Annotated in this window: 59 protein-coding genes and 1 tRNA gene (1 of these 60 running past the window's edge); 18 read left to right on the top strand and 42 right to left on the bottom strand. The window is 68.5% G+C overall.

The window, feature by feature from the left end:
- The 10 genes from Q8Q88_RS07485 to Q8Q88_RS07440 form a co-directional block, all read right to left on the bottom strand.
- On the bottom strand, positions 1–58 hold the start of the coding sequence (locus Q8Q88_RS07485) for a TonB-dependent siderophore receptor (RefSeq protein WP_305674573.1). 1,967 nt of this gene lie to the left of the window's left edge; 58 of the gene's 2,025 nt are visible here — the first part of the coding sequence; the start codon lies at positions 56–58; the stop codon falls past the left edge of the window.
- Positions 59–179: 121 nt separating this feature from the next.
- Positions 180–872: an SDR family NAD(P)-dependent oxidoreductase gene (locus Q8Q88_RS07480; protein ID WP_305674572.1), complete on the bottom strand. Its 693-nt coding sequence runs from the start codon at positions 870–872 to the stop codon at positions 180–182.
- 12 nt (positions 873–884) lie between these two features.
- Positions 885–2,057 (bottom strand): acetyl-CoA C-acetyltransferase, encoded by a 1,173-nt coding sequence (locus Q8Q88_RS07475; protein WP_305674571.1) that lies wholly within the window; start codon positions 2,055–2,057, stop codon positions 885–887.
- Between the two features lie 86 nt (positions 2,058–2,143).
- Entirely contained in the window at positions 2,144–3,058 is a 915-nt protein-coding gene (locus Q8Q88_RS07470) for a hypothetical protein (RefSeq protein WP_305674570.1), read from the bottom strand.
- A complete protein-coding gene (locus tag Q8Q88_RS07465) occupies positions 3,055–3,987 on the bottom strand; it encodes a glycosyltransferase family 2 protein (RefSeq protein ID WP_305674569.1) in 933 nt (310 codons plus the stop codon). Before Q8Q88_RS07465 ends, Q8Q88_RS07470 begins: the two co-directional genes overlap by 4 nt.
- A gap of 4 nt (positions 3,988–3,991) precedes the next feature.
- Complete coding sequence (locus Q8Q88_RS07460) at positions 3,992–5,134, bottom strand: GNAT family N-acetyltransferase (protein ID WP_305674568.1); 1,143 nt, start codon at positions 5,132–5,134, stop codon at positions 3,992–3,994.
- Between the two features lie 57 nt (positions 5,135–5,191).
- Positions 5,192–5,689 (bottom strand): GAF domain-containing protein, encoded by a 498-nt coding sequence (locus Q8Q88_RS07455; RefSeq protein ID WP_305674567.1) that lies wholly within the window; start codon positions 5,687–5,689, stop codon positions 5,192–5,194.
- 22 nt (positions 5,690–5,711) lie between these two features.
- Entirely contained in the window at positions 5,712–6,566 is an 855-nt protein-coding gene (locus tag Q8Q88_RS07450; RefSeq protein WP_305674566.1) for a response regulator, read from the bottom strand.
- 58 nt (positions 6,567–6,624) lie between these two features.
- Complete coding sequence (locus tag Q8Q88_RS07445) at positions 6,625–7,350, bottom strand: hypothetical protein (RefSeq protein WP_305674565.1); 726 nt, start codon at positions 7,348–7,350, stop codon at positions 6,625–6,627.
- An 8-nt stretch (positions 7,351–7,358) separates the two neighbouring features.
- Positions 7,359–8,267 (bottom strand): aminotransferase class IV, encoded by a 909-nt coding sequence (locus tag Q8Q88_RS07440; RefSeq protein ID WP_305674564.1) that lies wholly within the window; start codon positions 8,265–8,267, stop codon positions 7,359–7,361.
- Between the two features lie 60 nt (positions 8,268–8,327).
- Between Q8Q88_RS07440 and Q8Q88_RS07435 the strand changes: the two genes are divergently transcribed.
- On the top strand, positions 8,328–9,530 hold the full coding sequence (locus tag Q8Q88_RS07435) for a Xaa-Pro peptidase family protein (RefSeq protein ID WP_305674563.1): 1,203 nt from the start codon (positions 8,328–8,330) through the stop codon (positions 9,528–9,530).
- 189 nt (positions 9,531–9,719) lie between these two features.
- On the opposite strand, the gene Q8Q88_RS07430 is transcribed toward Q8Q88_RS07435, so the two are convergent.
- The 3 genes from Q8Q88_RS07430 to Q8Q88_RS07420 all read right to left on the bottom strand — a co-directional run bounded on the left by Q8Q88_RS07430 (position 9,720) and on the right by Q8Q88_RS07420 (position 12,045).
- Entirely contained in the window at positions 9,720–10,196 is a 477-nt protein-coding gene (locus Q8Q88_RS07430; protein ID WP_305674562.1) for a type VI secretion system tube protein Hcp, read from the bottom strand.
- A 182-nt stretch (positions 10,197–10,378) separates the two neighbouring features.
- Positions 10,379–11,581 (bottom strand): DUF1343 domain-containing protein, encoded by a 1,203-nt coding sequence (locus Q8Q88_RS07425; RefSeq protein WP_305674561.1) that lies wholly within the window; start codon positions 11,579–11,581, stop codon positions 10,379–10,381.
- Positions 11,578–12,045, bottom strand: coding sequence for a DOMON-like domain-containing protein (locus Q8Q88_RS07420; RefSeq protein ID WP_305674560.1), 468 nt, complete (start codon positions 12,043–12,045; stop codon positions 11,578–11,580). Before Q8Q88_RS07420 ends, Q8Q88_RS07425 begins: the two co-directional genes overlap by 4 nt.
- A 248-nt stretch (positions 12,046–12,293) precedes the next feature.
- Between Q8Q88_RS07420 and Q8Q88_RS07415 the strand changes: the two genes are divergently transcribed.
- A complete protein-coding gene (locus tag Q8Q88_RS07415; protein ID WP_305674559.1) occupies positions 12,294–14,297 on the top strand; it encodes a TonB-dependent receptor in 2,004 nt (667 codons plus the stop codon).
- A gap of 189 nt (positions 14,298–14,486) precedes the next feature.
- Here Q8Q88_RS07415 and Q8Q88_RS07410 read toward each other — a convergent pair whose 3' ends face one another.
- Positions 14,487–14,945, bottom strand: coding sequence for a nuclear transport factor 2 family protein (locus Q8Q88_RS07410; RefSeq protein ID WP_305674558.1), 459 nt, complete (start codon positions 14,943–14,945; stop codon positions 14,487–14,489).
- A 105-nt stretch (positions 14,946–15,050) separates the two neighbouring features.
- Here Q8Q88_RS07410 and Q8Q88_RS07405 point away from each other — a divergent pair, with 105 nt between their 5' ends.
- The 3 genes from Q8Q88_RS07405 to Q8Q88_RS07395 are packed head-to-tail and all read left to right on the top strand — an operon-like array spanning position 15,051 to position 17,710.
- A complete protein-coding gene (locus Q8Q88_RS07405; protein WP_305674557.1) occupies positions 15,051–16,538 on the top strand; it encodes a carotenoid oxygenase family protein in 1,488 nt (495 codons plus the stop codon).
- Positions 16,539–16,553: 15 nt separating this feature from the next.
- Positions 16,554–17,312 carry an SDR family oxidoreductase gene (locus tag Q8Q88_RS07400; RefSeq protein ID WP_305674556.1) on the top strand — a complete coding sequence of 253 codons (759 nt, stop codon included), beginning with the start codon at positions 16,554–16,556 and terminating at the stop codon, positions 17,310–17,312.
- 11 nt (positions 17,313–17,323) lie between these two features.
- Positions 17,324–17,710 (top strand): nuclear transport factor 2 family protein, encoded by a 387-nt coding sequence (locus tag Q8Q88_RS07395; RefSeq protein ID WP_305674555.1) that lies wholly within the window; start codon positions 17,324–17,326, stop codon positions 17,708–17,710.
- Between the two features lie 7 nt (positions 17,711–17,717).
- Here the strand turns inward: Q8Q88_RS07395 and Q8Q88_RS07390 are convergent, their stop codons facing one another.
- Positions 17,718–18,134, bottom strand: coding sequence for a limonene-1,2-epoxide hydrolase family protein (locus Q8Q88_RS07390; RefSeq protein WP_305674554.1), 417 nt, complete (start codon positions 18,132–18,134; stop codon positions 17,718–17,720).
- A 477-nt stretch (positions 18,135–18,611) separates the two neighbouring features.
- On the opposite strand from Q8Q88_RS07390, the gene Q8Q88_RS07385 reads away from it, so the two are divergent.
- Positions 18,612–20,879, top strand: coding sequence for a TonB-dependent receptor (locus Q8Q88_RS07385; protein ID WP_305674553.1), 2,268 nt, complete (start codon positions 18,612–18,614; stop codon positions 20,877–20,879).
- Between the two features lie 61 nt (positions 20,880–20,940).
- Positions 20,941–21,375, top strand: coding sequence for a nuclear transport factor 2 family protein (locus Q8Q88_RS07380; RefSeq protein ID WP_305674552.1), 435 nt, complete (start codon positions 20,941–20,943; stop codon positions 21,373–21,375).
- Position 21,376: 1 nt separating this feature from the next.
- Here Q8Q88_RS07380 and Q8Q88_RS07375 read toward each other — a convergent pair whose 3' ends face one another.
- The 8 genes from Q8Q88_RS07375 to Q8Q88_RS07340 all read right to left on the bottom strand — a co-directional run bounded on the left by Q8Q88_RS07375 (position 21,377) and on the right by Q8Q88_RS07340 (position 29,946).
- The gene (locus Q8Q88_RS07375) at positions 21,377–22,336 is read right to left on the bottom strand and encodes a helix-turn-helix domain-containing protein (RefSeq protein WP_305674551.1); all 960 of its coding nucleotides are present in this window, start codon (positions 22,334–22,336) and stop codon (positions 21,377–21,379) included.
- 70 nt (positions 22,337–22,406) lie between these two features.
- Positions 22,407–23,330, bottom strand: a complete 924-nt coding sequence (locus Q8Q88_RS07370) for a nitronate monooxygenase family protein (RefSeq protein WP_305674550.1) — start codon at positions 23,328–23,330, stop codon at positions 22,407–22,409.
- Positions 23,331–23,332: 2 nt separating this feature from the next.
- Complete coding sequence (locus Q8Q88_RS07365) at positions 23,333–24,142, bottom strand: DUF1295 domain-containing protein (RefSeq protein WP_305674549.1); 810 nt, start codon at positions 24,140–24,142, stop codon at positions 23,333–23,335.
- A 99-nt stretch (positions 24,143–24,241) separates the two neighbouring features.
- Positions 24,242–26,029 (bottom strand): AMP-binding protein, encoded by a 1,788-nt coding sequence (locus Q8Q88_RS07360; RefSeq protein ID WP_305674548.1) that lies wholly within the window; start codon positions 26,027–26,029, stop codon positions 24,242–24,244.
- Positions 26,026–26,961, bottom strand: coding sequence for an SDR family NAD(P)-dependent oxidoreductase (locus tag Q8Q88_RS07355; protein ID WP_305674547.1), 936 nt, complete (start codon positions 26,959–26,961; stop codon positions 26,026–26,028). Before Q8Q88_RS07355 ends, Q8Q88_RS07360 begins: the two co-directional genes overlap by 4 nt.
- A gap of 67 nt (positions 26,962–27,028) precedes the next feature.
- The gene (locus Q8Q88_RS07350) at positions 27,029–27,976 is read right to left on the bottom strand and encodes a helix-turn-helix domain-containing protein (protein WP_305674546.1); all 948 of its coding nucleotides are present in this window, start codon (positions 27,974–27,976) and stop codon (positions 27,029–27,031) included.
- Positions 27,977–28,056: 80 nt separating this feature from the next.
- A complete protein-coding gene (locus tag Q8Q88_RS07345; RefSeq protein ID WP_305674545.1) occupies positions 28,057–29,745 on the bottom strand; it encodes a class I adenylate-forming enzyme family protein in 1,689 nt (562 codons plus the stop codon).
- Between the two features lie 125 nt (positions 29,746–29,870).
- Positions 29,871–29,946, bottom strand: a tRNA-Ile gene (locus Q8Q88_RS07340).
- A 156-nt stretch (positions 29,947–30,102) separates the two neighbouring features.
- Here Q8Q88_RS07340 and Q8Q88_RS07335 point away from each other — a divergent pair.
- The gene (locus Q8Q88_RS07335; RefSeq protein WP_305674544.1) at positions 30,103–30,846 is read left to right on the top strand and encodes an SIMPL domain-containing protein; all 744 of its coding nucleotides are present in this window, start codon (positions 30,103–30,105) and stop codon (positions 30,844–30,846) included.
- A gap of 71 nt (positions 30,847–30,917) precedes the next feature.
- Positions 30,918–31,721 carry an enoyl-CoA hydratase/isomerase family protein gene (locus Q8Q88_RS07330; protein ID WP_305674543.1) on the top strand — a complete coding sequence of 268 codons (804 nt, stop codon included), beginning with the start codon at positions 30,918–30,920 and terminating at the stop codon, positions 31,719–31,721.
- On the opposite strand, the gene Q8Q88_RS07325 is transcribed toward Q8Q88_RS07330, so the two are convergent.
- From Q8Q88_RS07325 to Q8Q88_RS07315, 3 genes are all read right to left on the bottom strand, one after another.
- Entirely contained in the window at positions 31,718–32,167 is a 450-nt protein-coding gene (locus Q8Q88_RS07325) for a hypothetical protein (RefSeq protein ID WP_305674542.1), read from the bottom strand. The genes Q8Q88_RS07330 and Q8Q88_RS07325 overlap by 4 nt on opposite strands.
- Entirely contained in the window at positions 32,164–32,520 is a 357-nt protein-coding gene (gene panD, locus Q8Q88_RS07320; protein WP_305674541.1) for an aspartate 1-decarboxylase, read from the bottom strand. The genes Q8Q88_RS07325 and panD overlap by 4 nt, the downstream gene beginning before the upstream one ends.
- 243 nt (positions 32,521–32,763) lie before the next feature.
- Positions 32,764–33,651, bottom strand: coding sequence for an alpha/beta hydrolase (locus Q8Q88_RS07315; RefSeq protein WP_305674540.1), 888 nt, complete (start codon positions 33,649–33,651; stop codon positions 32,764–32,766).
- Between the two features lie 82 nt (positions 33,652–33,733).
- Here Q8Q88_RS07315 and Q8Q88_RS07310 point away from each other — a divergent pair, with 82 nt between their 5' ends.
- Positions 33,734–34,279 (top strand): YbhB/YbcL family Raf kinase inhibitor-like protein, encoded by a 546-nt coding sequence (locus tag Q8Q88_RS07310; RefSeq protein WP_305674539.1) that lies wholly within the window; start codon positions 33,734–33,736, stop codon positions 34,277–34,279.
- Positions 34,280–34,364: 85 nt separating this feature from the next.
- Positions 34,365–35,621 carry a serine hydrolase gene (locus tag Q8Q88_RS07305; protein ID WP_305674538.1) on the top strand — a complete coding sequence of 419 codons (1,257 nt, stop codon included), beginning with the start codon at positions 34,365–34,367 and terminating at the stop codon, positions 35,619–35,621.
- On the opposite strand, the gene Q8Q88_RS07300 is transcribed toward Q8Q88_RS07305, so the two are convergent.
- The gene (locus Q8Q88_RS07300; protein WP_305674537.1) at positions 35,618–35,974 is read right to left on the bottom strand and encodes a hypothetical protein; all 357 of its coding nucleotides are present in this window, start codon (positions 35,972–35,974) and stop codon (positions 35,618–35,620) included. The two genes, Q8Q88_RS07305 and Q8Q88_RS07300, sit on opposite strands and share 4 nt — an antisense overlap.
- A gap of 141 nt (positions 35,975–36,115) precedes the next feature.
- Between Q8Q88_RS07300 and Q8Q88_RS07295 the strand changes: the two genes are divergently transcribed.
- Genes Q8Q88_RS07295 through Q8Q88_RS07285 form a run of 3 tightly spaced genes read left to right on the top strand, consistent with a single transcriptional unit; the run spans position 36,116 to position 37,824 of the window.
- Complete coding sequence (locus Q8Q88_RS07295; RefSeq protein WP_305674536.1) at positions 36,116–36,337, top strand: flagellar basal body rod C-terminal domain-containing protein; 222 nt, start codon at positions 36,116–36,118, stop codon at positions 36,335–36,337.
- A gap of 44 nt (positions 36,338–36,381) precedes the next feature.
- Positions 36,382–37,002, top strand: coding sequence for a TIGR02466 family protein (locus Q8Q88_RS07290; protein WP_305674535.1), 621 nt, complete (start codon positions 36,382–36,384; stop codon positions 37,000–37,002).
- 9 nt (positions 37,003–37,011) lie between these two features.
- On the top strand, positions 37,012–37,824 hold the full coding sequence (locus tag Q8Q88_RS07285; RefSeq protein WP_305674534.1) for an RMD1 family protein: 813 nt from the start codon (positions 37,012–37,014) through the stop codon (positions 37,822–37,824).
- A 63-nt stretch (positions 37,825–37,887) separates the two neighbouring features.
- Here Q8Q88_RS07285 and Q8Q88_RS07280 read toward each other — a convergent pair whose 3' ends face one another.
- The 10 genes from Q8Q88_RS07280 to Q8Q88_RS07235 all read right to left on the bottom strand — a co-directional run bounded on the left by Q8Q88_RS07280 (position 37,888) and on the right by Q8Q88_RS07235 (position 47,340).
- Complete coding sequence (locus Q8Q88_RS07280; RefSeq protein WP_305674533.1) at positions 37,888–38,367, bottom strand: hypothetical protein; 480 nt, start codon at positions 38,365–38,367, stop codon at positions 37,888–37,890.
- Between the two features lie 53 nt (positions 38,368–38,420).
- Positions 38,421–40,025: a M28 family metallopeptidase gene (locus tag Q8Q88_RS07275; protein ID WP_305674532.1), complete on the bottom strand. Its 1,605-nt coding sequence runs from the start codon at positions 40,023–40,025 to the stop codon at positions 38,421–38,423.
- 73 nt (positions 40,026–40,098) lie between these two features.
- Positions 40,099–40,389: a type II toxin-antitoxin system RelE/ParE family toxin gene (locus Q8Q88_RS07270; protein WP_305674531.1), complete on the bottom strand. Its 291-nt coding sequence runs from the start codon at positions 40,387–40,389 to the stop codon at positions 40,099–40,101.
- Positions 40,386–40,637: a TraY domain-containing protein gene (locus Q8Q88_RS07265; RefSeq protein WP_305674530.1), complete on the bottom strand. Its 252-nt coding sequence runs from the start codon at positions 40,635–40,637 to the stop codon at positions 40,386–40,388. The genes Q8Q88_RS07270 and Q8Q88_RS07265 overlap by 4 nt, the downstream gene beginning before the upstream one ends.
- A 31-nt stretch (positions 40,638–40,668) precedes the next feature.
- Positions 40,669–42,621, bottom strand: a complete 1,953-nt coding sequence (rpoD, locus tag Q8Q88_RS07260) for an RNA polymerase sigma factor RpoD (RefSeq protein ID WP_305674529.1) — start codon at positions 42,619–42,621, stop codon at positions 40,669–40,671.
- An 85-nt stretch (positions 42,622–42,706) separates the two neighbouring features.
- Positions 42,707–44,608 carry a DNA primase gene (gene dnaG / locus Q8Q88_RS07255; RefSeq protein ID WP_305674528.1) on the bottom strand — a complete coding sequence of 634 codons (1,902 nt, stop codon included), beginning with the start codon at positions 44,606–44,608 and terminating at the stop codon, positions 42,707–42,709.
- A 167-nt stretch (positions 44,609–44,775) separates the two neighbouring features.
- Positions 44,776–45,639, bottom strand: coding sequence for an RNA polymerase sigma factor SigJ (gene sigJ / locus Q8Q88_RS07250; RefSeq protein WP_305674527.1), 864 nt, complete (start codon positions 45,637–45,639; stop codon positions 44,776–44,778).
- Between the two features lie 11 nt (positions 45,640–45,650).
- Complete coding sequence (locus tag Q8Q88_RS07245; protein WP_305674526.1) at positions 45,651–46,193, bottom strand: hypothetical protein; 543 nt, start codon at positions 46,191–46,193, stop codon at positions 45,651–45,653.
- A 2-nt stretch (positions 46,194–46,195) separates the two neighbouring features.
- Positions 46,196–46,576, bottom strand: a complete 381-nt coding sequence (locus tag Q8Q88_RS07240; protein ID WP_305674525.1) for a hypothetical protein — start codon at positions 46,574–46,576, stop codon at positions 46,196–46,198.
- A gap of 68 nt (positions 46,577–46,644) precedes the next feature.
- Positions 46,645–47,340 (bottom strand): HAD family hydrolase, encoded by a 696-nt coding sequence (locus Q8Q88_RS07235; RefSeq protein ID WP_305674524.1) that lies wholly within the window; start codon positions 47,338–47,340, stop codon positions 46,645–46,647.
- Between the two features lie 157 nt (positions 47,341–47,497).
- Here Q8Q88_RS07235 and Q8Q88_RS07230 point away from each other — a divergent pair, with 157 nt between their 5' ends.
- Positions 47,498–48,631, top strand: a complete 1,134-nt coding sequence (locus Q8Q88_RS07230; RefSeq protein WP_305674523.1) for a response regulator — start codon at positions 47,498–47,500, stop codon at positions 48,629–48,631.
- On the opposite strand, the gene Q8Q88_RS07225 is transcribed toward Q8Q88_RS07230, so the two are convergent.
- Positions 48,628–48,873, bottom strand: a complete 246-nt coding sequence (locus tag Q8Q88_RS07225) for a DUF1272 domain-containing protein (RefSeq protein ID WP_305674522.1) — start codon at positions 48,871–48,873, stop codon at positions 48,628–48,630. The two genes, Q8Q88_RS07230 and Q8Q88_RS07225, sit on opposite strands and share 4 nt — an antisense overlap.
- A gap of 86 nt (positions 48,874–48,959) precedes the next feature.
- Positions 48,960–49,394 carry a DUF1330 domain-containing protein gene (locus tag Q8Q88_RS07220; RefSeq protein WP_305674521.1) on the bottom strand — a complete coding sequence of 145 codons (435 nt, stop codon included), beginning with the start codon at positions 49,392–49,394 and terminating at the stop codon, positions 48,960–48,962.
- Between the two features lie 152 nt (positions 49,395–49,546).
- Here Q8Q88_RS07220 and carA point away from each other — a divergent pair, with 152 nt between their 5' ends.
- Complete coding sequence (carA, locus tag Q8Q88_RS07215) at positions 49,547–50,716, top strand: glutamine-hydrolyzing carbamoyl-phosphate synthase small subunit (protein WP_305674520.1); 1,170 nt, start codon at positions 49,547–49,549, stop codon at positions 50,714–50,716.
- A 58-nt stretch (positions 50,717–50,774) separates the two neighbouring features.
- On the opposite strand, the gene Q8Q88_RS07210 is transcribed toward carA, so the two are convergent.
- The 3 genes from Q8Q88_RS07210 to Q8Q88_RS07200 all read right to left on the bottom strand — a co-directional run bounded on the left by Q8Q88_RS07210 (position 50,775) and on the right by Q8Q88_RS07200 (position 52,713).
- Positions 50,775–51,278: a fasciclin domain-containing protein gene (locus tag Q8Q88_RS07210; protein ID WP_305674519.1), complete on the bottom strand. Its 504-nt coding sequence runs from the start codon at positions 51,276–51,278 to the stop codon at positions 50,775–50,777.
- 203 nt (positions 51,279–51,481) lie between these two features.
- On the bottom strand, positions 51,482–52,201 hold the full coding sequence (locus Q8Q88_RS07205; protein WP_305674518.1) for an anti-sigma factor domain-containing protein: 720 nt from the start codon (positions 52,199–52,201) through the stop codon (positions 51,482–51,484).
- Positions 52,198–52,713 (bottom strand): sigma-70 family RNA polymerase sigma factor, encoded by a 516-nt coding sequence (locus tag Q8Q88_RS07200; protein WP_305674671.1) that lies wholly within the window; start codon positions 52,711–52,713, stop codon positions 52,198–52,200. The genes Q8Q88_RS07205 and Q8Q88_RS07200 overlap by 4 nt, the downstream gene beginning before the upstream one ends.
- Positions 52,714–53,344: 631 nt before the next feature.
- On the opposite strand from Q8Q88_RS07200, the gene Q8Q88_RS07195 reads away from it, so the two are divergent.
- Together Q8Q88_RS07195 and Q8Q88_RS07190 are read left to right on the top strand one after the other, a co-directional pair.
- Positions 53,345–53,551, top strand: a complete 207-nt coding sequence (locus tag Q8Q88_RS07195; protein WP_254834032.1) for a cold-shock protein — start codon at positions 53,345–53,347, stop codon at positions 53,549–53,551.
- Between the two features lie 190 nt (positions 53,552–53,741).
- The coding region (locus Q8Q88_RS07190; RefSeq protein WP_305674517.1) for a hypothetical protein at positions 53,742–53,957 on the top strand (216 nt) is incomplete at its 3' end.

Below are 53,957 nucleotides of genomic sequence, written 5' to 3'. Positions count from 1 at the left end.
GCGTCGAACAGAGGGTCGCCGCAAGCGCCGCGACGGCGATGACGCCGGCAAGATTCATGGAACCGGGGCTCCCCTTCCCCGCCTCCCAGGTTAGGCGGCGTCTCATACCGAACGCCAGAAAACTCTGCCTGAGGCGTGAGCTTTTGCCCTGCCCTGCGGCGCTGGCGCTACAGCGAAGGTCAGGTCCTGCCGGTCACCGGGATCAGGGCGCCGGTCACGGCGCAGGCGTCGGGCGAGGCCAGGAACAGGATCACGGCCGCCAAATCCTCGGGCGAGACCCAGGCGGCGAAATCGGCCTTCGGCATGTCGGCCCGGTTGGTCGGGGTGTCGATGATCGAAGGCAAGACGGCGTTGACGGTGACGCCGTCGGCCTTCAGCTCCTCGGCCAGGCTCTCGGTGAGCGCGTGGACCCCGGCCTTGGAGGCGGCGTAGGGGCCCATCCCTAGCGAAGCCTTGAGCGCGCCGTTCGCGCCGATATTGACGATCCGCCCGGCCAGGCTGCGCTTGAGGTGCGGGATGGCGGCGCGGCTGGTGTTGGCGGCGGTCTGGAGGTTCATCAGGAACAGCCGGTGCCAGCTTTCCATCTGGCTGTCCTCAAGCGTCACCCACTTGAAGCCTCCGGCCACGTTGATCACCGCGTCCAGCCCGCCGAACCGATCGGCCACGGCGTCGATCGCGGCGCCGGCGGCCACGGCGTCGGTGAGGTCCACCCCGCCCAGCATGATCGCCTCGGGCCCGCAGGCCGCCAGGGCGTCGGAATGCGCGGCGTAGTCGATCAGGGCCACGCGGGCCCCTTGCGCGGCGGCGGCCTTGGCCACCGCCGAGCCCAGGACGCCGGACGCGCCCGTGACTGCAAAGACGCGTCCGGTCATGGGCGTTTCTTCCTAGAGTCGCTCGACGATGGTGACGTTGGCCATGCCGCCGCCTTCGCACATGGTCTGCAGGCCGTACTTGCCGCCGCGCTGCTCCAGCCCGTTCAGCAGGGTGGCCATCAGCTTCGTGCCCGAGGCGCCCAGCGGGTGGCCCAGCGCGATGGCGCCGCCATTGGCGTTCACCTTTTCGCGGTCGACGCCCAGGGTCTTGATGAAGGCGACGGGCACGGAACCGAAGGCCTCATTGACCTCGAACAGGTCGATGTCGTCGACCTTCATGCCGGCCTTCTTCAGGGCGCGCTCGGTGGCCGGGATCGGGGCCTCCAGCATGATCACCGGGTCGTGGCCCAGCAGGGACAGGTGGTGGATGCGGGCCAGCGGCTTGACGCCCAGCTCCTTCAGGCCCTTTTCAGAGACCACCATCACGCCCGAGGCGCCGTCGCAGATCTGGCTGGACGAGGCCGCGGTCAAGCGGCCGCCCTCGCGCAGCAGCTTCACGCCCTTGATGCCGTCCAGGCTGGCGTCGAAGCGGATGCCTTCGTCGATATTGTGGACGGTGACGTTGCCATCGGCGTCGGTGATCTCGAGGCCGACGATCTCGTTCTTGAAGGCCCCGGCCTGGGTCGCGGCGATGGCGCGCTGGTGGGACTGGTAGCTGAACTCGTCGATCTCGTCCTTGGTCAGGCCGTACTTCTCGGCCACCATCTCGGCGCCCATGAACTGGCTGAACTGGATGTTGGGATACTGCGCCTGCATCCGCGGGCTCATATAGTTGCCGAAGCCGTTCTGGGCCGGCAGGGCCGCCGAGAGGCCCATGGGCACACGGGTCATGCTCTCGACGCCGGCGGCGATCACCACGTCCATCGTGCCGCTCATCACCGCCTGGGCCGCGAAATGCAGGGCCTGCTGCGAGGAGCCGCACTGGCGGTCGACGCTGGTGCCCGGGACGCTCTCGGGCAGGCGCGAAGCCAGCACGGCGTTGCGCGCAACATTGATCGCCTGTTCGCCCACCTGGCCGACGCAGCCCATGACCACGTCCTCGACCAGGGCCGGATCGGCGCCCGTGCGGTCCATGAGGTCGTTGAGCACGACCGCGCCCAGATCGACCGGGTGCCAGTCCTTCAGCTTGCCGCCTTTGCGGCCGCCGGCCGTGCGGGTGGCTGCAACGATATAGGCTTCGCCCATGATTCCGCTCCCGAGATTTGCGCGTCGTTCGCGCGTCGGAGGCTATTTAGGGGGTCGACGCGGCGTAAGCCAACATCGCGCGGCAACTAGACCGGAAGCAGCATTCCGGGCCGCTTGACGTCCAGCCGGAAGCTGGTCGGCAGCACCCGTTCCTGGGGGGTCTGGAGCTTGAGCGCCTTGGCCGCGCGGGCGATGGCCAGCTTGCCCAGCGCGCCGGGCGTGAAACCATCCTGGATGGTCGGCCGCGCACCCAGCCGCCGCCGCAGGACGCCGTTGGCGTAGATCACATTGGCCCGCATCAGGGCCTGCGGCGTCATGAACTCGATGGAGAGCGAGACATTGAGCATCGGGCCGTTCTCGATCCGGTGCGGGGCGTTCTGTTCCCAGGTGACCATCTTGCCTGGCGTCAGGTCATGGACCTCGGCGCCGGCGTCCCAGGCGGGATCGAAGGTGAACTGCTCGGCGGTTTCCTTGAGCACGATCCGCTCCAGGGTCTCCTCCCCCACATAGGGATCGGCGACCGGATAGACCCAGACCCGCTTCTGGCCGCGGAGCTGCCACAGCGACACCAGCGGCACATCCAGATGGTAGAACACCTGGGCGTTGGCCGAGGAGATCAGCATGCCCAGGTCGCGCTTGAAGGTCTTCAGGCCTGGACTCATCGCCTCCTTCTCGGAGAAGATCTCGTCGCCCAGCCGGGCGTATTCCGGAAGGTGGTCGTTGGTCTGGCGCAGGTTCAGCCAGATGCGGCCGGCCTGGGCGGCCTCCAGCAGCTTGGAGCCTGACAACCCGTTCGCCGCACCTTTGCGCCAGGTGGTCCAGGCCACGGGGTCCTCGCCCATGGTGAAGACGCCGAGCTTCTCACGTGGATAGCGGTCCAGCAGTTCCTCAAGCCCCGCGTCGGAAAACATCGGACGCTCGTGCAGCCCATGCTTGAAGGCCAGGTTGGCCTTGCCGAAGGCCGCGCCCTTCTGCGGCGTCCAGTCGGTGATCAGGCTCATGCGCCAGCCCTCAGGCCATAGAAGTGGATCTTGAACGGGCCCCACCACAGGGTCTTGCCCAGGCCACGCGCGGCGCGGTCCAGGGTGGGGGCGAAATCGGGGGCGCGGATCAGCCACTTGAACCCCGCCAACGTTCCGAAAACCGCGGCCTGGAGCAATCCCTGGGCCATCCACCGGGCGACGCCGAGCCGATCGGGCGGGCTGGCGGCCGCGCAGGCCGAGGCCGGTCCCTGGCCGTAGGCGAAGGCGCGGGGGATCGTGTAGCCCAGGGTCAGGCGGGCGGCCACGGGGTCTTCCCAGACCCAGGCCGCCGGCTCCCAGGCGAACTTCGCGCCGTCGCGCTTCATCTGGCCGAACAGCAGGTCGTCCTCGCCGCCGATGTGGTTGCGGATGGCGGAGAACGGCGCCTTGGGGTCCGGCAGGGCGGCGCGGCGCAGCAGCGAACAGCCGCAACCGTAATAATGGTCGAGCAGGCCCGCCTCGGCCGGCCCCTCGCGGGAGAAGAACCTCTCCAGATAGTCTCGGTGGGCGACGACGGTTTCCGGCGCCCGGCCCCGCACCGGCCCGAAAACCACGTCGGCCTGGTGCCGCGCCATGGCGGCCAGCAGGGCGGCCAGCCAGCCCTCCGGCGCCTCCTCGTCGTCGTCCAGGAAGGCGATCAGGTCGCCCTTGGCCCACGCCATGGCGGCGTTGCGCGCATTGGCGACGCCGGGCTCGGGCTCGTGGACATAGGTCACCGGGAACGGCGCCTCATCGGCGAGCGCGCGCACCGTGGCGCGTGCGGAATCAACCTGGTCGTTGTCGACAATGATCAGCTCGAGCGCGTTCAGATCGACGCCGGCCTGGCGAAAGGTCGAGAGCGCGGCCGAGATCAGGCCATCCCGGCGGCGCTGGGTCGGGATGATCAGGCTGACCAGCGGGGAGCTCATGGGATCAGGCGGCCTCCGCCACGCTGGATCCCCCGCGCGCCTTGGCGGCCAAGGCGTCGGCCAGGCCTGCGGCGCGGTCGGCGAGCGAGAGTTCGGCCGCGGAAATCACGTCCAGTCGGCGGCGGAAGCTGCCGACCAGACCCGCGCGATTGGCCCCGGCCAGCGCCCAGGCCTGTTCCGAGGCCTGGGCCATCAGGCCGCGCGATCCGGAGCTGGTGGCCGTGCCCTCGGCGATGAGGCGAGTGGCCAGGGCGTAGGGCCGCTTGTAGTGGTCATGGCCGGGTCCAAGATCGTAGGTGGTCAGGCCGAGCTCGGGCATGGCGGCGATGGCCCGCTGCAGGAAGACCTGTCCGGGCGACCAGGCGGCGAGGTCCGGATCGGTCGAGGCGATCCAGGGGTGGTAGACGCCGCCGGCGCGAATGCCGAAGTGGCCGGCCACCAGGCGCTCGCCCGCATAGAGATTGATCATCAGGCCCTGGAAATCGCCGCGGTCGCGGTTGAACAGCGAGGCCATCAGGGCCTGGGTCCAGCTCGGGCGCAGGAAGTCGTGAGCGCCGGTGCGGACGAGTTGGGCCCGCTTCCAGGCGATCAGCTTGTCGAAGGCCTCTGGATCGCGATCCGGGGCGCGGATGGTGAGTTCGCCCACCTCGCGGTCCAGCTTGTGGTCGAGACGGCGATAATTCTTGAACCGCTTGGGGCTCTCGGCGCGCAGGGCTTCCAGATAGGCCTCGGCCGGACCGTGCAGGTTGATCAGATAGGCCTCATGCTCGGCGGCGATCCCGGCGCCGAAGGCATGGTTGGGATCGATCAGGCCGGTGAAGCGGAAGGCGGCCAGGCCCGCGACGGTCAGGGCGTGCTCGGCGTCCAGGCCCGGCGCCGCCACCAGGGCGTGGTAGTCCGATAGAGGCGCGCCGATCGGACGGGCGAAGCCGCCGGGCCGGCGATGATAGGCCAGAAACCCCGCCACCCGCTCCGGCCAGCGCCACACGGTCACCCGCGCGTCGGCCCGCACCTCGCCGACCGCCAACGCGAAGTCCGGACCCAGCAAAGGGTTGGCGAAGTCCGGCCGCGAAGCGCAGAGCCCGCGCCAGGTGGCGATGTCGGACTCCGACAGATAGACCGGATGGAAGGTTTCGGCGGTCAGCATCAGAACACCAGTCTAGCTTGTCCCGGTTAGGGAAAGGTGGACCGGCCGATGCAAGGCTCAGGCCGAAAACGTATCCCGGAGAATGGCTTGCAGCCAGGCCGCGTCGGTCTCGTCGAAGGCGGCCGGTTCCGCCGAGTCCACGTCGAACACCGCGATCAGCTCGCCGGCCTTGCCGAAGACCGGAACCACGATCTCGCTGGCCGAACGGCTGTCGCAGACGATGTGGCCGGGAAAGGCGTGGACGTCGGCCACAACCTGGGTCTGGCCGCTCTCCGCCGCAGCCCCGCACACCCCGCGCCCATAGGCGATGCGTAGGCAACCCAGCGTACCTTGATAGGGCCCGACGACCAGCTCGCGCGGCCTGTCGGGATCGACCACGTAGAAGCCGGTCCAGAAATAGCTGTCGAAGGTCGCCGCCAGCATGGAGGCGACCGTGGCCATCCGGGCGGTCAGGTTCGGTTCGCCATCGAGGACGGCGGCGATCTCCTCGGCGACCGCGCCATAGCGCGCAGCCTTGTCGGCGGGCAGGATGAGGTCGTTGAAGGCTTCGGCCATGGCCGCCAATATACGAACGCCCTCAGGCGGCCGCCAGAGCGTCCAGGTCCTCGGTTCCGAGCAGGTTTGCGATGGTCGTGAAATGACCCTCGATGATCTTGATGTCGCACAGCTCGGGCAGGCCCACGGCGTCCACATATTCGACCAGGGCCACGGCCGCCCACTCGACGGCCTTGTCGCGTACCTGTCGGGCGCGGAAGACCGTGTGCTGCATCACCCGGTGGATCATCTGCAGGGTCGGCCGATCCACCGCCGAAATCATCCGACGCATGGCGTCCAGCTCCACCCGGATGGTGTCGCGCGCCTCGGCGCGGCCGCCGGAGTCGGCGACCTCGACCGGGTCCTCGCCGCGGCGCATCGGTCCGGAATAGTTGAGCTCCAGGCGCCGGCGGCGGCAGGGGCCGACATAGACTTCGCTGACGATGAACGGCCTGGGCTTGGTCAGGACGAGCTGGATCCGCGACAGCAGGGCCGCCGGCGTGAACGGCTTGATGACGAACTCGTTGACCCCGGCCAGGCGCGCCCGGTGCACGTGGCCCGCGCTGCGCTCGCTGGTGACCATGACGATGGGCACCTCGGGATTGGGCACGCGCGGATCGGGGATGACGGCGGCGCGTCGGATCGAGCGGGTCAGCTCCATGCCGTCCATGAACGGCATCCGGGCGTCGGTGAAGATCAGGTCGGGCTGGCGGTGATAGAGCACTTCGCGGGCCTTTAGGCCGTCGGAGGCCGTGTGCACCTCGCCGACCCCGGCCGCCCGCAGGACGTCGCCGATCAGGCGCACCGTATTGGAGTGATCATCCACGACCAGAATCTTCAGGCCCGAAAGGTCGCCGGGCGTGAGGCTGGAACTCGGCAGTCTTCGGCGATCGCTCATCTGTTCGCGCGTCCAGGAATGACAGCCTGAACCTGGCCGACGTTCGTTGAAATCGGGTTTACCGGTGAAGCTTGTGCGCCACGAGCGCCTCATAGTGCGGCCGCGCCTGGTCGGCGATGCGCCGTAGCTCGTCGGACAGCGACGGCGGCGGGCGTGGCGTGGGGGTCTCGAATCCCGTTGAGCGCTCCACCGCGTCGTACCACGCCGGCGCCCAGACCCCGTCGGTGTCGCGCCGCCTGGCGGGCCAGCTCAGCATCTCTTCGCGGAACGGAATGGCGAGCGCCGCGCAGAGCGCGGTGAGCATGCCGCGCGGATCGGCCAGGACGTCGGCCCCCAGCACCACCGGCGGGGCGGCGCCAAGGCGATCGCATTCGCGCGTGAACAGCTCGTGCTGCCGCACCAGCCCGATGTCGTCCAGGGTCACCTCGGCGCGCTTGACGGCATAGGAGGCCAGCACGGCCTCGGGCTCGCGGATCAGGAAGGCGTTGCGGCAGGCCCGGGTCCAGTCCAGGCCGAAGCCCGGCAGCATGTGGTGGGTCATGTGCTTCTGGTAGAAGACCGCGCACCCGCCGGGCGCGTCCCCTGCCATGGCCGACGCCACCTCGCGCCAGTCCAGCGGCTGCGAAGCCAGGACCTCCTCGCGCATCGGGTGGTCCAGGCCCGTCTGCGCCAGATAGGCCGCGTAGAACGGCTCATCGACCACCGCGGTGTCCGGCCGGTTCTCGAAGGCCCGCATCATCGCCGTGGAGATGTTGCGTGGCCCCGACCACATGGCGATCCGCACCGGCTCCATCAGCGGGCCTGGGCGTCCTTGAGCGCCTCATAGGCGGCGCGCAGCTTGTGGGTCACCGGCCCCGGCCGCGTGGCCGGCAGTTCGCGGCCGTCGACCGAGCGCACCGGGGTGAGCCCGCCGAATGTGCCGGTGACGAAGGCCTCGTCGGCCGAATAGGCCTCGGCCAGGCTGAAATCGCCCAGGGTGATCGGCACGCCGTGGTCATGGCAGAGGCGGATCACATTGGCCCGGGTGACGCCGTTGAAGCAGTAGGCGCCCGAGGAAGTCATCACCCGCCCTCCGCGAACGAAGAAGAAGTTGGTGGCGTTGCAGCTGGACACGAAGCCGTGCGGGTCCAGCATCAGCGCCTCGTCGGCCCCGGCCTTGATCGCCTGCAGCAAGGCCTGGATGAGGTTGAGCCGGCTATGGGAATTGAGCCGCATGTCGAACATGTCGGCGGGCGTGCAGCGGATGGTCGAGGTGAACAGCGACAGGCCGCGGGCAACGATCTCCGGGCTGGGCGACTTGTATTCCGCGGTGACCACGATGGTCGGCCTGCCCAGCCAGTTGCGCGGGTCCTGGTTGGCGGCGGCCTTCTCGCCCCGGGTCACCATCAGCCGCAGATGGGCGCCGTCCTCCATGCCGTTGGCGGCCAGCAGCCGGCGGATCTCGGCGACCAGGGCCTCCCGCGTCAGGCCGATGTCCAGGTCGATGGTTCGCGCGCCTTCGTAGAGCCGGTCCATATGGGCGTCGAGGAACAGCAGGGCGCCCTTGTGCAGGCGCAGGCCCTCCCAGACCCCGTCGCCCAGCACGAAGCCCGCGTCGAAGATCGAGACCTTCGCCGCCTCGCGCGGCACGAGATCGCCGTTGAGATAGATGAGCGCCGTCGCGTTGCGCGGATCGGCGGCGAAATCCTGACTTCCAGCCATGGCGGCAAGTTGTAGGTGGGGTTAGGAAGCCAGGCTAGCGCCCAGCAGCGGAGTTTCAGCATGACCCATGGCATTGGCGGCTCGACTGCCGAGATCGAACTCTCGCAGCTCGCCCCCTGGCACCATCCCGCGCCGGCCATCGGTCGCGACGAGCGGATGGCGCGGATCGCCCGCGCCCGCGAGCTTATGGTCGAGATCGGGGCCGACGCCCTGATCGTCGGGGCCGGCGCCTCACTGCGTTACTTCGCCGGTGTGGGCTGGAACGGCACCGAGCGGCTGGTGGCGATGATCCTGCCGCTGACAGGCCCGCTGAGAATGGTGTGCCCCCGCTTCGAGCTGGGCTCGCTGGAAGCCTCGCTCGGGATCGAGGCGCAGATGCTGCTCTGGGAGGAGCATGAGAGCCCCTATGCGCTCACCGCCAGCGCCCTGCGGGAGCTCGACGCCAAGAGCCTGGCCATCGATCCCGCCCTACCCTTCTTCGTGTTCAACGGCCTGCGGCTGGCCGCGCCAGGCGTCGAGTTGCTGGACGGGGCGCCGGTCATCGACGGCTGCCGGATGATCAAGTCGCCCGCCGAACTGGCCCTGATGTCCCAGGCCAAGGCCATGACCCTGGAGGTCCACCGCCGCGCCGCGGCCATCCTGGCGCCGGGGATCACCACCACGGCGGTGCGCCGCTTCATCGACCAGGCGCACCGGGCGCTGGGCGCCGATGACGGCTCGTCCTTCTGCGCGGTGCAGTTCGGGGTGGCTAGCGCCTATCCCCACGGCCTGCCCGGTGAGCAGGCCCTGGCCGACGGCGACCTGGTGCTGATCGACACCGGCTGCCGTGTGCAGGGCTACAACTCCGACATCACCCGCACCTACGCGTTCGGCGAGCCCTCTCCCGAGCACCGCCGCGTCTGGGAGGTGGAGAAACGCGCCCAGGCCGCCGCCTTCGCCGCCGTGAAACCCGGAGTCCCCTGCGAGGAGATCGATGCGGTGGCTCGCTCGGTGCTGGCCGCCGCCGGCTTCAGCCCCGACTACGACCTGCCGGGCCTGCCCCATCGCACCGGCCACGGCATCGGCCTGTCGATCCACGAGGCGCCCTATCTGGTGCGTGGCGACAAGACCCCGCTCCAGCCCGGCATGTGTTTCTCCAACGAGCCGATGATCGTCATCCCCGACGCCTTCGGCGTGCGGCTGGAAGACCATTTCCACGTCACGACGGAAGGGGCCGCGTGGTTCACGCAGCCCCAACCCAGCCTGGAAAAGCCGTTCGGCTGACCATCGTTCGCGGATCCGAAAATCGAGCTTGCGCGTCGCGCGACCGCGAACTACAGTTATTATGCAACTAGTAAATCATGTCCCCTAGTCGCCCCGTCACCTGAGCCAGCCGCGAAGCCTCCTCCCCCAGCAATCGCGGCGCCCTTCCCCCTTGGGGTTCGGCTCAGGTGACACCCGCCTTCGCCGCACCTAGCCGAGCCGGCAGCCCTGAACAGACCAGCTGGCGTTGGCGAAGCTGAGCCTGACCTCGCCGGCCGTTCGGCCGCCCGGGGCGAGCGAGCTGACCATCACCTTCTCCAGCTTGATCTCGGTGGTGCTTTCCGAGCCGGACTTGCGGGCGAACAGCTTGGCGCGCGGGATCACCTTGCCCGACGCGGCCGCGGCGACCAGGCGGGCGTCGGAGGCGATGGCGGGACCGGTGAGGGTCGCCTCGCCGCGGCCCGAGCGGCCGTGGCAGCTCTGGATCGGGCCGCCGACGCCCCAGCCGAAGCTGTCGATCTCAAGGGTCCCGCGGCGCACGCTGGGCTCGCCCTTCACGCCGTCGAGTTCAAGCAGGTAGTCGGAGGCCGCCGCGGCCGAGGCGCAGACCAGCAGGCCGACGGCGAGGGTGGCGAGGGCGACTGGCTTCCGAAGGAAGGAAGCCGTGGTGGTGAAGACCTGGATCAAGGTCGTTTCTCCCAAATCCGGCGGCCGGGCCGCTCGTGTTGGGAGAGTTTGTGACGTGGCCGCGCCGTTGCGGTGAGGTGCAGCGGCGAGCGTCGTGCGGCATCCGCAAGTTGCATTCCGTTGCACGCGGCAGGCGAAGACCGTGCAACCCCTGCGGCGGCCGACAGCGCGTCGGCGTGATCTCAATAGAGTTCGAATTCCCGCCGCTCGACCAGCCAGGCCCGCTCGTCCGGCGCGGTCAGGGCCTCGAGGTCCCCAGGCATGGCGTTCGCGTCGTCCACCCATTCGCGCAGGCTGGGGCCGCCGTTGATGACGTCGATGGCGAGCTTGCCGACTTCGTACTCGTAGGGGAAGTCGCGCCACAGCGGATAGTCCGGATAGAGCCGGCGGATGGCCTTGAAGGCCAGCGCCTGCAGACGCCAGGGCCGGAAGGCCGCGTGGTCGTAGACGGGCCCCTCGGTGTGGATCTGCACCCCGTTACAGAGCTGACCCACATGCTTGTGGAAGGTGGGCTCGAACCAGCAGTCGCGCAGATGACAGCCGGCCAGCCACTGGGGCGCGAGCGCCCGCATCTCCTGGATGACCTGCCGGGCGTCGATGTCCGGTGCGCCGAACAGCTCCAGCGGCCGGGTCGTGCCGCGGCCCTCCGACAGGGTCGCGCCTTCCAGCATGACCGTTCCGGCATAGGCCCGCGCCATCCAGAGGTTGGGCGCGTTCGGGCTGGGATTGACCCAGGTCCGCCCACCCAGGGGCCAGCCGAAGCCAGGCCCGGAATCCGGCGCCCAGTCGTCCATCTCGATCACCCGATACTCGACGTCGAGCTTGAGGGTTTTGATGAACCAGTGACCCAGCTCTCCGAGGGTCAGCCCATGGCGCATGGGCATGGGCCCGGCGCCGACGAAGCTCTCCCAGCCCGGGCGCAGGGTCAGCCCCTCGACGGGCCGGCCGACCGGATTGGGCCGGTCCAGCACCCACACGGCCTTGCCGTGTTCGGCCGCCGCTTCCAGCACGTAGCGAAGGGTGGTGATGAAGGTGTAGATGCGGCAGCCCAGGTCCTGCAGGTCGACGAGCAGGACGTCGAAGCTCTCCATCATCGCCGAGGTCGGCCGACGGATCTCGCCATAGAGGCTGAAGACCGGGACGCCGTGCACCGGATCGTTGAAGTCCGGTGACTCGACCATATTGTCCTGCTTGTCGCCACGCAGGCCATGTTGCGGTCCGATGGCGGCGGTGATCTTCAGATCCGCGCAGGCCGTCAGGGCGTCGAGCGAATGATCCAGGTCCCGGGTGACCGACGCCGGATGAGCAAGCAAGGCGATCCGACGGCCCGCCAGCGGCGCGCGCAGGGACGGTTCGTCGAGCAGTCGATCTATGCCAAATCTCATGGGGCCCCGGGGGCTGAAAGGTTTAGTGCGAAGCCGTCGGCGTGATGGAAGTCCGCCTTACCCGGCGGATGGGCCAGCGCCCAGTACGAGATGGCGCCGCCCGCGTCCTCGATCACTGCGGCAAGGCCAAGCCCCCAGGCGCCGGCCATCGGCAAGTCCGGAACCTGATCCAGGTCGAGCGAGACGCGCAGCTCGAAAGCCTCGTCGGTCGCGCTCGGTTCAATGCGCGGCGCCTGGAGGCCTTCGGCGGGCCTCATCCCTTGCCGATAGCCGTCGAATCGATAGGCGGCCCACTCCGTCGAGGGGGAGAAGTTGAATTCGTAATAGGCTTCGCCAGGCCCGGGGCGGAGGAACGCCTCGAAGCAGGTTCGCTGCCAGAGCCCGTCGGCGCGCGCGGGCGTCGCCGGGGGCGGCAGGCTCAGCGCGCGCATCGCGCCCGACACGACGTAGCGCAGGGTCAGCAAGCCAGGCCGCCGGCGGCTAACCTCCGCCTCGATGCGCCCCACGGCTGGGCAAACTGTGTCCGAGTGGAGTCGCAAGGCCCGCATACCCGCATGATAGCGGCGACGCGCGCCGACGCCACCGAAGAGGACGCCGGACTTGACGTTGTGACCGGTCTTCATCGTTTGTCTGCAATTCGGGCCGCCTGGACGGAATCAAAGACCTCCTGAAGACCCTGTCCGCCTACAGCCCAACGAGCCCCTGAAGCGCCATGCCAGATCTGCCGCCTCCCCCGGCCCCCGAAGTCGAGATCGTGATCGTCCATCCGCCGCGGCTCGCGCCCCTGGGCGGCGAGGCGGCGTTCAGCGCCGTGCGGATCGGGCCCGAAACCCTCAGAACCGAGCCGCGCCTGGATGAGGCGCTGAAGAGCGTGCCCGGCGTGTCGCTGTTCCGCCGCACCGGCAGCGGCGCGGCCAACCCGACCACCCAGGGGCTCTCGCTGAGGGCTATCGCGCCATCGGGCGCGGGCCGGACCCTGGTGACCCTGGACGGCGCCCCGCAGAACGATCCGTTCGGCGGCTGGGTGATCTGGAGCGGGCTTCCGTCCGAGGGCTTGGATGGCGCGACGGTGGTCCGCGGCGCCGGCGCGGGTCCCTACGGCGCGGGCGCTCTCACCGGGGTGGTGGCGCTGCAGGAGCGCAGCGCGCCGCAGGGGCTGGCGGCGGCTGAGGTCTCCGTCGGCGCGCGCGACAGCTACCGCGCGGTGGCGGTGGCGGGTCTGCCGGGCGTGCTGGTGACCGTGGGCGGCTCCCGGACGGAGGGCTACCACCCGGTGCGCGGAGCCCGCCGCGGGGCGGCCGACACGCGGCTGCGCCTGGACGACGCAGTGGCCGCCCTGCGCGTGCAGCACGACTTCGGCGGCGTGCAGGCGGCCGTGCGAGTCTCGGCCTTCCAGGTCAACCAGCAGGCCGGCCTCGCGGGCGCGCGGTCCAACACCACCGGAAGCTCGGCGGTCCTCACCCTGGCCCAGCCGGCGGCCGAGGGCGTCGGCGGCTGGCGCCTACAGGGCTGGGTGCGCAAGAGCAATCTCGAGAACAGCTCGGTGGCGGTGGCGGCCGGCCGCGCGACAACCACGCCGGCCAACGACCAGTACGACACCCCGGCCACCGGCTATGGCCTGAACGCCGCCTGGCAGGGCATGCAGGGCGCCTTGGCGTGGGAGATCGGGGCGGACCTCCGCCTGGCCGAGGGAACCGAGCACGAGCGCTTCCGGTTCATGGCCGGCGCCTTCACCCGCGACCGCGAAGCCGGCGGCAAGACGCTGGTGGCCGGCGCCTATGCCGAGGCGGCGCTGGATGAAGGGCCCTGGCTCGCCACCGCGGGCCTGCGGATCGACCGTTCGCGGGCCTACGACGCAGTGCGGCGGGAGCGGGACACCGCCACGGGCGCGCTTACCCTCAACCAGCCGGGCGCCGACCGTTCCAACACGACCCCAACCGGCCGGCTCGGACTGCGCTACGAACTGAGCGAGGCGCTCTACGTGCGGGCCGCCGCCTATGCCGGCTTCCGTCCGCCGACGCTCAACGAACTGCATCGGCCGTTCCGGGTGGGCAACGACATCACCGAGGCCAATCCGACCCTGAAGCCCGAAACCCTGCAGGGCGTCGAGCTTGGCGTCGGCGGCGAGGGGCCGCTCGGCTGGGCCGCGACCCTCTTCCACAACCGGCTTCAAGACCCCATCGCCAATGTCACGATCGGCGTCGGCCCGGGCGCGTTCCCGACGGCGGGCTTCGTTCCGGCCGGCGGAACCCTGCGCCAACGGCGGAACGCCGGCGAGATCAGGGCCTGGGGCGTCGAGGGCGAGGTCGCTGGCGAGGCGGCGCAATCCCTCGGCTGGCGGGCCGCCTTCGCCTACACCGACGCCGAGGTGGACGGCGGGGCGAGCGCCCCGCAGCTCACCGGGCTGAGGCCCGCCCAGACGCCGAAGCTGACCCTCACCGGCGGGGTGACCTTCCAGCCGCTGGAGCGGTTGGGCCTGTCGGCCGACGTCCGTTACGAAAGCAACCGCTGGGAAGACGATCTCAACAGCCGCCGCCTGTCGGCCGGCGTGCAGCTGGACGCCCGGGCCACCTGGCGCATGGCCGACTATGCCGAGGTCTATCTGGCCGCAGAGAACCTGTTCGACGAAGAGCTCGAGGTGGGTGAGACAGCCGACGGGGTGGAGAGCTATTCCGCACCGCGGACCGTCCGCCTCGGCCTGACGATTCGCCGCTGATTTCAGGCGCCGCCGAGTTTGCGCCGGCCGCCCGACGCAAACGGTTTTCGATCCGCAGACCTGCTCCCGGAAGGCGGCGGTCGCCCCCTAGACCATTTTCCGCCGAAGTGGGCGCCGATTCGGCGAAGAAAATGGTCTAGATTCAAAGAGGTTTGAGAAGAATCCGATCCAATCAGATCGGATTTTTCTCTAGCGCGCTTCGCCCAGGGCGTTCAGAAGCTGAGCGCGGTCATAGTATTCTCGCCACTCACGAACCTTGCCGTCGCGGATGTCGAGAACGCCGACCACCGGGACCGATCCCGGGCGGCCCTTGTAGACGAAGCGGTCGACCCGCTCGATGAACACCAGCCCGTCTATGACCCCCATGTGGGAGACGTCGAGGATCACGCCGCCGGGCGCGCCGGCGCCTAGGGCCGCGATCCGGTCATAGATCGCCGTCCGCCCGACCACCGGTTCAATCATCATCGAACGCAGGACGCCGTCCTCGGCGAACAGGTCGGCGACCTTCCGCCAGTCGGCGTCCTTCCAGGCGTGGATCATCTCGCGCGCCACCGCGACCTTGTCGGCGTCGCTGTCGGCCGCGTGGGCCGGCAGGGCCGTCACGGCCAGGGTCAGAACCACCGCCATCAGGCTGAAAATCCGCGCCATCATTCCTCCGGGTCTTAATTCCAGGTGTCACTTGCACAACAAGACCATGGTGCTAGGCTGAATTCAAGGGCGCTGGCCGCCAGGATCGAAATTCGGAGACCCCTGATGAAGATGGAGCGCCTGGCGCCGGTGAAGACGTCGCTGCGGCCCAGCAACCACCCCTATCTGACCGGGGCCTGGACGCCGCTGCATGAAGAGGTCGACGCCACGGACCTGGAGATGATCGAAGGCGCCATCCCGACCGACATCGACGGGGTCTATGTGCGCAACACAGAGAACCCCGTGCAGCAGCCCCTGGGCCGCTACCATCCCTTCGACGGCGACGGGATGCTGCACATGATCAGCTTCAAAGGCGGCCGTGCCGACTACCGGAACCGCTTTGTGCGCACCCGCGGCTTCGAGACGGAACAGGAGGCGGGCCAGGCGCTCTGGGGCGGGCTGATGGACGGACCCGAAGTCTCCCTGCGGCCCGGCTTCGGCGCCCATGGCGGCCTGAAGGATTCATCCTCCACAGACGTGGTCGTGCATGGCGGCAAGATCGTCTCGACCTTCTATCAATGCGGCGAGGCCTACTGGCTGGACCCCGAGACCCTCGAGCAGGGCGGCGTGGCGAGCTGGGGGCCGCTGGATGGCGTCTCGGCCCACACCAAGGTCGACGAGGCCACCGGCGAGCTGCTGTTCTTCAACTATTCCAAGCATGCGCCCTACATGCATTACGGGGTGGTCGACCGGCACGGGAAGCTCACCCACTACACGCCCGTACCCCTGCCCGGGCCCCGCCTGCCGCACGACATGGCCTTCACCGAACACTATTCGATCCTCAACGACCTGCCGGTGTTCTGGGACGAAGAGCTTCTGAAACGCGGCATCCATGCGGTGCGCGCCCACCGGGGCCTGCCGTCCCGCTTCGGGGTCATCCCGCGCTACGGCGACGCCAAGGATGTCCGCTGGTTCGAGGCCGATCCCACCTACATCCTGCACTTCCTCAACGCCTATGAGGACGGCGACGAGATCGTCATGGACGGCTACTTCGAGGAGAACCCCACGCCGGGTCCCCTGGCCGGCGCGCCGGACGGCCACGGCCACATGATGGGCTTCCTGGACGAGCATTCCTTCCTGCCCAAGCTGCACCGCTGGCGCTTCAACCTGAAGACCGGCGAGACCACGGAGGGCCACCTGGACGACCGCGTCCTTGAATTCGGGATGTTCAACCAGCGCCATGCCGGCAAGCCCTATCGGTACGCCTACTCGACCACCAGCAAGCCCGGCTGGTTCCTGTTCACCGGCTTCGTCAAGCACGACCTGGAGACCGGGGAGTCCTGGGAGGTGACCCTGCCCGAGGGCCGCTACGCCAGCGAAGCGCCCTTCGTCCCGCGCATCGGCGCCAAGGACGAGGACGACGGCTATCTGGTGAGCTTCATCATCGACGAGAACACCCAGACCTCGGAGTGCGTGCTGATCGACGCCAAGCGCTTCGCCGACGGGCCGGTGGTCCGCATCGCCCTGCCGCACAAGCTCTCCAGCGGCACCCATTCGGTGTGGGCCGACCGCGAGCTGATCCGCAACGGCTTCGTCGACGCCCCCGCAACCTAGTTCAGGACGACGACGATGGAACTCAAGGACAGCGTCGCCCTGGTGACCGGCGGCAACCGCGGCATCGGCGAGGCCTTCGTGCGCGCCTTCCTGGCCGCGGGATCGGCCCGGGTCTATGTGGCGACGCGGGACGCCGCCAACGCCCGGCATCTGATCGACGAAGGCGGCGGTCGCGTGGTCGCCGTAGGCCTCGACGTCAGCAAGCCCGAACAGATCGAGGCCGCCGCCGCCCAGTGCCAGGACGTCAGTATCCTGGTCAACAACGCCGGCCAGTTCTCGATGCAAACCCTGATGACGGCGCCGGACCTGTCGGCCGCGCGCTCGGAAATGGAGATCAACTATTTCGGCCCTCTGGCCATGTGCCGCGCCTTCGCCCCGATCCTGGGCCGCCACAATGAGAGCGCCATAGCCAACGTGCTGTCGGCGGGCGGCATCGTCGCCGTGCCCGGCATGGGCGGCTACAGTCCCTCCAAGTTCGCAGGCCGCGCCATGACCACCTGCGTCCGCGCCGAGCTCGCGGCCCAGAACACCAGCGTCACGGCCTTGATCGTGGGCTCGGTCGACACCCGCATGGCCAGCCATGTGGAGGGGTTCAAGGAAACCCCCGACACCATCGCCCAGGCCGGCCTGAAGGCGATCCGCAAAGGCGCCGACGAGGTGGACACCGACTTTATGGCCGTGGACGTGCGCGCCAATCTGGCCCGCGACCCCAAGGCCCTCGAACTTTCCATGCGCCGCTCGCTGTCGGGCGAGCGCGTCACCACCGGCCGCTGAGCGAGAGACCCATGACCCCTCAACAATACCTGGACTTCGCCGAGCGCTTCGTGGACGCGATCCAGAGCGGCGACACCGACACCGTGCGCGCCTGCTACGCGCCGGACGCCAAGCTCTGGCACAACAGCGACGGGATCGAGCAGACAGTCGACCAGAACATGAAGGTGCTGGACTGGTTCATCCGCACCCTCCCCGACCGCAACTACCGCGTCCTGCGGCGCGAAGCCCTGCACGACGGGTTCCTGCAGCAGCACGTCCTTGAGGCCACCCTGCCCGACGGCTCGAAGTGGGCGATGGACGCCTGCGTCGTGGTGCGGATCGAGAACGGCGTCATCACCCGCCTGGACGAGTATCTCGACTCCGCCAAGTCGGCGGCGCTGCGCAGCTTCGGGCGTTAGGCGGCGCTCAGCGGGTCTTCTGGTCGAAGTCCTCCGCCAAGCCCATCGCCTTCAGCAGGTGGGCGCGGTCGTAATATTCCCGCCAAGCCTTGATCAGCGGTCCGTCGAACTCGAGCACGCCGACCACCGGGACCGAACCCGGCCGGCCCGCGATCACGAACTCGTCGACGCGCTCCATGTAGAGGACGCCGTCGATCACGCCCATCTGGCGGATGTTGAGGGTGATCGACGCCAGATCTTCGCCCAGGCCCCTGACCCGTTTGTAGACCGCTTCGCGGCCGACGATGGGGTCGACCATCATCGAATGCAGCACCCCGTCGGGGGCGAACATGTCGGCGACCTTGCGCCAATTCAGGTCGCGCCAGGCCTGGGCCATCTCCCAACCCATCGCGATCTTCTGTTCGTCCGTAAGCTTCGCGGTCATGGTGGGGGTCCTCCGTGGCGGCGACGGGGCCGAGCGCCCCCGGCCTTGTTGAAAATTAACTTGCATAATAGTACCTACGGCTGGCAAGTCTATTTCGGCGGACGCAGAATCCGTCGCGTCAGGCGGCCGGTTGCGGGCCGCCGAACCGACCGCCTCGGGCCCCGCGCGGGTAGTGACTTGCTTGACGAGACTTAAAAAAGTCGCCTAACCTCGGAGGTGTAGACAAGCCGAAAAAAGAACGAGGGAAAGTCGTAACCAGGACAGATCGCAGGCCGTCACGCCTGCAGGCCCAATCCAGCTCGGACCGTTGCTTGCGCTGTTATGCAAGTTGACGCCGCACCGTCGACCGTACCCGCCCTGGACTGGCCTTCCTGAATACGCCGCACCCTTCAACGCATCGGAAAAACCCCGCCTAACGCGGGACACAACAGGGCCCTCCGGCGACTTTCAGGCCGGTCCGACCCGGGGGAAAAACCAGTGAAGCTGCAACACACGACGTCCGTCATCGCGCTGCTCTCGGGCATGGCGATGGCCATGCCGGGCCAGGCCGCCGCCCAGAGCACTCAACTCGAAGAACTGATCGTCACCGCCCAGAAGCGCGAGGAGAACGTCCAGGACGCGCCCCTGGCGATCACTGCCGTCTCCGGCGCCAGCCTGGCCAAGGATCGGGTCCTGACCCTGGAAGACCTCGGCCACAACATGACCGGGATCTCGTTCACCGCGAACTCGCCGCAAGCCAACGAGATCAACATCCGCGGTGTGGTGAACACCCGCCTCTCCTCGCCGACCGCCGACCAGTCGGTCTCCACCTTCGTCGACGACGTCTATGTGAGCCGTTCGGGCAACCTGAACTCGGCCTTCTACGACGTGGCCCGGATCGAGGTCGTGCGCGGCCCGCAAGGGGTGCTGCTGGGCAAGAACGTGGCCGGCGGCGCGGTGAACATCATCAGCAACGCCCCCAGCTTCGAACGTTCGGGCAAGTTCACAGCGACGCTGGGCAACTACGACCTGCGCCAGACCACCGGCTATTTCACCGGCGCCCTGACCGAGACCCTCGCCGGCCGTCTCTCGTTCCAGACCATAAACCGCGGGGGCTACTACAAGGACATCCTGCACAACACCGAGCTGGAAAACCTGGATTCCACCCAGGCGCGGGTCCAGTTGGCCTACGCGCCCGAGAATTCCGACCTACGCGCGAGCCTGAATGTCGACTACGCCAAGGACAGCAATGACGGCATCCATCGGGTCGGACTGAAGAGCCCCACCCTGCCGGCCAGCTTCACGCCCTGGTCAGGCACCCGCGCCCTGATCGCCGCGCGCCGCGGCCACCTGGACCTGGACGAGAGCCTGCCGATCTGGCCGCACTTCAAGGGCGACGCCGCTCCGACGCCGCAGAGCGCCCGGCACAAGACCTACGACATCATCGTCAAGGTCGAGAAGGACGTGGCCGAGAACATCCGGTTCTCCAGCATCACCGGCTATCGCAACAACCAGTCGTTCACGCTCTACGACCAGACGGGACTGGGGCCGGCCAACGGCTTCAACGTCGCCGCCCCGCTGCTGTTCGCCGAACCTGTGAATTTCATTGAGGGCATGAACCAGATCTCCCAAGAGGTCCGCCTCACCTCCACGGACGACGACAGCCGCTTCGACTGGATCGTCGGCGCCTATTACCAGAAGACCAAGGTCCACCAGTACAACCGGTTCTGGGGTGAATCGACGGTCCTGCCGACCCTGTCGGGCGAGTCCCATTGGGACGACCACGGCCGCAACGAGGACATGGCGATCTTCGCCCAGATCGGCTTCCAGATCACCGACACCGTCAAGCTGGACGTCGGCGCCCGCTACACCCACGACGAGAAGACCGGGTTCCAGCGGGGCATCATCGTGGCAACCGGCGACCGACTGAATCCGAACGACACCGCGCCACTCACCCCGCTGACCGTCAACTTCGCGACGGCCTACGGAGAGAGCTGGAAGGAGCTGACACCGCAGGCCACCCTGCGTTGGACGCCCGACGACCTGAACATGGCCTATCTGACGGTTTCCAAGGGCTTCAAGGGCGGCGGCTTCCAGAACAACGCCTCCAACGCCTTCGCCGCGGCCACGCCCTACGACCCGGAGACGGTCACCAACTACGAGGCCGGCTACAAGACCGAGCTCTTCGGCCGCATCCTTCGCTGGAACACCGCGGTGTTCTACATGAAGTACAAGAACCTGCAGGTGCAGCAGACCCTGGCCTCCTGCCTCTGCAACGTGATCAGCAACGCCCCTGGCGCCACCATCAAGGGCGTGGAGAGCGACGTGCAGTTCGCGCCGACCTCGTGGTTCCGCAGTTGGGCCAGCACCAGCTACGTGGACGCCACCTACGACACCTTCGTCTTCGCCGGCGTCAACAATTCCGGGAAACTGCTGCAGCGAACCCCGAAATGGCAGCTGGCGGTAGGCGCCGAGGTCACCACCGATGTCGGCGGTTGGGAAGACGCCCTTTCGGCCCGCCTGGCCTATCGCTGGCAGGGCAAGATGCCCTGGGCGCCGGAAAACACCACCTGGGAGAAGGACTACGGCACCCTCGACGGCCGGGTGACCCTGACCGTGCCCGACCAGAACTGGACCCTGTCGGTCTACGGCAAGAACCTGGGCAAGACCCGGTATCGCACCAACATCATCCCCTTCTTCCAAGAGGAGATGTCGTCCTTCGGCGCGCCCCGGACCTACGGTGTGGAAGTCTCCGCGGCGTTCTAGCCTTCACCGCGCGGCCGGGCGGACCTCCGCCCGGCCGTTCCCTTTGCCTGGAGGACCGCCCATGGGCCGCCGCTACGAGATCCTCCGCCAGGTCATCGAGGCCTGGCAGGCCAAGGATGTCGACCGGGTCCTCTCCCACATGGCTGACGACATCGTTTGGCACTATGCCGCCGCCGCCATGCCGCCGGTCCGCGGCAAGGCCGCCGCGCGCAAGCTCCTGGAACGCTTCCAGGCCGACATGCACGCCATCGAATGGCGAATCTTCTCCTATTCCGAGACCGGCGATCGTCTATTCGTCGAAGGCGTCGACGACTACCGCACCAGCGACGGCAAGCGCGTGGCCACGCCCTATGCCGGGGTGCTCGACTTCCGCGGCGACCTGATCGTCGGCTGGCGCGACTATGTCGATCTTGGCGTCGCGGCCCAGCAGAAGGCCGGCGAGCCGCTCAGCGCCCAGGTCGACAGCCTGCTCGACCGCCCCCTGGCCGCAAGTTGACCTAGACGGGAGCCGACGGCGTTACGTTGAACGCGTCGACCACCTCGCCGCACTGGTCGCAGGTGACCTTGGCCGCCAGCCTGTGGCCGCAGGTGCGATGGTAGGTGATCAACGGCGGTCCCTTGCCATCGTCGAGCCAGCGGTCGCCCCAGCCGATCAGCTCAGCGATCAAAGGGTAGAGGTCGCGTCCCTCGTCTGTCAGCCGATATTCCCAGCGATCGGGTCGTTGCTGGTAGAGCTCCCGGCGCAGCACGCCCAACTCCACCAGTCGCGATAGCCGGTCCGACAGGATATTGGGGGCCACACCGAGCGCGTTCTGGAAATCGTTGAAACGTCGCCGTCCCATGAAGGCCGAGGCGATCACGTGGCTGGTCCATCGGTCGCCCAGCACCTGGAAGGCGCGGTCCAGCATCGGATTGCCCTGGTTGAGCGCGCCGCCGGGAACGCTGGAGCGCCGTTGGGCGCGCGGCGGCAGGGACGGATCGTAGCCGGCCCCCGGACCGGCCTCGGCATAGACGTCGCGCGGGCTGACCAGTTCGCCGCAATGGCCGCAGCGGTACTCCGGCGTGAACTCGTGGCCGCACTTGTGCTTCAGGCGATGGGCGGGATCGGCCGCGTCGTAGAACCACCGTTTCTCCCAGCGGATGATCATCAGGGCCAGGCTGTAGAGGTCCCGGCCCATCTCGGAGAGATGATACTCCTCGCGTATCGGCCGCTCGCGATAGCGCACCTTCTCGAGGATGCCGACAGCCTGCAGGCGGCGCAGGCGTCCGATCAGCAGGCTGCGCGCCAGGCCGATCTTGCCCTGGAACTCATCGAACCGGCGGACCCGCTGGAACGCCAGATAGAGGATCATCAGGATCCAGCGGTCCCCCAGGACATTGAGCGCTCGGGTGGCCGAGTTGGCCTGTATCAGTTGGGGGAGCGGCGGCCTGTCCGGGATGCTGGTGCGGTCGGCCATGTCGCCTCTGGTTTCGGACCCCGACCCTTCTGTCCCGAACCAGGCTTGTCAAGGCCGCGGGACGCCCGGCTCAGGCTCGGCGGCGCGCCTCCGCATACTCCCGCGCCAACGCCTCGACGATGGCCGCCAGGGGCTCGACGGCCCGCACCTCGCCGACGCCCTGCCCTGCCGCCCAGACGTCGCGCCAGCGCTTGGCGGCCTCCTCGGGCGCGCCCAGATTGATCTCGGTCTTGGCCTTCAGGCCTTCGGAATCATAGCCCGCCGCCGTCAGGCTGGCCTTCAGCCAGTTGGCGGGGATCCCCGTCAGGGCGGCGGATGTGACGATGTCGTCGGCGCCGGACTCGATGAGCATCTGCTTGTAGCCCGGAACCGCCAGGCTCTCTTCGCAGGCGATCAGCCGGGTGCCGAGATAGGCCAGGTCCGCCCCCAGCACCTGGGCGGCCCGGATGGCCTGGCCCGATCCGATCCCGCCGCCCAGCACGATGGTTCCGTCGAACACCTCCCGCACCGCCGGCGTGAAGGCGAAGGCCGACAGGGGCCCCGTATGGCCGCCGGCTCCGGACGCCACCAGGATCAACCCGTCCACCCCGGTCCTGGCCGCCTTCTGGGCGTAGGTCAGGGAATTCACGTCGGCATAGACCACGCCGCCATAAGCATGAATCGCCTCGACCACCGCCGCTGGACTGCCCAGCGCCGTGATCACGATCGGCGGCCTGTGCTTCAGGACCAGTTCGAGCTCCTCCTCCCAGCGGGAATAGGAGCGGTGGACCATGATGTTGATCGCCCAGGGCGGCGCGTCAGCCGGTAGGGTCGCGGCGATCTGGCCCATCCAGGCGTCGAGATCATCCAGGGTCCTGGCGTTGTTGGCCGGGAAGGACCCGACGATCCCGGCCTTGCAGGCGGCCAGCACCATGTCGACGCCGGAGACCAGGAACATCGGCGCGGCGATGGCGGGAATCCGCAGGCGCTCGGCGATGCGTGTCGGCAAGGACATGCTCAGACGACTTCCGGCGGCTTGGGCGGCCAGGGGATGAAGCCTGACGTGCGACGCATATAGTCCTCGTAGCCGGGCTTGCGGCGGCGCATGCGGCCCTCGACGGTCGGCACGCCGCTCCAGCGGGTCAGGGTGAAGACCAGGTAGAGCGGGCCGACGATGGAGAACAGGCCGAGCGTGGTCTCTGCGGCCACCAGCCAAAGGCCGAACCAGACGCAGGCGTCGCCGAAATAGTTGGGATGGCGGGTGTAGCGCCACAGGCCCCTGTCCATCACCTGGCCCTCATTGGCGGGGTCCTTCCGGAACCGGACCAGCTGCCAGTCGGCCAGGCTTTCGAAGATCAGGCCCAAGACGGCAAGGCCCGCCCCGGCCAGGCCGAGGGCGCCGAGTTCCGCGGATTCGGGGGCGACCTGGCCCAGCTGGACCGGCAGGCAGACCAGCCAGAGCAGCGGCATCTGCAGCATGAACACCAGGCGGAAGGCAGCGTAGCCGTAGTTCCAACCGCGTTCGGTCTTGGCCTTGTCCAGCAGCCGCACATAGCGGCGGTCGGGACCATGGTCGCGCCAGCGCCACAGCATGTAGCCGCCCAGGCGCAGGGCCCAGGCGACGCAGATCGCCGTCAGCACCACCCGCCGCGGCGTGCCGCCGCCGGTCTGCAGGAAGGTCGAGACGGCCACCGCCCCCATGCCCAGGGCCCAGAGGCTGTCGACCGGCGTGCAGTCGCGCATGGCCACGCAGGCGGCCCAGGCCAGGACGAACAGGGCCAGGACGACCCCGGCGTTGATCGCCAGCACCACGACGAAATCCGGCATAGCCTCACCCCCGATTTGCCGCCCCGTTCAAGGGGACGATCTATTAGTCTCTCTATGCAAGTTAGTCAGGTTTCGCAAGGTTCGCACGCGAACTGGCCGTCAGCCCAGCGCCATGACGCCCTCGTCCGGCGCCTCGGCGAACAGCCGCTCCACCTGCTCGGCCCGCCGATCGATCACGGCGCGGCGATTGATCGTGCCCTTATCGGAGATTTCGTGAGCGTTGGCGCTGGGGGGTTCGGTCAGCAGCAGTGCGCGCTTCACCCGCGCCGCGCCGCCGCGCTGGCCGGTGTTGAACGCCGCCAGGCGCCGGGCGATCTCCGCGGGATCGGAGCCGGCCGTCGGCCACAGCATCACCCCCAGATAGGGCCGGCCGTCGTCGCAGAGCACCAGGTCCAGGACCAGGGGCGACAGGGTCTTGATCAGGCCGTCGCGCAGGAATCCGCCATAGACCCAGGTCCCGCTGGAGAGCTTGAACTCCTCGGCCGCCCGGCCGGCGAAGGCCAGGCCCTGGGTCGGGTCGGCCGGGTCGTGGAACACCGCCAGGTCGCCGGTGCGGTAGAAGCCCTCCTCGTCGAAGGCGAGCGCCGTCTTCTCCGGCTCATCGAGATAGCCCCGCGTCACGTTCGGACCCCGCGCCCGCACCTCATAGCGGTCGCCCACCGGAGCCAGCTTCAGGGTCGTGCCCGGCGCCGGCAGGCCGATGCCCACCTTATCGGTCTCGAAATGGATGACCATGAAGGCGGAGACGGTCTCGGTCATGCCGTAGCCGCTGGTCATCATGATGCGGCAGCCGGTCTCGGCCACCGCGCAGGCCTGCAGGCGGTCATGGACGGCCTGGGAGAGCCCTGCCCCGCCATAGAGCATCAGCCGCATCTTCCGGAAGAAGGTCGCCCGCAGCACCGGGTCCTTCTCCAGGGCGTCGGCCAGCATGGCGTAGCCCAGCGGCACGTTGTTGAAATAGCTGACCGAAATCTCCCGCAGATTGCGGATCGAGGTCTCGAACAGGCCCGGCGCCGGCTTGCCGTCGTCGACATAGAGCGTGCCGCCTTCCAGCAGGGTGGTCCGCAGGACGAAGGCCCCGGCCGCATGATGCCAGGGCAGCCAGTCCAGCATCACCTCATGCCAGCCCGCCGCCTCGCCGATGGTCTGCTGGCACTGGGCGCTGTTGGCGGCGAGGTTGTCGAAGGTGATCGGCACCACCTTGGGCAGGCCGGTGGACCCCGAGGTCAGCATCAGAGCGGCGCGGTCGTGGGGCTTCAACCTATCGATGGATCTGGCGACCTCGGGCGTCGCCACGGTGGCCAGCACCTCGGCATAGGACACGGCCGGTTTCGACACCCGCGAGGGGTCGGTGGTGACGAGCTTCGCTCCGCCCAGGTCCAGCGCTTCGAGCGCCCCGGCGGCCATGGCGCTGTCCTGGGCGAACACCACGGCGGGCTCCACCTTGGCGATTACGTGGGCGAGGCGGCCGTAGTCGCCGCCCAGGGCCGCATAGGTGACGCTGACCGGACAGGCGGCGCGCCCGGCGGCCTGGGCGGCGAAGCTCATCACCGCGAAGGCCGGCGTGTTACCGGCCAGGATCAGCACTGGGCCTGGCGGCGCCTGGTCCATCAGCCATTGGGCGGCCGCGTCCATGTCGCGCTTGAGCTGGGCGAACGAAGTGAAGACCCATGCGCCGTCCGCGCCCCGTTGGGCCAGGGCGGGCTTGTCGCCCGACGCCGCGGCCCGCCGCGCGAAGGCGGCGGGGATGTTGGCCTCATAGGCGCGCAGCGGGATCTTCGAGGTGATCAGGACGGTCCCATCGGCGCGCCGCTCGACCTCCAGGTCCACGGGCATCAGGTGGGCTTCGCGGAACGGCGCGGCCAGGGCGTCGGCGGGCATGGTCATGCGTCCATGGCCTGACGATCCGGGGCCAAGGTCGGGCGGCCGTCCATGAAGGCCGCGAAGGCCTGGTGGGCGTCGCCATAGGCCTCGCGCGGCTCGGCCCTCAGGGCGGTGTGGACCGCCGGTCCGATCGCACCCTCTTCCAGGGCCACGGGCCGACCCTCCACGGCGAAGGCCGCGCGAAGGCGTCCACCACCGCTGACCAGGGTCTGGCCGGTGACATCGCAGGCCTCGCTCACCAGCCAGGAGACCAGGGGCGCCACGGCCGCCGGGTCCATCCGTTCGGCCATGCCTGGCGGCAGATGCGGCTCGGTCATGGCCGTGAAGGCGTAGGGGGCGATGGCGTTGATGCGCACGGCGCGCAACGCCCCCTCGACGGCCAGTCCCCGGACGAGGCCGATCAACGCCGCCTTGGAGGAGGCGTAGCCCGTCATGCCGTCGCCGCCGTGCAGGCCGGCCGACGAGGTGCTGACCACGATCCGTCCAGCCCCCGACGCCGAGAGCGCCGGCCAAGCCGCCTGGATCAGGTGGAGGGCGCCGAAGAAGTTGATATCGAAGATCCGGCGGAAGCCGTCGCGGGTCTGCCGGTGCAGTCGAATGGTCTCCGGCACGCCGGCGTTGGAGACCACCGCGTCAAGGCGGCCGAACTCGGCGACGGCCTGGGCCACCAGCGCCTCGCCAGCCCCCGGGTCCTCGGCGGACTCCAGACTGGCCACGGCCCGGCCGCCCGCCGCGCGGATCTCGTCGACGACCGCCTCCGCGCTGGGCGCCTGGCCGCGGTCGCTCCAGCGATTGTTGACCACCACTGAGGCGCCGCGCTCGGCGAGATCCAGGGCGTAGGCGCGGCCCAGGCCCTTGCCCGCCCCGGTGACGATCACCACCCGCTCACGCATGTCCTGCGCGCGTCCGGCGCTCTCCGCGATCGTCTCTTGCATGTGGCGACCTCTCTCCCGAGACTGATCATCCACACTTCGTATCGTTATGCAAGTGACTGGCGGGAAACTAGCCGGCCGTCTCGAGCGTTCGGGAGGCCTCGGCCTCGATCACCTCGAAGGTCACGTCGTGCGCCTCCACCGGCTGGCTGCAGCAGGAGCAGGTGACCGCGGGCTCCAGGTCGTGTCCGTGGGCCTTATGGCGCAGCAGCAGCGGCGGGCCCTCGGGCGAGACGTAATATTTGTCGCCCCATTGCAGCAGCATGAGCAGGACCGGGTAGTAGTCGATGCCCTTCTCGGTCAGCCGGTACTCGGACCGCCGACCGCCCAGGTCGTGGGCCCGGATCACCCCGAAGGCGGTGAGCCAGGAAAGGCGCTCCGACAGGATGTTGGTGGCCATGGCCGTATCACGGTGGATTTCGTCGAACCGGCGCAGGCCCGTGAAGATCGAGCGCAGCACCAGGCTCGCCCACCTGTCGCCGGTGATCTGGGCCACGTCGACCATCAAGGAGGAAGAGGCCTCGGCGGCGTGGCGCTGCTGGCGGCGGCGGCTGTAGCGCGCGGCCATCCAGCCGACTCCAGGCCCCTCGGTCCAGTCCACATCGCGGGCGCTGATCTCGTCGCCGCATTTCAGGCAGGTGGGCACGGGCTCGAAGACCTGACCGCAGGTCCGGTGCCGCAGCCGCAGTTGCAGCTTGCCCTCCGGCGCGCTCCAGCGACGCTCCCAGCGCAGCATCATCAGGGCCGGCCAGTAGAGGTCGCGACCCTTGCGGGTCAGGCGGTATTCGAACCGGGGCGGCGACTGGCTGTAGAGCGCCTTCTCAAGGACATCGGCCGCCACCAACCGCTTCAGCCGGTCGCTGAGCAGGGTCTGCAGCAGGCCCGTGCGGGCGCGATACTCATCGAAACGCCGCGCCCCGATCCAGGAGGCCTCCAGGATCAGCAGGACGGAGGTGTCTCCAACCACCTCCAGCGCCCGCCAGATCGAGCAGGTGCGGATGAATTTCGGCGACGTCATGGGTCAGGCTTGCTCTTGAAGGCCCGGAAAACTTCAGGTCTCCAAGAGTCGCGGAACGGGTGTGACTATGCAAGCCGCATTCAGCTCGCCGCGACACCCGACAGGTCGCGCCGCAACACCTTGCCCAGGGGATTGCGCGGCAGGGCCTCAATGACCCGCAGCTTCTCCGGTAGCTTGTACGTCGCAATGTCGTGGGTCCGCAGGTGGGTGTTCAACTCATCCAGGGTCAGGTCCTGGCCTGGCCGCAGGGCCACCACCGCGCAGACCCGCTCGCCGAGCCGCTCGTCGGGATAGGCCACGCAGCCCGCCTCGCGCACCTTGGGATGGCTCTCGATCAGCACGTCCAGTTCGGCCGGCGAGATGTTCAGCCCACCGCGGATGATGATCTCCTTGCGGCGACCGACGAAGCGGTAGTAGCGACCGCCCGCCTCCGGCGCGATCTCGAACAGGTCGCCGGTACGGAAAAACCCCTCGTCGTCGAAGGCCTGGCGGGTCAGTTCCGGCGCCTTCACATAGCCGTCGAAGGTCATGGCCCCGGCGATGCGCAGCTCGCCCTCAACCCCCGGCGCGACGATCTCCCGGCCGGTCTCCGGATCGACCAACCGGGTGACGATCTTGCCCGGAAAATCCGCCCCCCAGTCCAGCCCCTCGACCCCGAACCGCGGGAAGAACCGCGCCCGCTGTTCCGGATCCGGTATCGCTCGTCCGGTAGAGAACAGCGAGGCGCCCTCATTGGAGCCGAACACGTTCATCACGGTCACGCCGTGGCGGTCCTGCCAGCCCTTCACCATCCAGGGCGCCAGCGGCGCCGAACCGGAGCCCAGGCAGCGCAGCCTGGAGAGGTCCGTGGCCGACAGCAGGGCCTCATTCTGCAGCAGCATGTTCAACACCGCCGGCGGGGCGACAGTGTAGGCCACGCCTTCGTCCTGCATCTGGGACAGGAAGACCGGCAGGTCGAAGGGATGATGCTGGACCAGCCGGCCTTGGCAGACCAGCCAGGGCATCACCATGCCCCCGATGGCGGCGATATTGATCAGGGGGAACGGGTTCAGGATGGTGTCGCCGGCCTCGAGCCCCGCAGCCTCCACGAGGCCCTCGCCATTGACCACCCAATGGTCGTGGTGGCGCGGGACGCCCTTGGGCGCGGCTTCGGTGCCCGAGGTCCAGCAGATGGTCAGCGCCTCGGCGGCGTCGAGGTCGGACGGCGTGGCGTAGGGCGCGGGCGCGGCCTCGGCGAGGAGGCTGTCCAGGGCGTGGGCCCCATCGGGCGCCTCGGCGCCGAGGCGAACAATCGCGGCGTCGGTCGCGCCCTGGCCCTTCAAATCCAGCAGCATGGCTGCGTGGTCGCAACCGTGGAAGTCGCCCACCGTTAGGTACAGCTTCGGCTCGATGATGGGCAGGATCTGGCGCAGCTCGTGGCCACGATAGGCCATGGCGACCGGGCTCAGGATCGCGCCCATGCGGGCGCAGGCCAGGAGGGCCAACACCCCTTCCACCAGATTGGGAAGTTGGATGGCCACCACGTCGCCACGGCCGACCCCGAGCCCTGCGAAGACCTGCGCCATGGCGTCCACCTGGGCGTCGACCTGGGCAAAGGTCAGCCGCCGCGGCGCTGTCCCCACCAGGGCTTGCCGGTTTGGCGCGTCGATCAAGGCTTCTGCGCCGGCGCGCGCGAAGACCGCCGCGCGGAACAGCGCGTCGACGGTCTGGCCCCGCCACCACCCCCGACGGCGGTATTCTGCAACGCGTTCGGGCGGACTAGGGCGCAAGCTCGCCTCCGGGTCAGGATGAGCGGCGGGTCGAGTCCCGCCTCGTCGCCAGCGCTCGCATAGTCAGTATCGTATTGCAAGTTCCCGCTGGACGGTTCCGAGCATGGACGTCCACGGAAGCGCGCTGGTGGGCCCGGTAGGACTCGAACCTACAACCAGACCGTTATGAGCGGTCGGCTCTAACCATTGAGCTACAGGCCCCTGCAGCGGCGGATCGTCGGGTTACCACGCCCTGCACGCGCCTTAAAGCCGCCGTTCAGGTTAGGTTTGTAACAAGCGGAACCGCCAGGGTCGGCTCGCCGTTAGGTCGAGGAGCCGGCTCCGGGCAAGTCTGCTCATCCCCGACTGGAGACATCCATGAAGACCCTCGTCCGCGCCGGCGCCCTGGCCCTGCTGCTCGCGACCGCCGCGGCCGCGCCCGCCGCCCTGGCCCAAACCCTGCCGGCTGGAGCCGCTTCCATGTTCAACGCCACCACCCTCAACCTCTCGGCCTATGGCGAGACCCGCGTCGCGCCCGACAAGGCCACGATCAATCTGGGCGTGGTGACCGAGGCTCCGACCGCCGCCGGCGCGCTCTCGGCCAATGGCGAGCGGATGAACAGCGTCATCGCCGCCCTGCGCAAGGCCGGCATCGCCGAGAAAGACATCCAGACCTCGGGCCTCAACCTCTCGCCGCAGTACGACTATGTGCAGAACGAGCCGCCAAGGCTGCGCGGCTACCAGGCCTCCAACCAGGTGACCGTGACCGTCAACGATCTGGCCAAGCTGGGGGCCGCGGTGGACGCCACGGTCAAGGCCGGCGCCAACCAGGTGAACGGCATTTCCTTCGGCCTGAAGGATCCTACCGCCGCCGAGAACGCCGCGCGCCACGAGGCGGTCAAGGCGCTCAGCGCCAAGGCCGCGCTCTACGGCCAGGCCACCGGCCACCGTATCAGCCGGCTGGTGTCGCTGAGCGAAGGCGGCGGCTATTCCGTCCCGCCGCCCATGCCGATGGTGGCCTATGCGCGGATGGAGAAGGCCGACTCGTCCGGCACGGCGATCTCGGGCGGCGAACTGCCTGTGCGGATCGACGTCACCGCCCTCTATGAGATGACCCGCTAGCCATCGACGGACGGCCGGTGCTTGCGCCGGCCGTCCGGACCGGCGACCCTCGACCGATCGGGAGGGGCGCCATGGATCCGTTCGAGCAGGCTTGGAGCAATCTGAGCGTCAGCCTGGAGGGCCCGGTCGCTTTGGTGCATCTCAATCGGCCCGCGGCGCGCAATGCGCTCAACACCGCCCTGATGGAAGAGCTCACCGCCTTCGCCCGGGCGATCCGGCGGCGCAGCGACCTCACCGCGGTGATCCTCACCGGGACCGACCGCTTCTTCTCGGCCGGCGCCGACCTCGGCGCCCAGGGCGAACGGCGCAAACCCACGCTTCTCGAGACCCGGCAGGCCGTGATGGCCGGCCCCGACATGTGCGAGGCCTGGGAAGAGATCGAGGCGGTCACCCTGGCGGCGCTGGAGGGCTACTGCATCGGCGGCGGCTGCGCGCTCGCCGTGGCCTGCGATTTCCGGATCATGGGCCAGGGCGCGACCCTGCGGCTGCCGGAGGTGCCTCTCGGCATCAATATGAGCTGGCGCAGCCTACCGCGGATCACCGCCCTGGTCGGTCCGGCGCGGGCCAAGCGGTTCGTGATGTTCGGGGAAGCGGCCTCGGCCGCCACCTGCCTGGACTGGGGGTTCTGCGACGAGGTGGTCGCCGACGGCGGGGCCCTGGCGGCGGCCCAGGCCTGGGCCGCCAAGCTCGCCGCCCTGCCGCCCCTGCCCGTACGTATGACCAAGGAGGCGATCGACGCGGTGACCAAGGCCGGCCATCACGCGGCGACCTTCATGGACCGCGACCAGTTCCTGTTGACCAGCCGCAGTTCGGATTTCCAGGAGGGCGTGGCGGCCTTTCTCGAGAAGCGGTCGCCGAAATTCACCGGAGACTAGAGTCCTGCCTCCTTGAAGGCGGCGTCCAGCTTGTCGGCGATCACCACGCCGGGGGGGACCTGATCGCCCTCCATCACCGCGGCGTAGACCATGTCGTGCCCCTCGATGGGGCCGGACGCCCAGGCCACAAGGCGCGAACCGTCGGGATTGCTGGGGCAGCTGGCGGTCATCGGGGTCCTGCCGGCGAGCGCGGCCTCCAGCAGGTCGTCCGGCGTCTGGGCCAGGCCGCCGCCGCAGGCCGGCAGCTTGCGACCGCAGACCACGTTGGAGCCGAAGCGGTAGACCGTCTTGCCGCCCTCAGCGATCAACACGCAGGTTCCGGGATCGCCGACCGCCTTGCCGACCGCCTCGTCCAGGACTGCCTTGTCGACTCCTTCGGGCGCGTTCGGCGTGCAGGCGGAGACGAGGAGCGCCGCGAGCAGGAGGCCTGCGGCGCGCCGGATCATGCGGCCAGCTTCACGTGGTTGCCGTCGTCCAACAGCACGACGGTGGGGGAATAGTTGCGGGCTTCCTCGGACGGCAGCATGCCGTAGGTCACCACGATCACCTTGTCGCCCTTTTGCACCAGGCGCGCGGCCGCGCCATTGACGCCAATGACCTTGGAACCGCGGGGGGCCTCGATGGCGTAGGTGGTGAAACGCGCGCCGGTGGTGATGTTCAGCACGTCGACCTGCTCGTGGGGCAGGATCCCCGAGGCGTCCAGCAGATCGCGGTCGATGGCGATCGAACCTTCATACTCGAGATCGGCCTGGGTCACCGTGGCGCGGTGCAGCTTGGCCTTCATCAGGGTCACCAGCATGGGCGGTCCTTCAACGTGCAGTGCACAATGCCCTCAAAATGAAGGGCCAGCGGATATAGCCGCGAAAATGAGGCGGTTCAATTGTCGCGATGCAACAAACCTGACCCTAGGTCAATTGGTCGCGTACCGGCGTTTGGCGAGGTCGAGAGCGGGATTCTCCAGCAGAATCGGCGGGATAGGCTCGCTGGCGTCTAGGGCCGCCCGATCACGTAGGGTGAGCTGATATTTTTGTGACCGCCCGCCCTAGCCGGCCTTCTCGTGCAGGAAGGCCGACATCTCATCCAGCAGCGGCGCCAGGCTCCGGAACGGCCGGGCGATGGCCTTCATGACGCCGTTGTGGTCCAGGCCCGGATAATGACGCTCCTCCACGCTCGCCCCTGCCCGGCGCAGGGCCGTGGCCAGATAGGCGGTGTCGCGCGGCGGCACTTCCGCGTCGGCCTCGCCCGTGGCCAGGAACATCGGCGGGGCGTCGGGACGGGCGTAGGTGGCTGGCTGGGTCGTCGCGAGATTCGTCTGTTGGCCGAACACATTGGTCGCCCCCGCCCCTTTCAGCGGCAGGAAGTCGTAGGGCCCGGCCAAGCCCGCCACCGCCTTGACGGTGCGCGGATCGACCCCGGCGGCCTTCAGATAGCGCTCGTCCAGCGCCAGCATGACGGCGTTGTAGGCCCCCGCCGAATGGCCGAGCAACACGATGCGGCCAGGATCGCCGCCATAGGCCGGGCCATGGTCGACCGCCCAGCGCACCGCCAGGGCGCCGTCCTCCAGGAAGGCCGGGAAACGGACCGCCGGATAGAGCCGGTAGTCGGGCAGCACGACGACGAAGCCCTTGGCCGCCAGGGCCCGGGCCGTCCACTCGTAGTCCTGCCGCCGCCCCGTCTCCCACGAGCCGCCGTAGAAGAACACCGCGATGGGCCGTGGCGCCTCGATGCGGCGCGGGGCGTAGACGTCGAGGGTCTGGCGCGCCGCGGTTCCGTAGGCCTGGCCCGTGGCGCTGCGCAGGGCCGGATCGTGCGGCACGAAGGTGTTGAACACGCCCAACGGCGTGCAGGCGCTGGCGAGCACGGCCGCCGCCGCGATCAGGCCCGCCCGCGCGGTCTGGTGGAACGGCCGGAGCGGGGCGTGAAGCGGCATGTCCCAGGGCTATCGGCGTTCCCGCCGCCCCGCAACCATCCGGGCCGCCGCCCGGTTGTGCGAAGGCGAAGGAGCCCATCCCATGACCACGCCCCAGCATTCCGGCGAAGCCATCACCATCCTCAAGGTCGATCCGCGCGACGACAGCGGTCTGGTCGTCATGTCCCCGAGCCAGGGGACCGACGGTCGTCTGGACGACCGCCATTCGGCCTATCACGACAACATCTCCCCGCCCCTGACCTGGAACGGGATCGAAGGAGCACAGAGCTACGCCCTGGTGGTCGAGGACCCGGACGCGCCGCGGGACAAGCCGTTCGTCCACTGGATGATCTGGAACATCCCGCCCGAGGCCGGCGGCCTGCCCGAGGGCGTGCCCCTGGCCCAACGCATCGATCCGCCCCACCCGATCATCCAGGGCCGCAACGACAATGGCGACTATGGTTGGTTCGGGCCCATGCCGCTCGCGGGCCACGGCCCGCACCATTACTACTTCCAGCTCTTCGCCCTGGATCAGCGGCTGGAGATGGATCCGGACACGCCCCTGGTGGAACTGCTCAACGTGCTGAAGGGCCATACCTTGGCCAAGGGCGAGATGGTCGCCACCTATGAGGCGCCCAGCCGGCAGTAGGGCTTGACGCGCCTAGCGTCACCCGGCGCAAATCCCTCCGAAGCGGGCTCCGAGACGGCTCGCGCGGCACTCGGGAGCGGGCGACATGGACGGCGATCAGGCTTTGGGCGGTTTCTCCTCGCAGGGCCTGGCGGCCATACCGGCCAGCCTGGCGCCGGTGGTCGAGGCGGGCGACCTCTCGGGCTTCGTCACCCTCCTGTGGCGCAAGGGCGAACTGGCCCAGGTCAATACGCTCGGCCTACGCGATGCGGAATCGGGCCTGCCCATGACCCGCGACACCCTGTTCCGCATCGCCTCCATGACCAAGCCGATCACCTCGGTGGCGGCCTTGATGCTGGTGGAGGAAGGCAAGCTCAAGCTGGATGACCCGATCACCAAGTGGTTGCCCGAATTCGCCGACATGAAGGTGCTGAAGTCGGCGACCGGGCCGTTATCAGAGACCGTGCCCGCCGCGCGCGACATCACCATCGACGACCTGATGACCCACCGCGCGGGCCTGGCCTATGGCTTCACCTCGATCGGCCCCATCGCCCATGCCCATGAGGACGCGCTGGGCCCGCCCCTGGGCGGACCTCACGGTCCAGACGAGTGGCTCAAGCGGCTGGGCCAGCTGCCGCTGTCGTACCAGCCCGGCGAGCGCTTCCACTACAGCCACGCCACCGACGTCCTGGGTTTCCTGGTCGGCCGGGTGGCGGGCGCGACCTATCGCGATTTCATCGTGGAGCGGATTCTGAAGCCGCTCGGCATGGACGACACCGACTTCTGGTGCCCGCCCGAAAAGCGCGACCGCATGGCCAAGCTCTACCGGATCAATCCCGAGACCGACAAACGTCAGGACGTCTCCTTCCCGCTCCTGGACGGCCCGCCGGCCTTCTGCGCCGGCGGCGGGGGCCTGATCTCGACGGCCGACGACTACCTGAAATTCGCCCGCATGATGCTGAACGGCGGCGAACTGGACGGCCGGCGCTACCTCACGCGCGAAACGGTCGAACTGATGAGGGCCAATCGCCTGACCGACGAACAACGCCAGATCGCGTTCATGGGCATCCCGTTCTGGCTGGGCCAGGGCTTCGGCCTGGGCCTCTCGGTCATCACCGATCCCGAGAAGCAGGCCTGGATGGGCGCGGGGTCGGAGGGCTCGTTTGGCTGGCCGGGCGCCTTTGGCACCTGGTGGCAGGCCGACCCGGCGGAGGACATGGTGATGATCTACCTGATCCAGAACTCCATGCCGCTGGGCCCGGAAGCCGCCGCCCAACTGGCCACCGGCCAGCGCATGGGCGGTCGCGCCGCCCTGCCGGTGTTCCAGAAACTGACCTACGCGGCGCTGGGTCGGCCGCTCTAGGGTTTACGCGGTTCCACGCACATCGGCTGGCCTTCATAGAGGTCGCCGATGATGCTGCCGTCGCGGGCGGCGAGCTTGCGCGCCTTTTCGAAGGCCAGGTTTTCGGTAGGCGCCTTCTGACCAGGCGCGCAGACCGGCGCGTCGACGCGCATGCCCTGGCGGCAGATGCAGATGTCCTCGCGCTTGTCCAAGCGGCTACCCGGGACCTTGCAGGTCGCGGGCAGGCTCTGGCCGCCGACCTCCAGGCAGATGGTCGTTTCGGTCGGCGGGTTGGCCGACATCCCGCCCTGGGCCAGGGCCAAGCCCGAGCTGGCCGCGAGCGCGGCAGCGGCGATGAGGAAGGTGCGGATCATGTCGAGGCCTCCGGAAGTCACGCGAACATAAGGCGCCCAAAGCGTGGCGCCTTTCGGGCGGCGAACGCTATCGAGATTCACCATGTCTCCCAGCGAAGGCTTAACCGCCAGGCCCCATGGTGGCGGTTGGGAGGGCCCGCCATGGATCCGATTGCGACCGCTCAGTACGGCATGCTCGCAGCCAGCCGCCGTTTCGAGGCCTCGGCCTTCCGAACCGCGCAGATGGGCGACCCCAACGCCAATGTGGACCTCGGCCTCGAGGTGGTCGAACAGATCACCGCCAAGCACGAGTTCTCGGCCAACGCCGCGGTGATCCGCACCGCCGACGACATGCTGGGCGACCTGCTGGACATCCTGGCCTAGCCAAGTGTTTTGACATAGCGCTCCAGGCCCAGTAGCCGCCGGTCATGGCTTTGCGCTCGCTCTTCGTCACCCAGGTCTATGAGGCCTCGCTCGCGGGCGAGCGCGACTTCGAGGGCTTCAACGCCGAACTCGAGGACGCCTGCCGCATGTTGGCGGATGAGGACATGGCCGGACGCGCCTGGTGCAAGCAGAACGCCTATGGCGGCTACACCTCCTACGCCTCGCTGGACGACCTGCCGACCCGGGCCAGCGTGTTCGGCGACCTGAAACGCAAGCTCGACCGGCATGCGAGCGCCTTCGCCGAGGACCTGGCGTTCGACCTGGGGTCCCGGCGGCTGAAGCTGGACAGCCTGTGGGTCAATGTCCTCAAGCCCGGCGCGGCCCATTCGGGCCACATCCATCCGCACAGCGTGATCTCCGGCACGATCTATGTGGCGACCCCGCCCGGGGCCAGCGCGCTGAAACTGGAGGACCCCCGCCTGCCCTTGATGATGGCCGCTCCGCCCCGCCGGCCGGACGCCTCCGAGGCGGCCAGGAGCTTCGTCTACCTGCAACCTGAACCCGGCACGATCCTGATGTGGGAGAGCTGGCTGCGCCACGAGGTCCCGGCCAACGCGGCCAAGCGTGAGCGAATCTCCATCAGCTTCAACTACGGCTGGCGCTAGGATGGCGTCATGGTCGAGCCCCCGCTCCCGACGCCCGCCGATCTCAAGCCGCTGACGGCCCGCGCCGTCGTCCTGGGGGAGCGGATCGACACCGTGGGCCTGGAGCGGCGCGACGCGATCTCCACCGCCCCCCTTTCCTTCCGGGTCGCCGACGGCCTGGTGGTGGTGTTCCGCTACGGCGTGGTGGTGATGATCGGCCTTGACCCCCTCGCCGAGGACGAGGTGCTGCGCGGCGTCGCGCCTCGCGTCCAGGGCCCGGTCAGCCAGCGCGAGGAAGAGACCATCCGCCTGGCCGCCCGCGACGACCAGGACGAGGGCGTTCAGCCCGACGGCGTGATCCGCATTGGGGCGCTATCGCCCGACAAGCTGCTGGTGGTCGCCGACGCGGTGGCCAAGAGCGCCGCCCTCGCCAGCGACGAACGCCAGGTGGCCGAGGTGTTCGACACCATCGAGCCGTGGGCCAGGCGCCTGTCGGAGACCGGGCGCAGCTCCGGCGGTCGGCGCGACATGATCCGGCTGATCGGCTCGGCCCTGCTGGTCCAGCACCGGGTCGCCGAGCGGGTGGCGGTGCGGGAGAAGCCCGACATCCTCTGGGATCGGCCGGACCTGGAACGGCTCTACGCCCGGCTGGAGGATGAGTACGAACTGGTCGAGCGCGCCGAGACCCTGGGCCGCAAGCTGGAGCTGATCGGCGAAACCGTCACCGTGATGACCGACCTGATCGACACCCAGCGTTCGCTACGCCTGGAGGCCATCATCGTGGGCCTGATCGTCTTCGAGATCATCATCACCCTGACCCAGATCGCGACCGGCCTCCACTAGGGCGTGACAGCCGAAAGTGGATGCCGGTTTCGGCGACCGTCACGCGCCACAAGGCTCTGCAGGTCAGCGCCGGGCGCAGGCGCCGCGCTGATATTCCTTGTTGCGCAGGAAGGCATATGCCTTGCCGTTGTAGCGCACGATCGGGAAGCAGAAGCCCGGCCCACCCACCTCGATGTCCGGCCAGCCGCCGGCGCCCCGGGTGGGCAGGAAGGTCGGTATGCCCTGGTTCTGGTCAATGAGACGCCAGGTCCCGGCGGCGGTCTTCTCGGTGATGAAATAGCCCTGGCCCGTATTGCCGTAGCAGTAGGTCCCCGAGCCGGTGATGACGATGTCGGGCCGGCCGTCGCCGTTGAGGTCCTTCACCCCGTCGGCCTCGATGGAATACTGGCACTCCGCCCCGCTCTCGCGGTCCACCCACTTGCCGGACTTGACGCCGGCCGCCTTGAAGGCCCCGGCCCGGTCGGCCGGGGTGACCTGGGCCTGCGCGGCTCCCGCCGCGACCATCGCCGCGACAATGATCCCAATCCCTGGACGACGCTTCATGTCAGCCCCCAAGCCCTGCCTGGGGAAAGGTTAACGCCGTTATTCGACTGTTGTCACGGTCGAGGTTTGAAGAGTTCGCCGAAGAAATCGCCCTTGTTCCAGGCCGGTTTCTGGTCGGCGTCCGCGATTTCGCGGGCGATCTCATAGTTCAACCGGGCGAACTTGGCGCCCACCGCATAGTCGATCGGCTGGGCGAGGTCGTCGCTGGGCTTGTGGTAGTTGTCGCGCAAGAAACCAGTGAACGCCGCCTGGCCGCCGTTCTCGAAGCCGGTCATCAGGAACACTGACGGCACGCCGCGCTCCACAAAGCGAAAGTGGTCGCTGCGCGTGAACAGGCCCTCGTCCGGCAGCGGATCGGGCGACAGCTTCACCGCCATGCGCGCCCCGGCCCGCGTCACCGCCGGGCCCAGGGTCGACCGCTCGGCCCCGAACGCCACCACGTCGATGAAGTCGTAGGTCAGGATCGGCATATCCAGATTGACGTTGGCCACGATGGGCGACGCCGTGGTCGGGTTCAGCGCGAAGTATTCCAAACCGATCAGGCCCTTTTCCTCGGCGGTGTTCAGCAGGAACAGCAGGGTCCGCCGCGGGGCCTTGCCCGCCAGGAAGGCCCGGGCGACTTCCAGCGTCGTGGCCACTCCGCCGGCATTGTCCAGGGCACCGTTGTTGATGGCGTCGCCGTTCACCGGACTGGTCGAGACGCCGATGTGGTCCAGGTGGGCGGAGAGCGCCACCACTTCGTTCTTGAGGATTGGGTCGGAGCCCCCGATCAGGCCCACCACATTGACGCTCTCCAGCGTCTTCAGCTCGGTGTTGATCGCGGCGTCCAGCCTGGACGGCAGGGCGAAGCGCGGCGGCGTGCCGGCCTCGGCGGCGGCGTAGACCTGCTCCAGGGGCTTGGGCGCTCCGGCGAACAGCTTGGCCGCGCCCTTGACGCTGATCCGAGCGAGTTCGGGGGTGGATCCGGCCGGGGCGAAGGCCTGACCCGAGGGCTCGCGCCAGCTCATCCCCCAGGACCTCCATTGCCTTGTGGCGCCGACGAAGGGCTGGCGCGTCTCGTCGCTGGGTGTGTTGACGCTGATGAAGCCCACGGCGCCGCGCGTCTCGGCCTGCAGCCGCTTGGTGCGGCCGTTGGCGTAGTAGGCGCGCTCCTCGGTCTGGAAGGTCTTGGGCGCGCCCGAGAGCGCCACCACGATCTTCCCCTTCACGTCGAGGCCCGCATAGTCGTCGCGTTTGCCGGCCACCACGCCAAAGCCGACGAAGACCATCGGGGCGCTGCGCGCCGTCGCCGCCGCCAGCGGATTGCGGCCGGGCAAATAGTCCTCGCCGAACACCAGCGGCGTCGTTTGGCCGCCCTTGGCGATCACGGCCAATCGGCCCTCGTCGGCGGAGCGGAAGCCGCTCATCGGCACGGGCTGGAAGTAGGAACCGTCGGCCGCGCCCGGCTTCACCCCGATCTGGGCGAGTTGCGAGGCCACATAGTTGGCGGCGATGGCGTGGCCGGTGGATCCGGCCTCCCGACCCTGCATCAGGTCGTCGGCCAGGAACGCCACATGGGCCCGGATCCGCTCGGCCGAGCGATCGGGCTCGGCGCCGGACACAGGCGTCGCCGCCAAGACAGCGGCGGACACGCCCGCCAGCACCCTAAAGAACTTCATGCAGCCTCCCGCTTAGGCACAGAGCTTAGGCGGGCAAGCGGGGTCGGCGCACATTAAGTCGCCGTAACCATCGTTACGGCGCACGGTCTTCGAGGCTGTGAAAAATCCGCGCGACCAGCACGCGCTTGGGTTCGACGAGGTACTGGATCACGTAGCCATCACGGCCGAAATGAACGGCGACTTCCCGGAACCGTCCCTCGGGATCCGGATGTCCCCGCTCGGCAAGTTCGGCGAGCGACAGAACCGCATCAGAGATCGCCGCCGCTGCGCGATTGGCCGCTCGCGGGCTTTTCACTGACAGGAATTCCCCAAGCCGCGCCAAGTCTCGCTTGGCGCAGCCGAGGACAAGAACCTGCCGCTTCAATCGCTGGCGACCCGCCGGGCCACCGAGGCGCGAAACTCGGCCATCGTCGTCTCGGCGTCGAAGCTCTCGCCAGTTCGATCGAACTCGGCGAGCGCCTCGCGTGCGCCCTGCCAGTGGTCGCCATCAAGCCCTTCGGCGATCAAACCCGCCGCATAGTCGCCGACCGAGCGACCGGCGGCGTCCGCGGCGGCTTGCAGCCGGCGGGCGGTCTCGTCGTCTAGCTTGAGGGTCAGTTCGCCGTCGGCCATGGCGCGATGCTCATCCCGACGGCTCTGATCGTCAACTGTCGAGGAAGCTCCGTAGCTTCCGCGACCGGCTCGGGTGCTTCAGCTTGCGAAGCGCCTTGGCCTCGATCTGGCGAATCCGTTCGCGGGTGACGCTGAACTGCTGGCCGACCTCTTCCAGGGTGTGGTCGGTGTTCATGCCGATGCCAAAGCGCATGCGCAGGACACGTTCCTCTCGCGGGGTCAGGCTCGCCAGGACGCGGGTCGTGGTCTCGCGCAGGTTCGACTGGATGGCCGCGTCGATGGGCAGGATCGCGTTCTTGTCCTCGATGAAGTCGCCCAGGTGGCTGTCTTCCTCGTCCCCGATCGGGGTCTCGAGGCTGATCGGCTCCTTGGCGATCTTCAGGACCTTGCGGACCTTTTCCAGCGGCATGGCCAGCTTCTCGGCGAGTTCCTCCGGGGTCGGCTCGCGGCCGATCTCATGCAGCATCTGGCGCGAGGTGCGGACGATCTTGTTGATCGTCTCGATCATGTGCACCGGGATGCGGATCGTGCGGGCCTGGTCGGCGATCGATCGGGTGATCGCCTGCCGGATCCACCAGGTGGCGTAGGTCGAAAACTTGTAGCCGCGGCGGTACTCGAACTTATCGACCGCCTTCATCAGGCCGATATTGCCTTCCTGAATGAGATCAAGGAATTGCAAGCCGCGGTTCGTGTACTTCTTGGCGATGGAGATCACCAGCCGCAGGTTGGCCTCGACCATTTCCTTCTTGGCCTGCCGCGCCTCGCGCTCACCCTTCTGCACGGTCTGGACGATGCGGCGATAGTCGTCGATCGGTACGCCGGTCTCGGTGGCGAGCGCGGCGATCTCGTGGCGGATGTCGCCGACCTGGCTGGCGTCGTTCTCGACGAACTTGGTCCAGCGCACGCCCAGCGGCTTCACTTGGTCGGACCAGTTGGGCGACAGCTCCTGGCCGAAATAGGCCTTCAGGAACTCGGTGCGCGAGATGCCGTAGCTGTCGGCCAGGCGCAGCAGCCGGCCTTCCAAGCCCATCAGCCGCTTGTTGATCGCATAGAGCTGCTCGACCAGCGCCTCGATGCGGTTGTTGTTCAGCTTCAGCGTCTTCAGGTGCTGGACGATGGCCAGCGAGGCGGTGGTGTAGGCCTTGCGGTCGGCGTCCGACAGGTCCTCGCCCTTCAGGCGCTTGCCGACCAGCTTCTCCTGCAGGGCGCGGAAGGCGTCGAACTCGGAGGCGATGGCGTCCAGGGTCGCCATGACCCCTTCGCGCAGTTCGCCTTCCATGGCGCTGATGGTGGGGCCGGCGCCGTCGTCGAAATCGTCGTCGTCGTCGCTCTCGGACTTGGCGACGGCCTCGCCGTCGGCGGTGACCTCGGCCTCTTCCGGCTCTTCCGGCTCGGGCGGCGCATTGGCCAGGGCCTCGGCGGCGGCCGCCGCGTTGATGCCGCCATAGGTCTGTTCAAGGTCGATGACCTCGCGCAGCAGGATGCGGCCGGTGCCCAGCTCCTCGCGCCAGACCATGATGGCTTCGAAGGTCAGCGCGCTTTCGCACAGACCCCGGATCATGGTGTCGCGTCCGGCCTCGATGCGTTTGGCGATGGCGATTTCGCCCTCGCGCGACAGCAGTTCCACCGAACCCATCTCGCGCAGGTACATGCGCACGGGGTCGTCGGTGCGGTCGTAGGCGGGTTCCTTGGCCGTCTCGACGACCTGGGTCTCCTCGCGCACGGCGACCTCGCCGCCCTCGGCGTCTTCTTCCGCCTCGACGACGTTGACGCCCATCTCCGACAGCATGGCGAGCGTGTCTTCAATGGCCTCCGAGGTCACTTCCTCGGACGGCAGCACCTTGTTCAGCTCGTCCATCGTGACGTAGCCGCGGGCTTTCGCCTGCTTGATGAACTTCTTGACGCCGGCGTCGGTGAGGTCGAGCAGCGGACCGTCGCCGCCCGTCGTCTCGGTGGATTCCGCTTCGGCCGTATTGGTGCTCATCTAAGTCTCCGATTTCGGCAATCCGAACCCCCTGCAAGGTTCGGGCCGAAGATGGTTAATTGCGGCGTGGCGACGGTCGTTTTCTCTACGACCCGTCACCCGCCCAAATCGTTCCCGTTCTGATCGCGCGTTTCAGTGCGTCGCGCTCGCCTTTGAGACGCTCGAGGGCTTCCATGTCGGAACGACCGCTCAGGTTTCCCTTTGCGGACGTTATAGCCTCGTCGAGCGCCGCGAGCCTGGAAAGGCCCGCGAAGGCATGCGACCACTGGGATTTCGCGCTATCGAGGGAGACATCCGATTTCATGATAGGCGCGCCCGATTTCGCAGCGGCCTGGTCGATGTCTGTCAAGAGCGCGGCAAACCCGCAAGACGCGAGATGGCGTGCGAGGGCTCCAGAGTCAAGGTGATCGGTGTCCAAACGGAACCGAATGATTTCCCTGGTCAATTCCACCAGCCCCGGATCGCCGAAGCCCTGGGCGGCGAAGACGTCCTCCAGGTGGTCGTCCAGAACGCTCGGATCGGCCAGGGCGTGGGCGACCATGGCGGCCGCCAGCGGGTCCAGCGAGCGGGCCAGGCGCTGGGCCGCGGCCCGGCCCATGGCGGTCGGCGCCGGATCGATCCAGGCCGGACCCGCGCCACGCCAACCCCTTGATTGACCGAAGTTTCGGCGGCCCTGACGGCCACCAGCGTCGCCGCCATGCTGGGCCCGAGGCGAGAGCGCATCCAGGCGTTGCAGCAGGTCCTCCCGATAGGCCTGTTGCAGGTCCTTGTCGGCGATGCTCCCCGCCAACTGGCGTAGCCGGGCCTTCAGTCCGGCCCGCCTTTCGGGCGTATCCAGGGGCTCCTGGTCGCGTTCCCGCACGAACAGCGCGTCGACGAACGGCGTTGTCTGCGACAATTGGGCTCGAAGCGCCCCTGCCCCCTGTTCGCGCAGCACCTCGTCGGGATCCTTGCCGCCCTCCACGAGGGCGAAGCGGAAACTCTTGCCGGGCTTCAGCATCGGCAGGGCCCGGTCGATGGCCCGCGAGGCCGCCTGGCGCCCCGCCCGATCGCCGTCGAAACAGAGTGTCGGTTCGGGGTGGAGCCGCCACAGCATCTCCATCTGGTCTTCGGTAAGCGCGGTGCCCAGGGGCGCGACCCCGGCGATCCCCGCCCTCTGGCAGGCGATGGCGTCCATATAACCTTCGACCACCACCACCGGCGGGGTCTCCGCGCCCGTGGCGGCGGCCAGGATCTTGCGGGCCTCGGCCAGGCCGTAGAGCGAACGGCCCTTGTGGAAGAGCGGCGACTCCGGCCCGTTCAGGTACTTGGCGCGGGCCTCGGGATCCATGGCCCGCCCGCCGAACGACAGCACCCGGCCTCGCGCGTCGGCGATGGGAAAGATGATCCGGTCGCGGAACCGGTCATAGGGCGCCCCGCCGTCCTCGGGCGCGATCAGCACGCCGCTCTCGACAAGTTCCGGGGGCCTGGCCCCCTTGGCGATCAGATAGTCCTTCAGGGCCGTTCGGCTGGCCGGCGAGAAGCCCAGGCGGAAGCGGCCCCACTCGGACTCGGGCAGGCCGCGCTTCTCCAGATAGGCCCGCGCTTCGCGGCCCTCGGGCCGGCGCAGGGCGGCCTCAAACCACTGGGCGGCCAGTTCCAGCCAGTCCGACAGGCCCTGGCGCTGCTTCTCCTGTTCGGCGGCGCGGGGATCGGCGGCCGGCAGGGTCAGCCCCGCCTCGGCGGCCAGACGCTCCACGGCCTCCATGAAAGTCAGCCGCTCGGTCTCCTGCAGGAAGGTGATCAGGTCGCCGTTCTTGCCGGAGGAGAAGTCGAAGAACTGGCCCTTGTCGTCGTTGACGTAGAACGACGGGGTCTTCTCCTTGTTGAATGGCGACAGCCCGACATACTCCCGCCCCTGCTTGCGCAGTTTCACCGTCCGCCCGATCACGTCGGAGGGGCGGAGCCGGGATTTGATCTCGTCGAGGAAGTGTTCGTCGAAGCGCACGGGATGAACATATGCGCCGCTTTTCCTCCCCTGCGAAGCGGGGGAGGGGGACCATCCGTCAGGATGGTGGAGGGGGCGAGACCGGGCGCCGAGCCTGAGGCCGCCCCCTCCACCGCCTATCGGCGGTCCCCCTCCCCCCATTCCCGTTGGTCATGTGGGAGGAAAAATCAGTTCAGCCGCCCCAGCTTCTCCGGATTGCGCACCATGTAGATGCCGGCGAGCTTGCCCCCCTCGCCGGGCTGGAAGGCCACGGTCATCGGGCCGTCCTCGGCCTCCAGGATCACGCCCGGATAGCCGTTGATGCGCACGGCGCGGAAGCTCATCGCCCAGGGTTCGCCATCGTGGCGCCAGGCCAGGCCCTCCAGCAGCCGCAGAATGTCCTCGCGCCCGATAAGCGGTCGCAGCGACGCCTTGCGCTTGCCGCCCCCGTCGGTGACCATCACCGCATCCTCCGCCAGCACCGCCGAAAGCGCCGTCATGTCGCCCTGGCTGGCGGCGGCCATGAAAGCGGCGGCAAGCTTGGCGGCATCCTCCTGGCTGACCGTGAAGCGCGGGCGGCTGTCCTTGACGTGGGCCCTGGCCCGGGCGGCGAGTTGGCGCACCGCCGCCTCGTTGCGGCCCAGGGTCTGCGCCACCGACTCGTAGTCCTCGTCGAACACGTCGTGCAGCAGGAACACCGCCCGCTCCAGGGGCGAGAGCCGCTCCAGGGCCAGCAGGAAGGCCACCGAAACGTCCTCGGCCCGCTCCACCGGATCGACGCTGAGCTCCTCGATCAGCGGCTCGGGCAGCCAGGGGCCGCGATAGGCCTCCCGCCGCGCCTTTGCCGAGCGCAGGCGGTCGATGCAGAGGCGCGAGGTCACCCGCACCAGCCAGCCGGCCGCATCCTCGACGTCCTCCGCCTTAGTCCAGCGCAGCCAGGCGTCCTGCACCACGTCCTCGGCCTCCGCCACCGAGCCCAGCATGCGATAGGCCAGCCGCGTCAGGCGCGGGCGCTGGGCCTCGAAGGCCTCAACATCGCCGGTGGGGATCATGACGCTCCCTCCTAGGCGGCTTGGCGCAACGGTGCCGGCTCGCCCGCCACCGTCACCCGCGAGCAGGCCTTTCCGTAGCCCAGGGCGTATTTCAGGGTCGGATACATCCGCGCGGTGGTGATCGCCATGCTTACGGCCACCAGCCCCCGGTCGCCCCAGCGGCGCACGATCTCGTCGCGCAGGGGATCGGCGGCTTCCATGTCGCGCGCCAGGCTGGCCTGGGCGAAACGCCAGGCGAGCACGGCGTCCTCGCCCATGGCCGCCTCGTCCCTGGCCAGGATGGCGCGCAGCACGTGGGGCTTCACCCCGCCGGCCGCGGCCATGTCGACGGAGATCTGGGTGCAGGGTCCGCAGTCCTCGGCCAGCGTCCCGGCGATGCCGGCCGCCGCGAGGGCCGCCGCCGGCGCGGCCTTGCGGTCGACGAGCCCAGTGACGAAGCCGAACTTCAGGAAAGTCGCGGGGCTCGCCTCCAGCACATGGCGCATATAGCTCGCGTCATAGCTCCAGGTGCGCTCCATCTTGTCGATCTGGCTAGTGAGGAAGGTCTTCAGCATGATCAGTATCCCGGTCGTTTGGCGACCGCCAGCCAGGCCGCCAGCAGGGCTGGCAGGTAGACGCCTGGCAGGTCGCGGATGACGTCGGCCAGGGGGTTGGCCGAACAGCTTGCGTCGAAGACGTGGATCCCCGCGTGCAGCACCAGGAAGGCCGCCGCGGCCACCAGGGCGGGCCAGCCCTGGACCGGCCGCCAGGCGAACCAGGCCAGACCGCCCGCGGTCACCAGATAGGCCGCGCCGATATCCCTGACGAAATGCGGGTTGTAGGCGCCGGTGGCGGTGACCCCGGGGACAGCCCCGTACCACCAGAACGAGGCGAACAGCATCGCCAGGGCGTTGACGGCGAGCATTGCGGCCAGGGCGGCGGCCAGGATGCGGGACATGGGCTTTCTCCGACTTCGCCTCTAGGACGCAGCCGAGCTTAGTCCTGTGACATCGCCCGTGAAGAAAATCAGCCGATCCCCGCCACCCAACCCGGCAGGTCGCGGATCGAGGCCAGTTCCACGAACCGCGTGTGGCCCACCGGCGCCTCGGCGACCTCGTGCGCCCAGGTCAGCGGATAGGGCACGTGGGCGCCCCAGGACCCGGCCTCGATGGCCGGCAGTATGTCCGATCGCATGGAGTTGCCGCACATCACGGCCTCCGCGGCGCCGCTGCCGTGGCGCTCGAACACCCGGGCGTAGGTCGAGGCGTCCTTCTCGCTGACGATCTCCACGGCGGCGAACAGGTCGCCCAGGCCCGAGGCCGCCAGCTTCTGCTCCTGGTGCAGCAGGTCACCCTTGGTGATGAGCACCAGCCGGTAGGTCTTGGAGAGCTCGTCCAGGGCGTCCTCGACCCCGGGCAGGGGCTCGACCGGCTCGGTGAGCATCTCGCGGCCCACGGCCAGGATCTCGCGGACCACCTTGGAGGGCGCTTCGCCCCCGGTGAGATCCATGGCGGTCTCGATCATCGAAAGGGTGAAGCCCTTCACCCCGTAGCCATAGAGCCGCAAATTGCGCCGCTCGACCTCGGCCAGCCTGGCCTCCAGCTCCCCTCGGTCGGCCACCTCGGCCAGCAGGTCGCAGAACCGCTCATGGGTCAGGCGGAATAGGTTCTCGTTGTGCCAAAGGGTGTCGTCGGCGTCCAAGCCGACCGTGGTGATGCTCATGTGTTCCACATAGCCGCTCGTGCATGAAAATCGAGCCCCGCCGCACAAGGGACGGGCGCCGCGCCGTTTCCGCCCGCCAAGCCGGCGGCCGAAGCATTCCGGCAACATCCGACGCCCCAAATGATCTCCGTGGTTGAGTGATTCTCCGGGGCGGCGGATGTCGAAGGGCGGACTGCGCGGATGGCTGACGCGCAATATCGGCCGCAGGCTGGGGGGACGCGCCCTGGCCGAGGCCGAGGCCGAGGCCCGGCGGGCCGAAGCGCGCCTGCGCGAGGCCATCGACGTCCTGCCCGAAGGCGTGGTCTTCCTCGACGCCGAGGGCCGCTACATCCTGTGGAACCGGCGCTACGCCGAGATCTACCACCGCTCCGCCGACCTGTTCAGCCCCGGCGCCAGGCTCGCCGACACCCTGCGGGTGGGCGTCGCGCGAGGCGACTATCCTGACGCGATCGGCCGCGAGGAGGAATGGCTCGCCGCCCGCATCGAGAAGCTCACGGCGCCCACCGGCGAGCGTCACGAACAACGGCTGGCCGACGGGCGCTGGCTGATGATCGAGGAGCGGCGCACCGCCGACGGCGGGGTGATAGGCCTGCGGGTCGACATCACCCAGCTCAAGCGCCAGGCCGCCGACCTGGAGGACGCCCTGCATCGGGCCGAGGCCGCCAGCCGCGCCAAGAGCGAGTTCCTGGCCGATATGAGCCATGAGCTGCGCACCCCGCTGAACGGGGTCATGGGCCTGGCGCTGGCCCTGGAGCGGCAAGGCCTGACGGAGGACCAGCGCGCGATCGTCGGTGAGATCCTAGACTCGGCCCGCGCCCTGGACGACCTGGTCAACAACCTGCTGGACTATGGCGACGCCGCCCGTGAGGCCGACACGGCGCCCACGGCCGGTCCCATGGTCCACGCCCCCGACGCGCCGCCGCTGCGGGTGCTGGCGGCCGACGACAATCCCACCAACCGCAGGGTCATCGAGCTGATGCTGGGAGCGGCCGGGGCCGATGTGGTCAGCGTCGAGGACGGCGCCCAGGCGGTGCAGGCCTGGCGCGGAGGCGCCTTCGACCTGGTGCTGATGGACCTGCGCATGCCGATCATGGACGGTCTGGACGCCATCCGCGCCATCCGCCGGGCCGAGGGGGCGGGCCTTCCGCGCGCGCCGATCATCGTGATCAGCGCCAACACTTCGCCGGGCGACCTCGAAGCGTCCAAGGCCGCCGGCGCCGACCGCCACATCGCCAAGCCGGTCCGGGCCGAGGCCCTGTTCGAGGCGATCTCGGAGGTGCTGGAGAGTTAGGCCGCGCAGGCCTTGTGGGCCTTGGTGAACCGCTCGGTGGAGGCCGGGAACCGGGCCAGCGCCGCCGCCGGCCGGATCGGCCGGGCCGCGAAATTGCCGCCGCAGTTGGGGCAGGCGCCGCCCAGCCGCCTCTCGACGCAGTCGGCGCAGAAGGTGCATTCGAAGGTGCAGATCATGGCGTCCGCCGCGTCGGCCGGCAGGTTCTTGTCGCAGCATTCGCAGTTGGGCTTGAGGGCCAGCATCGGCAAAACTCCCATGGGTGGAGCCTGCACCATGCCAACTCTCCGATCCGTCTGAAATGACGTACTTCCCTCGTTTTCAGCCAGATCTATTCGCCGAACCCCGCGCCCGGCTCGATCGGTGACAGCCGCAGGAGCCGCGAATCGGCGACGCCAGCGGTGCGGTGCTTCACGAACTCGCGGTACTCGGGGTCGGCCACCATCGCCAGGAAGGCCGCCGCGTTCGGATATTCGGCGATGAAGGCCAGGTCCCAGGCCTCGTCCTGCGGCCCGGTCACCATCACCTGCGGCTTGCCGGCCCAGACCTGGCGACCGCCCAAACGCGCGAAGATCGGCGCGGTCGTCCGTCCATAGGCGCGATAGGCCTCCAGCCCGGTGAGCCCCTTGCCGTGGTCGGGATGGTCGGCGGGATATTCGGCCAGCGGCTTCACCCGCACCAGGTTCAGCATCTGGATCGGCTGGTCCCGCGGCAGGGCCTTGAAGATCGCCCAGGCGTCGCGGTCGGGATCGATGTGTGCGGTCATGACAGGTCTCCTCCCGATAGGGCGCATTGACCGGCCCTTCGGGAATCACTAACTACGCGGCCGTTTGCGCAACAAGCAGGCAGATCAAAACGGACCGGGTTCACCTGGGCCGGACCTTCTGCGAGCATGCGCCCCGCCATTGGAGCACGCCCATGACCACCGACCTGCTTGCTGGTGTCACCGGTGTCCTGGTGTTGGCGGACGGCACGGTCCTGCAGGGGATCGGCGTCGGCGCGGCGGGCGAGGCGGTGGGTGAGGTCTGCTTCAACACCGCCATGACCGGTTACCAGGAGATCCTGACGGACCCCTCCTACATGTCCCAGATCGTGGCCTTCACCTTCCCCCACATGGGCAACACCGGGGTGAACGTCGAGGACATCGAGCAGATGTCCGGGTCGGCCAAGACCTCGGCCTGCGGCGCGATCTTCCGCGACGTTCCTACCGCCCCCGCAAACTGGCGCTCGGAGGGCGATCTCGACACCTGGATGAAGCGCCGCGAGGTCGTGGGCCTGGCCGGGGTCGACACCCGGGCGCTGACCCGCGCCATCCGTGAGAAGGGCATGCCGCACGGCGTCATCGCCCATAGCCCCGACGGCAAGTTCGACATCCCGGCCCTGGTGGCCAAGGCCAAGGCCTGGTCGGGCCTGGTGGGCCTGGACCTGGCCAAGGACGCCTCCTGCCTGCAGCCCTTCGTCTATGACGAGGGCCTGTGGACCTGGCCCGAAGGCTACGCCAAGGCCGGCCAGCCGAAGTACGAAGTCGTGGTCCTGGACTACGGCGTGAAGCGCAACATCCTGCGCGCGCTCACCTCCATCGGCGCCCGGGCGACCGTGGTCCCGGCCAGCACCTCGGCCGAGGACATCCTGGCCCGCAAGCCCGACGGGATCCTGCTCTCCAACGGCCCCGGCGATCCGGCGGCCACCGGCGAGTACGCCGTGCCGGAGATCAAGAAGCTGGTCGACAGCGGCACGCCGGTGTTCGGCATCTGCCTCGGCCACCAGATGATGGCCCTGGCGCTGGGCGCCACCACCGTGAAGATGGAACAGGGCCACCATGGCGCGAACCACCCGGTGAAGGACATCACCACCGGCAAGGTGGAGATCGTCTCCATGAACCACGGCTTCACCGTCGATCGCGACAGCCTGCCCGAGCCGGTGGTCGAGACCCATGTCTCGCTGTTCGACGGCACCAACGCCGGCATCGCGCTGAAAGACCGCCCGGTCTTCTCGGTCCAGCACCACCCGGAGGCCTCTCCCGGCCCGACGGACTCGCTCTACCTGTTCGAGCGCTTCGCGGGCTTCATGGACGCTGCGGCCAAGTAGCGCGCGAGCCCTTCCCGCTGCGGACGCGACGAGAAGGGCTCCGGAACGTCACGGCGCCTTAGGGCATTAGCACCGTGTCGACGACGTGGATCACGCCGTTCGACTGGTTGACGTCGGCGATGGTCACCTTCGAGGTCCCGCCCCTGGCGTCGTGGATCATCAGGCCTCCGCCCATCGCCATGACCGTCAGGTTCTCGCCCTGGACGGTCTTAAGCATGGCCTTGCCGCCCCCAGCCTTCACCATGGCGGCGAGATCGGCGCCCGACAGCCGGCCCGGCGCGACGTGATAGGTCAGCACCTTGGTCAGGGTCGCCTTGCTTTCGGGCTTCACCAGGGTCTCGACCGTGCCGGCGGGCAGCTTGGCGAAGGCGGCGTTGGTCGGAGCGAAGACCGTGAACGGGCCCGGGCTCGCCAGGGTGTCCACAAGGCCGGCCGCCTGAATGGCGGTGACCAGGGTGGTGTGGTCCTTCGAATTGACCGCATTTTCGACGATGTTCTTGGATGGATACATGGCGGCGCCGCCGACCATGACGGTCTTCTCCTTGCCCGCGGGCGAGGTCATTTGAGCAGAAGCCGCGCCGCCGACGAGACATGCGGCAGCAACGCCGGCGACCAGCGCCGGGATGAACTTGTTAGACATAGGTCGAGTCCCTGGATTATCTGCCGCCATCTCAGCGACACCAGGAATACGGAGCGGCGTCCGCCAGGGATGCGGGGCGTTGACACATTTCTTCGTCGGCGAGCCGATTTCGTAGTTAGGCTGGCTCAGATCCTGGCGAGCTTGCCGATCGCGGCCACCGGCCCTGAGGGGCCCTGGGACTTGGAGCCGCCCATCGGTTCGACCGAGACCGCCAACGCCGCGCCCTCGGTGACCATACCGGCCATCTCCGGCTTCATCGGCATGGACTTGGAGGTTCCGGGCGCCACCAGGCCCAGCGAGCGCGGCTTGCCGTCGGCGGGGATCAGCCACAGCTCGTGGCTATGGTTCGGGTCCGCGCCGGGAGCCATCAGCGAGGCCACCAGCATGGCCTTCCGCGCCGGGTCGTAGGCGGCCACGAACATCGGCTGGCCGGCGGTGGAGGCCAGGCGCGCGTCCAGCATCGGCGCCATCGGCGGCGGGGCGGTGCGGATCACCACCGGCGGCTGGCTGGCCAGCATGGCGGCCGCGGCGATACCGGCGGCGGCCAGGCCCATCGAGCCCATCGCCGTCCCCCGCCACAGGCGCATCCGCTTCAGGAGGCCGTTGTCGTTGGCCGGCAGGGCGCGTTCGATGCGCGCCCAGAGGCCGGCGGGCGCCTCCACCGGGCCGACGGCGGTCAGCATCGGGGCCAGCCGTTCGCGCCAGGCCCCGACCTGGGCGGCGAAGGCGGGGTCGCGGGCCATGCGGGCTTCCGCGAGGGCCCGCTCGCGCGCGGAGAGCACGCCCAGGGCGTGTTCGGCCGCGAGGGCCTCGTCGTCGTGCAGTTCAGGGCCGACGTCGCTCATCGCTCCAGGCACCCCCTGAGCTTGAGGAGGCCGCGGCGGATCCAACTCTTCACCGTGCCGAGCGGGGCGTCCATGCGCTGGGCCAGGGCTTCGTAGGTGACGCCCTCGAAGAAGGCCGTGCGGATGACCGTCCGGGTGCGTTCGTCCAATTCGGACAGGCAGCGCCCCAGGGCCTGGCCGTCCTGGCTGGCGGCCAGCAGGGTCTCGGCGCTTGGCCTGCCGTCGTCGATCTCCAGCTCGTCGACCTGGTCGGCATAGGCGAGCGGACCCCGCGCTCGCAGCCGGTCGATGGCGCGATTGCGCGCAATGGTCGATATCCAGGTCATGACGCTAGCCCGGCCCGCCTCGAAGCGGTCGGCCCTTCGCCAGATCGTCAGATAGACCTCCTGCAACACGTCTTCGCTCTCATCCCTGTCCGACAGAATACGAAGACAGACGCCGAAAAGCTTCGAAGACGTGGCCTGGTAAAGTTGTCGCAGCGCCGCGCGATCGCCCGACGCGATGCGCGGCAACAGTTCGGCGAGCGGGTCGATCGAGGAAGTCGCGTTCAAACCGGGGGTTCGCAGACCGTCTTACGGACCGCGAGGCTGCCCTAGGCCAAGGCGCCAAGGCAACCCTGAAACCGTCGTTCCGCGATCACCGATCTTGTTGATCGCGACCCGACTGCGGCAAGATCGGCCGGCCGACCTGGGTGGTCTGGAAGGCCGCCGGCGGCCGCGAGATCCGTGAGACTGGCGGCTTGCCTGGGCGGTCGCCGCGGCCTGACCAAGGAAAAGCGAAAGCATCGGCATTCAGGTTTCTGGGCGCGCGGCAAGCAAGTCCGTCGTACAGATGCGGCGCCAAACCTTCGCAAGCCTACACCGTAAGGGCCGAGGGTTTCACGGAAATGACCATCTAGTCTTCGAAATGACCGCCAATCGCCTACGGAAACCAAGTCGTCGCGAACTCAAGACCAGTGTTCGGCGGATCATCTTGCGGGGTGGCTGGAACCGCGCTACGGTTCGAGGGTCAAACTCGTACGGTTCGGCTGAATTTCCTTATCCCGCCAGGGATTCCGGACCTGCTCCCCGATCCCCCGAGACCTTTGATCCGTTGCTCAAACCGCTTGGGCCGCGGGCATATCTATCAAGGACGAATATCTCTATGGCTACCGGCACTGTGAAATGGTTCAACGGAACCAAGGGCTACGGCTTCATCCAACCCGACGACGGCGGCGCTGACGTCTTCGTGCACATTTCGGCCGTCGAGCGCGCAGGCCTGCGTAGCCTGAACGAAGGCCAAAAGGTCAACTACGAGCTCGAACAGGATCGTCGCAGCGGCAAGATGTCCGCCGGCAACCTGCAGGTCTAGGCGACCGCATTCGGGCCCTCGGGCCCTTATGTCAGAACGATGATGGGCCGGCGGCGACGCCGGCCCATTTTCTTTGGGCGAAACGCGGCTTGCGCCCGGGCGACTCCGTCTCTAAACGGCCCCCTTAACCTGCAGTTTGACCGGGACCGGGCGCGCTTCGAGCCGCGCCCGCCCTCGTGCGCGAGTAGATATGCCCAAACGCACCGACATCTCGTCGATCCTCATCATCGGCGCCGGCCCGATCGTCATCGGACAGGCCTGCGAGTTCGACTATTCGGGGGTCCAGGCCTGCAAGGCGCTGCGCGCCGAAGGCTACCGCATCGTGCTGGTCAATTCGAACCCGGCCACGATCATGACCGACCCGGACGTGGCCGACGCCACCTATGTCGAGCCGATCACACCGGAG

Origin of the sequence: Phenylobacterium sp., from assembly GCF_030697925.1 — a bacterium.
In the GTDB taxonomy this organism is placed as follows: domain Bacteria; phylum Pseudomonadota; class Alphaproteobacteria; order Caulobacterales; family Caulobacteraceae; genus Phenylobacterium.
Note: the sequence above shows the minus strand (reverse complement) of the source record. Positions and strands in the feature narration are given on the sequence as shown.

Bases quoted from the DNA above. Each gene is read 5' to 3' on its own strand.
- Q8Q88_RS07290 (WP_305674535.1), top strand. From the start codon at position 36,382: ATGGCTTTGCGCTCGCTCTTCGTCACCCAGGTCTATGAGGCCTCGCTC.
- Q8Q88_RS07480 (WP_305674572.1), bottom strand. From the start codon at position 872: ATGACCGGACGCGTCTTTGCAGTCACGGGCGCGTCCGGCGTCCTGGGC.
- Q8Q88_RS07440 (WP_305674564.1), bottom strand. From the start codon at position 8,267: ATGGCTGGAAGTCAGGATTTCGCCGCCGATCCGCGCAACGCGACGGCG.
- Q8Q88_RS07455 (WP_305674567.1), bottom strand. From the start codon at position 5,689: ATGGCCGAAGCCTTCAACGACCTCATCCTGCCCGCCGACAAGGCTGCG.
- Q8Q88_RS07210 (WP_305674519.1), bottom strand. From the start codon at position 51,278: ATGACCTCGCCCGCGGGCAAGGAGAAGACCGTCATGGTCGGCGGCGCC.
- Q8Q88_RS07245 (WP_305674526.1), bottom strand. From the start codon at position 46,193: ATGCTGAAGACCTTCCTCACTAGCCAGATCGACAAGATGGAGCGCACC.
- Q8Q88_RS07275 (WP_305674532.1), bottom strand. From the start codon at position 40,025: ATGAAGTTCTTTAGGGTGCTGGCGGGCGTGTCCGCCGCTGTCTTGGCG.
- Q8Q88_RS07405 (WP_305674557.1), top strand. From the start codon at position 15,051: ATGAAGATGGAGCGCCTGGCGCCGGTGAAGACGTCGCTGCGGCCCAGC.
- Q8Q88_RS07315 (WP_305674540.1), bottom strand. From the start codon at position 33,651: ATGCCGCTTCACGCCCCGCTCCGGCCGTTCCACCAGACCGCGCGGGCG.
- panD (WP_305674541.1), bottom strand. From the start codon at position 32,520: ATGCTGGTGACCCTGATGAAGGCCAAGCTGCACCGCGCCACGGTGACC.
- sigJ (WP_305674527.1), bottom strand. From the start codon at position 45,639: ATGATCCCCACCGGCGATGTTGAGGCCTTCGAGGCCCAGCGCCCGCGC.
- Q8Q88_RS07475 (WP_305674571.1), bottom strand. From the start codon at position 2,057: ATGGGCGAAGCCTATATCGTTGCAGCCACCCGCACGGCCGGCGGCCGC.
- Q8Q88_RS07370 (WP_305674550.1), bottom strand. From the start codon at position 23,330: ATGTCCTTGCCGACACGCATCGCCGAGCGCCTGCGGATTCCCGCCATC.
- Q8Q88_RS07265 (WP_305674530.1), bottom strand. From the start codon at position 40,637: ATGGCCGACGGCGAACTGACCCTCAAGCTAGACGACGAGACCGCCCGC.
- Q8Q88_RS07235 (WP_305674524.1), bottom strand. From the start codon at position 47,340: ATGAGCATCACCACGGTCGGCTTGGACGCCGACGACACCCTTTGGCAC.
- Q8Q88_RS07395 (WP_305674555.1), top strand. From the start codon at position 17,324: ATGACCCCTCAACAATACCTGGACTTCGCCGAGCGCTTCGTGGACGCG.
- Q8Q88_RS07240 (WP_305674525.1), bottom strand. From the start codon at position 46,576: ATGTCCCGCATCCTGGCCGCCGCCCTGGCCGCAATGCTCGCCGTCAAC.
- Q8Q88_RS07470 (WP_305674570.1), bottom strand. From the start codon at position 3,058: ATGAGCCTGATCACCGACTGGACGCCGCAGAAGGGCGCGGCCTTCGGC.
- Q8Q88_RS07225 (WP_305674522.1), bottom strand. From the start codon at position 48,873: ATGCTGGCCCTCAAGCCCAACTGCGAATGCTGCGACAAGAACCTGCCG.
- Q8Q88_RS07390 (WP_305674554.1), bottom strand. From the start codon at position 18,134: ATGACCGCGAAGCTTACGGACGAACAGAAGATCGCGATGGGTTGGGAG.
- Q8Q88_RS07410 (WP_305674558.1), bottom strand. From the start codon at position 14,945: ATGGCGCGGATTTTCAGCCTGATGGCGGTGGTTCTGACCCTGGCCGTG.
- Q8Q88_RS07365 (WP_305674549.1), bottom strand. From the start codon at position 24,142: ATGCCGGATTTCGTCGTGGTGCTGGCGATCAACGCCGGGGTCGTCCTG.
- Q8Q88_RS07285 (WP_305674534.1), top strand. From the start codon at position 37,012: ATGGTCGAGCCCCCGCTCCCGACGCCCGCCGATCTCAAGCCGCTGACG.
- Q8Q88_RS07195 (WP_254834032.1), top strand. From the start codon at position 53,345: ATGGCTACCGGCACTGTGAAATGGTTCAACGGAACCAAGGGCTACGGC.
- Q8Q88_RS07300 (WP_305674537.1), bottom strand. From the start codon at position 35,974: ATGATCCGCACCTTCCTCATCGCCGCTGCCGCGCTCGCGGCCAGCTCG.
- Q8Q88_RS07450 (WP_305674566.1), bottom strand. From the start codon at position 6,566: ATGAGCGATCGCCGAAGACTGCCGAGTTCCAGCCTCACGCCCGGCGAC.
- Q8Q88_RS07355 (WP_305674547.1), bottom strand. From the start codon at position 26,961: ATGCAAGAGACGATCGCGGAGAGCGCCGGACGCGCGCAGGACATGCGT.
- Q8Q88_RS07280 (WP_305674533.1), bottom strand. From the start codon at position 38,367: ATGAAGCGTCGTCCAGGGATTGGGATCATTGTCGCGGCGATGGTCGCG.
- Q8Q88_RS07295 (WP_305674536.1), top strand. From the start codon at position 36,116: ATGGATCCGATTGCGACCGCTCAGTACGGCATGCTCGCAGCCAGCCGC.
- Q8Q88_RS07415 (WP_305674559.1), top strand. From the start codon at position 12,294: ATGCCAGATCTGCCGCCTCCCCCGGCCCCCGAAGTCGAGATCGTGATC.
- Q8Q88_RS07375 (WP_305674551.1), bottom strand. From the start codon at position 22,336: ATGGCCGACCGCACCAGCATCCCGGACAGGCCGCCGCTCCCCCAACTG.
- Q8Q88_RS07305 (WP_305674538.1), top strand. From the start codon at position 34,365: ATGGACGGCGATCAGGCTTTGGGCGGTTTCTCCTCGCAGGGCCTGGCG.
- Q8Q88_RS07220 (WP_305674521.1), bottom strand. From the start codon at position 49,394: ATGACCGCACACATCGATCCCGACCGCGACGCCTGGGCGATCTTCAAG.
- rpoD (WP_305674529.1), bottom strand. From the start codon at position 42,621: ATGAGCACCAATACGGCCGAAGCGGAATCCACCGAGACGACGGGCGGC.
- Q8Q88_RS07310 (WP_305674539.1), top strand. From the start codon at position 33,734: ATGACCACGCCCCAGCATTCCGGCGAAGCCATCACCATCCTCAAGGTC.
- Q8Q88_RS07380 (WP_305674552.1), top strand. From the start codon at position 20,941: ATGGGCCGCCGCTACGAGATCCTCCGCCAGGTCATCGAGGCCTGGCAG.
- Q8Q88_RS07425 (WP_305674561.1), bottom strand. From the start codon at position 11,581: ATGAGATTTGGCATAGATCGACTGCTCGACGAACCGTCCCTGCGCGCG.
- Q8Q88_RS07460 (WP_305674568.1), bottom strand. From the start codon at position 5,134: ATGCTGACCGCCGAAACCTTCCATCCGGTCTATCTGTCGGAGTCCGAC.
- Q8Q88_RS07205 (WP_305674518.1), bottom strand. From the start codon at position 52,201: ATGAGCGACGTCGGCCCTGAACTGCACGACGACGAGGCCCTCGCGGCC.
- Q8Q88_RS07360 (WP_305674548.1), bottom strand. From the start codon at position 26,029: ATGACCATGCCCGCCGACGCCCTGGCCGCGCCGTTCCGCGAAGCCCAC.
- Q8Q88_RS07435 (WP_305674563.1), top strand. From the start codon at position 8,328: ATGACCCATGGCATTGGCGGCTCGACTGCCGAGATCGAACTCTCGCAG.
- carA (WP_305674520.1), top strand. From the start codon at position 49,547: ATGACCACCGACCTGCTTGCTGGTGTCACCGGTGTCCTGGTGTTGGCG.
- Q8Q88_RS07325 (WP_305674542.1), bottom strand. From the start codon at position 32,167: ATGATCCGGCGCGCCGCAGGCCTCCTGCTCGCGGCGCTCCTCGTCTCC.
- Q8Q88_RS07330 (WP_305674543.1), top strand. From the start codon at position 30,918: ATGGATCCGTTCGAGCAGGCTTGGAGCAATCTGAGCGTCAGCCTGGAG.
- Q8Q88_RS07465 (WP_305674569.1), bottom strand. From the start codon at position 3,987: ATGAGCTCCCCGCTGGTCAGCCTGATCATCCCGACCCAGCGCCGCCGG.
- Q8Q88_RS07230 (WP_305674523.1), top strand. From the start codon at position 47,498: ATGTCGAAGGGCGGACTGCGCGGATGGCTGACGCGCAATATCGGCCGC.
- Q8Q88_RS07400 (WP_305674556.1), top strand. From the start codon at position 16,554: ATGGAACTCAAGGACAGCGTCGCCCTGGTGACCGGCGGCAACCGCGGC.
- Q8Q88_RS07350 (WP_305674546.1), bottom strand. From the start codon at position 27,976: ATGACGTCGCCGAAATTCATCCGCACCTGCTCGATCTGGCGGGCGCTG.
- Q8Q88_RS07335 (WP_305674544.1), top strand. From the start codon at position 30,103: ATGAAGACCCTCGTCCGCGCCGGCGCCCTGGCCCTGCTGCTCGCGACC.